The organism is Pseudoalteromonas sp. 120-MNA-CIBAN-0494, assembly GCF_040308885.1.
In the GTDB taxonomy this organism is placed as follows: Bacteria; Pseudomonadota; Gammaproteobacteria; order Enterobacterales; family Alteromonadaceae; genus Pseudoalteromonas; species Pseudoalteromonas nigrifaciens.
On sequence record NZ_JBEOOE010000019.1, the window covers coordinates 1 to 57,671 of the forward strand.

The 57,671-nt window shown below is 36.3% G+C and carries 44 protein-coding genes (1 of these 44 running past the window's edge); 9 read left to right on the forward strand and 35 right to left on the reverse strand.

Annotated elements, in window-relative coordinates:
• Positions 1–239: 239 nt before the first annotated feature.
• From AAEY55_RS11980 to AAEY55_RS12000, 5 genes are read right to left on the reverse strand one after another with little or no spacing between them, the layout of a single operon-like run.
• Positions 240–683 carry an AAA family ATPase gene (locus tag AAEY55_RS11980; RefSeq protein ID WP_350551430.1) on the reverse strand — a complete coding sequence of 148 codons (444 nt, stop codon included), beginning with the start codon at positions 681–683 and terminating at the stop codon, positions 240–242.
• A gap of 7 nt (positions 684–690) precedes the next feature.
• Positions 691–4,188: an ATP-binding cassette domain-containing protein gene (locus AAEY55_RS11985; protein WP_350551433.1), complete on the reverse strand. Its 3,498-nt coding sequence runs from the start codon at positions 4,186–4,188 to the stop codon at positions 691–693.
• Positions 4,189–4,203: 15 nt separating this feature from the next.
• Positions 4,204–4,872: a methyltransferase domain-containing protein gene (locus AAEY55_RS11990; protein ID WP_350551436.1), complete on the reverse strand. Its 669-nt coding sequence runs from the start codon at positions 4,870–4,872 to the stop codon at positions 4,204–4,206.
• A gap of 3 nt (positions 4,873–4,875) precedes the next feature.
• Positions 4,876–5,709 carry a hypothetical protein gene (locus AAEY55_RS11995; RefSeq protein WP_350551439.1) on the reverse strand — a complete coding sequence of 278 codons (834 nt, stop codon included), beginning with the start codon at positions 5,707–5,709 and terminating at the stop codon, positions 4,876–4,878.
• Positions 5,710–6,246, reverse strand: a complete 537-nt coding sequence (locus AAEY55_RS12000) for a hypothetical protein (RefSeq protein ID WP_350551442.1) — start codon at positions 6,244–6,246, stop codon at positions 5,710–5,712.
• 251 nt (positions 6,247–6,497) lie between these two features.
• Here AAEY55_RS12000 and AAEY55_RS12005 point away from each other — a divergent pair, with 251 nt between their 5' ends.
• Positions 6,498–8,447, forward strand: a complete 1,950-nt coding sequence (locus AAEY55_RS12005) for a hypothetical protein (RefSeq protein WP_350551445.1) — start codon at positions 6,498–6,500, stop codon at positions 8,445–8,447.
• Positions 8,448–8,763: 316 nt separating this feature from the next.
• Positions 8,764–9,114 carry a hypothetical protein gene (locus AAEY55_RS12010; RefSeq protein ID WP_350551448.1) on the forward strand — a complete coding sequence of 117 codons (351 nt, stop codon included), beginning with the start codon at positions 8,764–8,766 and terminating at the stop codon, positions 9,112–9,114.
• 10 nt (positions 9,115–9,124) lie between these two features.
• On the opposite strand, the gene AAEY55_RS12015 is transcribed toward AAEY55_RS12010, so the two are convergent.
• A complete protein-coding gene (locus tag AAEY55_RS12015; RefSeq protein ID WP_350551451.1) occupies positions 9,125–9,571 on the reverse strand; it encodes an antitoxin Xre/MbcA/ParS toxin-binding domain-containing protein in 447 nt (148 codons plus the stop codon).
• 437 nt (positions 9,572–10,008) lie between these two features.
• Here AAEY55_RS12015 and AAEY55_RS12020 point away from each other — a divergent pair, with 437 nt between their 5' ends.
• The 7 genes from AAEY55_RS12020 to AAEY55_RS12050 all read left to right on the forward strand — a co-directional run bounded on the left by AAEY55_RS12020 (position 10,009) and on the right by AAEY55_RS12050 (position 20,930).
• Positions 10,009–10,401, forward strand: coding sequence for a hypothetical protein (locus AAEY55_RS12020; RefSeq protein WP_197108480.1), 393 nt, complete (start codon positions 10,009–10,011; stop codon positions 10,399–10,401).
• 886 nt (positions 10,402–11,287) lie between these two features.
• Positions 11,288–11,761, forward strand: a complete 474-nt coding sequence (locus AAEY55_RS12025) for a hypothetical protein (RefSeq protein WP_350551454.1) — start codon at positions 11,288–11,290, stop codon at positions 11,759–11,761.
• Between the two features lie 13 nt (positions 11,762–11,774).
• Complete coding sequence (locus AAEY55_RS12030) at positions 11,775–13,340, forward strand: hypothetical protein (protein ID WP_350551457.1); 1,566 nt, start codon at positions 11,775–11,777, stop codon at positions 13,338–13,340.
• A complete protein-coding gene (locus AAEY55_RS12035; RefSeq protein WP_350551460.1) occupies positions 13,333–16,185 on the forward strand; it encodes a site-specific integrase in 2,853 nt (950 codons plus the stop codon). Before AAEY55_RS12030 ends, AAEY55_RS12035 begins: the two co-directional genes overlap by 8 nt.
• A 10-nt stretch (positions 16,186–16,195) precedes the next feature.
• The gene (locus tag AAEY55_RS12040; RefSeq protein ID WP_350551463.1) at positions 16,196–17,497 is read left to right on the forward strand and encodes a hypothetical protein; all 1,302 of its coding nucleotides are present in this window, start codon (positions 16,196–16,198) and stop codon (positions 17,495–17,497) included.
• A gap of 471 nt (positions 17,498–17,968) precedes the next feature.
• The gene (locus AAEY55_RS12045) at positions 17,969–19,123 is read left to right on the forward strand and encodes an Arm DNA-binding domain-containing protein (RefSeq protein WP_350551465.1); all 1,155 of its coding nucleotides are present in this window, start codon (positions 17,969–17,971) and stop codon (positions 19,121–19,123) included.
• A gap of 130 nt (positions 19,124–19,253) precedes the next feature.
• The gene (locus AAEY55_RS12050; RefSeq protein ID WP_350551467.1) at positions 19,254–20,930 is read left to right on the forward strand and encodes a hypothetical protein; all 1,677 of its coding nucleotides are present in this window, start codon (positions 19,254–19,256) and stop codon (positions 20,928–20,930) included.
• A 161-nt stretch (positions 20,931–21,091) separates the two neighbouring features.
• Here the strand turns inward: AAEY55_RS12050 and galU are convergent, their stop codons facing one another.
• The 29 genes from galU to AAEY55_RS12195 form a co-directional block, all read right to left on the reverse strand.
• Positions 21,092–21,973, reverse strand: a complete 882-nt coding sequence (galU, locus tag AAEY55_RS12055; RefSeq protein WP_350551470.1) for a UTP--glucose-1-phosphate uridylyltransferase GalU — start codon at positions 21,971–21,973, stop codon at positions 21,092–21,094.
• 326 nt (positions 21,974–22,299) lie between these two features.
• Positions 22,300–22,992 (reverse strand): hypothetical protein, encoded by a 693-nt coding sequence (locus tag AAEY55_RS12060; protein WP_350551473.1) that lies wholly within the window; start codon positions 22,990–22,992, stop codon positions 22,300–22,302.
• Complete coding sequence (locus tag AAEY55_RS12065) at positions 22,989–24,371, reverse strand: asparagine synthase-related protein (RefSeq protein ID WP_350551476.1); 1,383 nt, start codon at positions 24,369–24,371, stop codon at positions 22,989–22,991. Before AAEY55_RS12065 ends, AAEY55_RS12060 begins: the two co-directional genes overlap by 4 nt.
• A 41-nt stretch (positions 24,372–24,412) precedes the next feature.
• Positions 24,413–25,471: a GTP cyclohydrolase II RibA gene (ribA, locus tag AAEY55_RS12070; protein WP_350551479.1), complete on the reverse strand. Its 1,059-nt coding sequence runs from the start codon at positions 25,469–25,471 to the stop codon at positions 24,413–24,415.
• A 1-nt stretch (position 25,472) separates the two neighbouring features.
• Positions 25,473–28,805, reverse strand: a complete 3,333-nt coding sequence (locus AAEY55_RS12075; RefSeq protein ID WP_350551482.1) for a glycosyltransferase — start codon at positions 28,803–28,805, stop codon at positions 25,473–25,475.
• 334 nt (positions 28,806–29,139) lie between these two features.
• Positions 29,140–30,144 carry an NAD-dependent epimerase gene (locus tag AAEY55_RS12080; RefSeq protein ID WP_350551484.1) on the reverse strand — a complete coding sequence of 335 codons (1,005 nt, stop codon included), beginning with the start codon at positions 30,142–30,144 and terminating at the stop codon, positions 29,140–29,142.
• Between the two features lie 145 nt (positions 30,145–30,289).
• Complete coding sequence (locus AAEY55_RS12085) at positions 30,290–31,456, reverse strand: nucleotide sugar dehydrogenase (RefSeq protein WP_350551486.1); 1,167 nt, start codon at positions 31,454–31,456, stop codon at positions 30,290–30,292.
• Between the two features lie 102 nt (positions 31,457–31,558).
• Positions 31,559–33,523, reverse strand: a complete 1,965-nt coding sequence (locus AAEY55_RS12090; RefSeq protein ID WP_350551489.1) for a nucleoside-diphosphate sugar epimerase/dehydratase — start codon at positions 33,521–33,523, stop codon at positions 31,559–31,561.
• 83 nt (positions 33,524–33,606) lie between these two features.
• A complete protein-coding gene (locus AAEY55_RS12095) occupies positions 33,607–34,167 on the reverse strand; it encodes a sugar transferase (protein WP_350551492.1) in 561 nt (186 codons plus the stop codon).
• A gap of 2 nt (positions 34,168–34,169) precedes the next feature.
• On the reverse strand, positions 34,170–35,123 hold the full coding sequence (locus AAEY55_RS12100) for an SDR family oxidoreductase (RefSeq protein ID WP_350551495.1): 954 nt from the start codon (positions 35,121–35,123) through the stop codon (positions 34,170–34,172).
• Positions 35,120–35,863: a glycosyltransferase family 2 protein gene (locus AAEY55_RS12105; protein WP_350551498.1), complete on the reverse strand. Its 744-nt coding sequence runs from the start codon at positions 35,861–35,863 to the stop codon at positions 35,120–35,122. Before AAEY55_RS12105 ends, AAEY55_RS12100 begins: the two co-directional genes overlap by 4 nt.
• 174 nt (positions 35,864–36,037) lie before the next feature.
• The gene (locus AAEY55_RS12110; RefSeq protein WP_350551501.1) at positions 36,038–37,114 is read right to left on the reverse strand and encodes a glycosyltransferase family 4 protein; all 1,077 of its coding nucleotides are present in this window, start codon (positions 37,112–37,114) and stop codon (positions 36,038–36,040) included.
• A 60-nt stretch (positions 37,115–37,174) separates the two neighbouring features.
• Complete coding sequence (locus tag AAEY55_RS12115; RefSeq protein ID WP_350551504.1) at positions 37,175–38,494, reverse strand: hypothetical protein; 1,320 nt, start codon at positions 38,492–38,494, stop codon at positions 37,175–37,177.
• Positions 38,491–40,119 carry a hypothetical protein gene (locus AAEY55_RS12120; RefSeq protein ID WP_350551507.1) on the reverse strand — a complete coding sequence of 543 codons (1,629 nt, stop codon included), beginning with the start codon at positions 40,117–40,119 and terminating at the stop codon, positions 38,491–38,493. Before AAEY55_RS12120 ends, AAEY55_RS12115 begins: the two co-directional genes overlap by 4 nt.
• Before the next feature lie 88 nt (positions 40,120–40,207).
• A complete protein-coding gene (locus AAEY55_RS12125; RefSeq protein WP_350551510.1) occupies positions 40,208–41,476 on the reverse strand; it encodes a hypothetical protein in 1,269 nt (422 codons plus the stop codon).
• Positions 41,454–42,536 carry a glycosyltransferase gene (locus tag AAEY55_RS12130; protein WP_350551513.1) on the reverse strand — a complete coding sequence of 361 codons (1,083 nt, stop codon included), beginning with the start codon at positions 42,534–42,536 and terminating at the stop codon, positions 41,454–41,456. Before AAEY55_RS12130 ends, AAEY55_RS12125 begins: the two co-directional genes overlap by 23 nt.
• A 42-nt stretch (positions 42,537–42,578) precedes the next feature.
• The gene (gene rfbC, locus AAEY55_RS12135; protein ID WP_350551516.1) at positions 42,579–43,130 is read right to left on the reverse strand and encodes a dTDP-4-dehydrorhamnose 3,5-epimerase; all 552 of its coding nucleotides are present in this window, start codon (positions 43,128–43,130) and stop codon (positions 42,579–42,581) included.
• A 21-nt stretch (positions 43,131–43,151) separates the two neighbouring features.
• Positions 43,152–44,258, reverse strand: coding sequence for a DegT/DnrJ/EryC1/StrS family aminotransferase (locus tag AAEY55_RS12140; protein ID WP_350551519.1), 1,107 nt, complete (start codon positions 44,256–44,258; stop codon positions 43,152–43,154).
• A gap of 2 nt (positions 44,259–44,260) precedes the next feature.
• Complete coding sequence (locus tag AAEY55_RS12145; protein ID WP_350551522.1) at positions 44,261–44,761, reverse strand: hypothetical protein; 501 nt, start codon at positions 44,759–44,761, stop codon at positions 44,261–44,263.
• Complete coding sequence (locus AAEY55_RS12150; RefSeq protein ID WP_350551525.1) at positions 44,758–45,813, reverse strand: glycosyltransferase; 1,056 nt, start codon at positions 45,811–45,813, stop codon at positions 44,758–44,760. Before AAEY55_RS12150 ends, AAEY55_RS12145 begins: the two co-directional genes overlap by 4 nt.
• Positions 45,800–46,672: a glucose-1-phosphate thymidylyltransferase RfbA gene (gene rfbA, locus AAEY55_RS12155; RefSeq protein WP_350551528.1), complete on the reverse strand. Its 873-nt coding sequence runs from the start codon at positions 46,670–46,672 to the stop codon at positions 45,800–45,802. The genes AAEY55_RS12150 and rfbA overlap by 14 nt, the downstream gene beginning before the upstream one ends.
• Before the next feature lie 10 nt (positions 46,673–46,682).
• A complete protein-coding gene (locus AAEY55_RS12160) occupies positions 46,683–47,822 on the reverse strand; it encodes a dTDP-glucose 4,6-dehydratase (RefSeq protein ID WP_350551531.1) in 1,140 nt (379 codons plus the stop codon).
• A gap of 5 nt (positions 47,823–47,827) precedes the next feature.
• On the reverse strand, positions 47,828–48,799 hold the full coding sequence (locus AAEY55_RS12165) for a GDP-L-fucose synthase (RefSeq protein WP_350551534.1): 972 nt from the start codon (positions 48,797–48,799) through the stop codon (positions 47,828–47,830).
• 3 nt (positions 48,800–48,802) lie between these two features.
• On the reverse strand, positions 48,803–49,936 hold the full coding sequence (gmd, locus tag AAEY55_RS12170) for a GDP-mannose 4,6-dehydratase (protein ID WP_350551537.1): 1,134 nt from the start codon (positions 49,934–49,936) through the stop codon (positions 48,803–48,805).
• Between the two features lie 59 nt (positions 49,937–49,995).
• Complete coding sequence (locus AAEY55_RS12175; RefSeq protein WP_350551540.1) at positions 49,996–51,441, reverse strand: phosphomannomutase; 1,446 nt, start codon at positions 51,439–51,441, stop codon at positions 49,996–49,998.
• Positions 51,442–51,475: 34 nt separating this feature from the next.
• A complete protein-coding gene (locus AAEY55_RS12180) occupies positions 51,476–52,888 on the reverse strand; it encodes a mannose-1-phosphate guanylyltransferase/mannose-6-phosphate isomerase (RefSeq protein WP_350551543.1) in 1,413 nt (470 codons plus the stop codon).
• A 53-nt stretch (positions 52,889–52,941) separates the two neighbouring features.
• The gene (locus tag AAEY55_RS12185; RefSeq protein ID WP_350551546.1) at positions 52,942–53,415 is read right to left on the reverse strand and encodes a GDP-mannose mannosyl hydrolase; all 474 of its coding nucleotides are present in this window, start codon (positions 53,413–53,415) and stop codon (positions 52,942–52,944) included.
• 574 nt (positions 53,416–53,989) lie between these two features.
• A complete protein-coding gene (locus AAEY55_RS12190; RefSeq protein ID WP_350551549.1) occupies positions 53,990–54,964 on the reverse strand; it encodes a Wzz/FepE/Etk N-terminal domain-containing protein in 975 nt (324 codons plus the stop codon).
• 252 nt (positions 54,965–55,216) lie between these two features.
• Positions 55,217–57,671 carry the 3' portion of an SLBB domain-containing protein gene (locus AAEY55_RS12195; protein ID WP_089367704.1) on the reverse strand. It continues 98 nt past the right edge of the window, so only the last 2,455 of its 2,553 coding nucleotides appear in the window; its start codon lies beyond the right edge, outside the window — the gene reads right to left on this strand; it ends in the stop codon at positions 55,217–55,219.

Consider the following 57,671-nt stretch of genomic DNA (forward strand, 5'->3'; position numbering starts at 1 on the left):
TTTAGTGATCAAAGCTTAATGAGAATAAGCGATCAAAGTTAATGCAATTGGGTGATCAAAGCTGGAGAGAATATGCACCTTACAGCACCTAGCTGAGCAACCTGATAACCTTGAGCCGCTGTTACCTTGGAATGTTAATCAAGGCTAGACGCATTTGCTCAGACGCTTACGGAAATACCACCTTCAGGGAGAGTTTAAAATGAGTTTAGTGAAAGCTGGGAAGTCCACTATAGGTTTGACTAGCTTGCTATCCTCTTTATGGACTGAAAATTATCGAATATATTTGGAATTGATATTCGAGCATGTAACATTCTCATCATCCTCTCATCAATAACCCTTGTTTTTTTTCTTTTCAGGTTATTCACAATACACTTGTCTAATGACGTATCAATAAAAATTACATTTATATATTTTGAAAAGCCTAATTCAACAAGTTTTTGACGATTTTCGACACCATTGAAGTAAGTAGTATCAATGACAAAATTAATTTTTAGATTTATACAAAACTCAATTAAAAGTAAAATATCTTGAAGAACTTTTTGTCTAATTTCAAATGAGCGCATGCAACCATATTTTGCTTCTCTAATGTTGTCACATGAGATAATAAAGTAGCCATTCAATTTTTCAGATATATAGGTTGATTTTCCGGCTCCGGGAGCACCCATGATTAAAAATGCTTCCATTCACTCTTTACTCCCAAATGTTCTTACCTTTGCATATATAGTAGTTAAACTCCATTTTATATTTTGAGCCGTTGCACTGATAGCACGTACTGGTAGTAATATTATGTTCGATAAACTTACGGTTTTGAGCACTAAACTTTGAAAGTCTCTTTAAAATAAATTGATAAAGCCCCTCCCATTCGATCATATCTTCCTTTGCATTTTTCCGACCACTATTTTTCAAAAAAGATAACCCGGACACTCCAAATAAGATTTTTCTATGGTCATCTTTTGATAGCTCGCAAATCGACATATTTGAATCAAATATTTTCTCCGATGAGAGCTTGTTTAGCGCTTCTTTTAGTCGAAAAAATAATTTTTCCATATCTTTTTGCAAGAATATGGGATAACACGAGAGGTCAGTATATGCCTTTGTTGTGTCGAGTTCTAAATTTTGAATTATTTCTAATTTACCACTTCCAGAGCACTGTGGGCATTTGTGAAAATATAGATTAAAAAAGTCATCATCTAATTTGTCTAACCTTGAACCTATTACGTGGTTTTTATTGTCAATAACTCTTAAAGAATAGTAATTAAAGTCTCCATTTTGCCTGAGAATAATAACTCCAGCTCCAAGCTCAAAAGCTAATTCTAAGCTTTTAGTTGGGATCAATATATCCCAGAAGTTTTTAGGAGACGATGCTTGGGGGAGCTCTCTCAAAGGTACATCGACCTCATCTACTAAACAACTTTCAAATCCTAATTTAACCAGATTAGTTGTAATAGATTTAAGCTCGCTATACGGTACAGAAGAAGAGTTTAACAACAGAGGGTAAAGTGGATTGAAGTAATATGTGCTATCTACTTCCAAGTTAATAGCTTCAATGAGGCTCTGCTTATCATAAAATATTTTGGTATTTACAATATCTTTTACTCGAAAGCTCTCATTGAACTCTTTTTGTGCTAGAAATGCTACATCTTCTTCATTAAAATGAAACGTCTCAACATCCAAATTTTTTAGTGAAGTTACAGTATTAAACCTGAGAGCACTCGAAACATCTAGATGATATATTGTGCTGTAATCGTTAAAAATAACTTTACCACCTAATTCACCAGCTTTTGGGCCTACCTCAATCAAATAGTCGCAGCTCATAACTACTTTGGGATTGTGCTCAATAATTAAAATAGTGTTATTAAGATGAGTTAGTGATTTAAGCTTGGAGAAAATGTGTAACGAATCTTGGTCGCTTAACCCCCTCATGGGTTCATCCAACAGCATTAAGACATGAACATTTTCAGAATTAATAACAGTAGCCATTTCAATTAAATATTTAGCCATTTTTAACCTTTGAGATTCACCTCCACTTAAAGTAGAAGTAGTTCTTCCCAAAGATAGGTGGCCTAAGCCTAAACTAATTAACAGCTCAATTACTTCTTCAAACTCAACATAAATTTGACTATTCTTTAACTCTACAACTGTCATTGACAGGTATTCATTTAAAGTGTAATTTCCAAAATAAACATAGTTGGATAGAGGTATTAACTTAGTGCCAAGGCATGATTGGCACCGCCCTGAGTCAACGAAACCTGTTCCATTACAAACTTTACACATTCCAGCTTCAGTATTTGAAGAAAAGTGTTCCTTATTCAAACAAAACGAGCGAGAAATAGGCTGACTGGCAAAAATAACCCTAAGAGGCTCAGAAATCTTTAGGTAAGATGCTACGGTAGAGCGAATATTTCCACTGATTTCGGTTTGTTCAAGTAAGGCTTTATGTTGAAAATGTTTATTTTCAGTCTGAACAATATCAAAAAGACCTTTCGCCAAACTACTTTTTCCGCTACCAGATATACCAAAAATTGCATTTAATCCGTTTAGCAATATATTTACATTTTGGTCCTTTACAAAGTTATAGTTAATCCCTTCAAATGTACATATTTCATTACTGCTTAGTTTCTTAGGCTCAGGAAAGTTTATGAAGGAAGGTAAACTTTCACTGATATAGCCACCATTAACACCACTATATGGGCCTAAGGTAAGGCTATAATCTGAGTTTTTAATTACATACTCTGAGTGATCAACCAACAAAACAGTGTTCTTTTGTGACAAGTCTCTTAAGACAATAAATAAGTTTGATATATCTTGAACACTAAGTCCTTTTGAAGGTTCATCAATTATAATTAGCGAGCCTTCAATTTCATCAGCCAAATACTTAATAAGTTTAAGTCTTTGCAGTTCTCCACCGCTTAACGTTGTTGAACACCTACTTAGTTCAAACTTCGGAAGACCTAGTAACTTAAACTTTTCGTTGATGATTTCAAGTTGATCGAGTTTAAGGGTATTTGATAGCGTATCAATATCCATAGATAGCATGTCTGCTATGCTAAGTCCTTTATAAGTTACCGCTCGTGACTGATAATTAAAACCTGTACCTTCACAACAATCGCATACTCCTTTCTTAATGTAATTTGAGATATTGCTATTTGTGGCTTTACTGAGGAGCTTGGGTTCTATGTAGCGCTTAACCTCTTCTTGCAGCGGCCTCTCTAATTTGGCGAAGGGAATGTGAAGAGAAGAGCTAAATGATTTAACTATTTTTCGAATGTCTGAGTCTTGGATATAACAATATTTATATGCAGTTCCATTGTGTGGCAGGTTCAAAAACGTTGAGTCAAGCGGTTTTTCATTTATCAAAGAGTCGAAATCTACTTTGGTAACATATCCTCTTCCCTCACACTTGGGACAAGAACCATTAAAGTCGCCTAAAGTTGATGTGCTAAATAATGGTGGTCGCTTAGTGTAATACTCTTTAAGGCAGGCACAGAATGTCTGTTTAGAAAAATCATATATCAATTCCCCTTTGGAGTAAAACTTCAACTTTTTAAAGTCAGTTATAACGCTAAAGTTAAAGCTCTCAAAATTAATTATGCATTCTATCGTGAGTTTTTTATCAACATTGAGTTTTTGGATGTAATTCGCATCCCTAAGAACTCTTTGCCCAGCAATTAGAATGCTATTTGATTTTAACGTTTTAAGTTTTTCTCGTAAATGTACTTCATTTGGATATTCATGAGTTATTAGGTTATACCTAAGTTCTGCATCAGGGTGTTTTCTTAATAATGCTTTGATGATTTCTTCTGATGCGACTTCATTTACTTTAGCAGAACACTTATTGCACCATATCTCTCCGTTGCTAACTAATTGCTTCTTCAATAATTTATTAACACCAGAGACCGTTGATACATTCGATTTCTCTGTTTGCTTTGGTGACTTCTGGCTTATGTAAATCGTCTTGTATGGGTTAACGATTGAATCGAATTTAGGTCTAACTAAAAGGTCATAATCCGTATTTTTATTTTGAAGCCTTTCTTGACGTAAGTATTCTCCAAATATAACTGACTTGACCAAAGTTGACTTACCAGAACCATTAATTCCATTTATAACAGTGATGCTATTATTTTTAATACTTACACTGATGTTTTTTAGATTATTTTCATAGGCATTAACTATAGTTAAGTCTTTCAAAGCGACATCCTTATTCTATTTTCTAGGTTTTAGCATCACAAAAAGTAATTTATGCTCCTCGGTAGAAGTTAACAGCTCATTAATGCTTTTAAACTCACCTTTTTCATTCGGTACATATTTCAAAGGGTAGTGTACAGGTAGCCTTTTAACTGCAATTCTATAACCTGCTCTAAAAAAAACAGATGCTATATCTTCGGCAGAATAGTCATGTGCAGGATAAGACTCTTCAGATAGAACGGCCTCCTTTCTTTTTTTCCATGTTGGGTTATTTACATGGCATCCCATAGTGAATATATAATACCCCCCACCTCTTAATAAAGAAAAAGTGGTTTTCGCGTGCTCTAATAGGTTAGGTATTGTGTAAACGACTTCTTGAGAAAAAATTAGGTCGAAGCTTTCCGAACATTTTACATCTAAATCTACAGCTTTTTCAAAAAGCATATTTTCTTCGGCTTCATTAGTGCAAAGTTGCAACAAATCTTCGTCAATCTCAATACCAGTAAGATTTAAATCTGGTTTAAATTGATTTAGTAGATGCAAGAATTTCCCGTTGCCACAACCGAAATCTAATATATTATTTACTTTATGGAAATCAATAAGCTTTTTCGCTTCGATGAGCATTGAATAATAGAACGGGAAGCTTTTATCATTCTTAATATATTTAGGTATGTTGAAAGTTTCCATATCTTATCGAGCGAAACTTACTAGTATTTCTCTACTATTCAGTTTCCCATTTGTCCCTAGTTCAATCGAACACTCATCTCTATCATGCAGAGTTTCTTTATTGTTTTGTATTAAAATATCGCCAACTTCTAAGAAAAGAGCTTTTTTTATGCTGTTAGCATATTGTAAGAAGTCAAAAATCATTTTGCTTTCTTCATAAGGTTGCTTTTCGTTTTTATCTTTGTAATAAAAGTTAATTCTCTCAAAATCGAATCTTACTTTATAACCACTTTTATCTTTAGATAAAATAGGTTCTTTAATCACCAATCTCTTCTTGTTCTCACCATCATAATTAACTCCGTAAGAGCACATAGGAACAGGAGTTGTTAGTAGTGAATTTAGCAGTTCGGGATCTTTAAACTTAAGCTCTCGAATCAGCTCCCTGATAAGAACTATTCCGTTGTGAACCCTCAAAACTGGATCTTCCTTTATGACTTGGATGAAACCAACTTGTGGTTGTCGTTCAATGTCAATGGCATCGTCATTGTGCAAAACTAATTGATTTCTAGAGCATCCTGTATAATCACATTCAATTTTGATCCCAGTGTGCTCTATTATACCATAATACTCTCCAAAACAACTGACTAAAGCAGTAAAGAAGAAATTATAATTGCTTAACTCCCCGCCTCTAAATTGAACAAATTTATCTTCTTTTAAGATTTTTTCTAAAGAAGTTAATAAATTTGAAAATTGAGTGCTTTTACTGAGTATATCTATTGTTTCTTTGGGAGATTGTGATGATTTCAGGAGAGCTTTTAACTCCGCCTGAAATTCATCTGATATTTTTAATATCGTCATTTATCTACAGCTACTTCCATTGCCAGAACGACAACCACATGAAGCCGCTAAGTTCCCCTCAAAGCCTAGTTCACAGTGATTAAAGTGATGAAGGTATAATTTTTTGGTTAAGGTAAAGCCTGATTCAAGAACTGATTCATTTTCTTGCTCAGTTAGGCCAAAATATGGATAGTGATGAATAAACTCACCTTTGATCAGGTTGCAGTCATTCATATACTTTCTCGTATCTAATATGTGAATATGCCAAAACTCATCTACCAATTCACTAGGAGCAAAAGACAAGTTTTCATACAATGCTTGAAGGGCTAACCACTCTTTGTAAAGTTTAATTGTATAGTTAATTTTGCTAACAGACCATCCGTACTCTTTTTCTAGCTTATAGCCATGAGGAGTGAAGTCTATTGTATCAATTCTTGACATTATGGAGTCAACTGTCGATTGTTCGACAAAGCTTGATTCATTAATAACAGTGTTAATATCTGCTCTTGAATTTGTCTTAAAAGCCTGTGCTTTTGATTGAGAGTATGCGCTATTCATTGAATTTTCCTTGTTTATTCTATGATGAACTAACAGACTACTTAAACATGTTATTTTTTGCAATGCTATCACACTAGTAAAATGGTTTTTAATGTAAGCGCGCATTTAAGCAGTGCGCTTACGTTAAAAGCGCCCCTTAAAAGATAATTTAATTTTATTCTTGCTAAAAATGAGAAAGAGCAACTAAATTATTAGTACTGCAGCGTTACGTAAATAGTGCTACATCACGGTTGTGAGAGGCGTCAATTGCTATGGATAAAAGAACTGAAGCTTACCTATTCTACGAAAAGTATAAAGCTAAACCGATATCAAGTTGGAAAGGCGCGACTAAAAAGCAAAGGTTTAAATGTGAAGCTATGCTTGATGGTAATCAGTGCGGCTGTATTTTCGAAATTTCGTATTCTAGAGTGACAACCATTTTCAATCGTTGGAGAAAAAAATTAGTGGGCCATGATTTATATGGAGTGATGTGCCCAACTCACCGTAAAGCCTTTGCTAAAAGCAGAACAAAGCATACCTATTATGAAAACATGAGCAGTTTTGGTCTTTTAAAATTAGCGCTAAAAAACAGAGGTAAAGGAAAGGTTTACAAGCACGGTAACGACACTGTTCATTACCTAGAAATGTTACGAAGAAAAAATGAGGACGGTTTAACACTTATAGATCTCATTAATGAACACCTTGGTGCACGGCGATTGCGTCCAGAATTACAGCAGTATACTTTAGATGATTGGCGCGCATACCTTAAAAAGAAAAAGTTTTTCAACAAATCAGAATGGAAAAGGTTGGACCCGCACACTCAGATGCTTTGCTATAAACAAGGCTACATGGCTCAGTTAACAAAAGAGTTTTTTTCAACACGTCTCATTTTTGAATCGCATACACATGCTGTAATTCAATGTGAAAGCTATGCTGAACTTGTCTTCGCGAAGGTGCTTGATGAATTACGGCTGGATTATAAAGTTCACCCAGAATGGCCATTTTGGTTCAAAAATGAATCCTATAAGAGCAAAGCTGATTTTTCCATTATGCTTAATGGTAAAGTTGTTATGGTTGAACTATGGATGTTACGAAAAGATCTTTTATCCGTTGCTGAGTTGTCAGATAAGTTTGTTCAAAAGTACCTTCGTAGAAGAGCTAAAAAAGAATTAAAGATTAAGGCGTGCGCTGAGTCCGCATATGATATTTTTATAAATGTTGAAGCTAGAATACTCAGAAATGATGGTTTAGAAGCTTATTTAATAGAAATTAAGAAGATATTAAAATCATTAAACATTAAAAATATTGAATGTATCTCCCCTAGTTTATTTACTGATGTTGAAAAGTTACTCTTTAAATTAAAGATATTAGACGTTGAAGAGTTGATAAGTTATGCCAAATTAAATAACTTTCATTATTTTACGCAATTTGACAATCATCTAGCCAAAGCGATACGAAAAAAACCTCAACTCCAAACCAAGCTAGAAAAGGCATTGGCTATTGAATTTAAACGAGTCCCGAACTCTCGGTTTTTTGAAACCCCTCCTCTTGATAATATTATTGAATACGTTAGTGCAAGAAAAGAACTTCATAATAAAGAAGCTTATATGGCAGCTCATACTAATGGGTTGTTGCCTGATGGTTTTATGGCAAGCCCTGTCAATAGTTACCCTGAACTTAAATGCTGGAAACAACTATGGGGCGAACCACTGCTAGTAAGTTACTTTAAAGCAAAACAGATAGTCAACAATTTAGATGTAAAGGGGAAAACAGATTTCACACGCAGACGCGCTAAGGTTAAAAAAAGTTTAAACAAAAACGATCCTGATTTTGAATTATTAAAAGTACGTGCTAATCCTGGTAATCATATATCTGGAGGATATGGCGAATTTACAACATGGGATGACTTTACCGGCGATACAGATGCAATTAAGCAAAAGAGCAGAAAAATAGAGCTGAAGCAATATGCCGAAATAATTCAAGGAGGCGATTTGATAGCAATAACCAATAAGCTTAATACGCTTGTTTTTTTATCCCCTACTGAATTGCGAAAAATATTAGGTAAAAAAGCGAGTGATGCTTTAGCCCATTTGAAAAATACCGCATTCATCGAATTAATTTTATTTGGTAAAACAAATAATCACATTAAGGATCTGAATATACTTGTGAATTATATCCCTGAAAACGCTTATGTAACTGAAAATGAGTGGCAAACACAATGACAAATAAATATTGCATATCGTCTGTTCCCATCAAAACTACAAAGGCATGTGATCTCAGGTGAAGAAGTCTCATGGAGTAAAGTTAAAGATATACTGAAAAAAAAATCAGACAATAGAACACCTATAGGCGAGTGGTTTTTATCAAATTTAAAATTACTTGAGCAGTTAATGAATAAAGAAGACCCAAGCCTGTGACATATTTTGTGTAACCCAGTGTCAATGGCCATCATGGCGCCACTGGCCGGTAAATTTGCTGATAAAATAAGCCATGCATACTTGCCACTTCTGGCTCTATCATTGTGATACTTGGCTTTTTTTGCTATCCCAACTATCGGTTAGCTCAAACACAACTTACATTAGCGGCTCACTGTTATTATTAGGTATTGAGTTTAGTTTATTTTCGACCCCAAACAACAATGCCATCATGGGCGCAGTAGATAAAAGTGAACTAGGCGTCGCGTCTTCTTCAATGAATTCGTCACGCACAATTGATAATTTATTTGGTATGAGCTTAATCAACTTAATTGTGTATTATTACCTTGGTGACAGCACTTTTTCAGCGCAGAATAGCCATGCACTAATGGGTACAATTTCACTGACATTTAAAATGTCTTTAAGATTTGTAATTCTGGCAAGCTGTATCTCTGCATTGCGTGATCGGGCTTAATTTACCACTATTACGCTGTAAACCCATATTGCAGTCCGGTAATGATGCGGTGTATCAATTCACGGCCGCGAATTGTATTTATCATCGCGCGCGGAGGGTGATTATCAAACTGCATATGAGGCGTATCTAGCCACTGGCTCCAGCGTTTAACATCACCAAAATAAGCCACCCCGACCCCAGATAGTCTAGCTATCTCTAATGCATGTTCACTGATCTGTTTATTTAATGGCTTTTCTTTATTGCGAATTAACGTCCGCTCGGTTGTCCCTGTTGCTTTTGCAATATCACTCATATTCCAGCCCATCAAGTTAGCAAATGCACGAAGACCTGCTGTTGTAAGACCGGTTTGCGCTATTTCAATTTCCGCAAGCGGGTTTGAGCGAATGGTTAACTTCCCACATGTAACAACAGCGATAAAGTCTGGGTTTTGCCCCCTATTTTGGTTAGTTGTTCTCATCTGTAACTTACCTCAATTTATAGAGCTATCATTAATTATAGTGACAGCTATTCATCACCACAATGTCAACCTACTTAGCTCTAGTTCCGACGTACTTTAGAAAAAAATTATCATTAATAGAGCTACCTTGCTCTTCAGTTGTAACATTAAACCAGCCTATTAAACTACAAAATCACCGTTTTTTATGCCTGCGAGAGCTCCTCTCCTGCATCCAGGTACCTAGCTCATACAGCTTATTTTAAGAGTAATAGTCAATGTGACACGGTCTTTTTCTGCTGGAATTTTTTACTTTGTTACCTTATCCCTTAAAAAGCTTTTTTCACTCATAAAAAACAAAATAATTCTAAAACAACAGCTTAACTAACTAGTACTTTTTCTGAAAGGATATCTGTCTTTGATATTTTGAATATTCAATTAAGCAAATAGCGAGTTTTAAAATGAATATCGAATTAGAAAAAGTAGGTGTAAAAACAGCCATAGAACATTGCCTCACTAACAGTGATGCATCGCATTTTATGATAAACATTGTTAGTAGCCATCCCCCACTTATTGAATACCTTAAAGCAGCTTTTGCATCTGAGAGTGTTCACATATTGGCTTGCGCGGACAGTATTAACATGAAGCACTTTTTTGGTGTTATTCGTACTGAACTTCAAGAGAAAAGTGATGTTCAGCTCATGATTGTTAGCCATGAACTGGGTTGGCCAATAATAGAGAGTTGCCATTTGAATTTTAATACTGTGAAAGCAATGAGTGATCAAAATGCTATCTACGCAGGTGATAACACTATTTACCATGGCCAGCCTTTCTATGATGGCGATGTTTTCTAAAGCTGACGTGTTTTTTAAATAGTAGACATATTGATCCGTGAATGCCTTCTCGGTTATTGCATTAACTAATAACTGAGAAGGCTCATTTATAGATTTATTGATCCGCGTTTACATATAAAAAAGACCTAATCTGCTTTTAAAAAAGCGAAACGGTGTCGTTAACTCTAAAAAAATAAAAAAAACAGTTTTTTATTAAAAAACAATAAAAAACTAACCAATTGAAATGTAATTAAATTACTCAATAGAAAAGCGATTTTTTTAAATGCGAAATTTAGAGAGTACAAAAAGGGGTGCTCTAATTTTAGACCCATTCAAAAAATCCCTTTACGATTTATCTTATTCACATTTTAGCTATTTGGTCATTTAAACATTTATGGATGTTTATTTCAGTACTTCAAATAAGTAGGCCTACAAAGCAGGAGTTAATCGCCATAGCGGCAAGAGAATAGTTTTACCATGATTCAAACGTGAACACGTCAATCAATAAAAATTGAAAAGGTAAATTTATGAAGTACAGAAAAGGTTTCTTTAACTTTGAATAATGTAAAAAAAGGGGGAGCTATTTGAGCATGCTTGTGAACTATTTGTCGAAATAATCACTTTCTCCTTTTTTTAAGAGCTTCTTCCATATATTAATGAGTAATACAAATAAACCAGTAAGAAAACAAAAAACAATATTTAAGCATTGTTTTTTATATTACAAAAAAGGTTTATTTAACTTTAAATAATACAAAAAAGCACCTTTTGAAAAAAAATGTCCATTTAAATGACCAAAATGCAGTTTTTTGATTCAGAAAAGTGCTTATAAGTGTAGTTTCAAATTTGAGCATAACAAAGAAGCAACCTAAAACAGGTTGCCAGTTTAGATTAAATTTACGGGAAAATAATGAAACACAAACAAAAAGCTATTCCGCTTGCCAAAGCAAAATTACAAGCTCACCCACAATTAAGGGAGCTGACTAAAAATGATGTCGTAAATTTAAAAGTAAACCAGTGCATTAGTGAGTTACCGATTGATGTCATACAAATGTCATTAGATTTACATCCACTGCCAGTGACACTTGATACTAATGATGATTGTTACCTGACACTTGCACCGAGCGGAGTACTGGAGCGCTTTAAAGCCCACCCTTTAAGTAAAAAGCTTTTTTTAAAAGTATATATTTACCCAGCAGATGCTGTTGATCACGTATTAAGGGTTACCTTGCTATATAACTGTGCGCTAACACTTTATTTAAAGAACGCCTTGGGCGCTAATATTCAACAGCGACATGCTTGCTTTAAAGCGCACGGTATACACGCTCCTAAAAAAACGATATTGGCAAACTTAGCTAATACCTCACCGTCTACTTTTCGGTAATGGGAAAGTCAATATGAGTATGTATACACACATAGCGAGAAGTAATCGTTTAAACAATGCGGGGGGCTGCTATCCAGATGCAATGGAGCATGCTACAACATTTACTATCTTGATGATAAAGCTAAATAAAGAAAACAAAAAAGATCGTCTTGTAATGACTATTATTACTCTTTTCCTTTGGCTCACTCAGCAGTGGGCTAGTATTAAATCTTACAAAGATATTCCAAATTTTACTCGTATATCAGGAACGTTTAATTGTCAGCCATTCACTTTTCGTACCTTTACACGAGGTAATAATAGTTGGGTAGAGTACGCTCATGAGGTAAAAGATAATCAACACACTTATTACGTATGGCAACCGATCCCGCGCTATTTGAATTGTATTTTCCAACCTTATTTCAGTGATCTAAGATATAATATCCCCCTTTTAACTGATCGCGTTAAACAGCGACTTTTTAAATTAATAAATAGCCATTGGAAGACGCCACTAGTACTCAAAGCTTTTAAGCCGGCGAGAAAAAATACCTTTTATCGTTATATATCGTTATGTGCTCGGGCAGACGAAACCTTGACCCCTATCCCAAGAAAGCATTTAGTAAAATCAGTTAAAGCACACCATACTAGCGCTATATGCTATCAACGGTTCAGCAGCGACCGTCTGAGATTTAAAATTTTTGATGCCCATAACAGATATATCGGCTTTTTATTTGAATTCATACGAAAAGAGAATTTGCATTCGTATTTCAAAGTTCATCTCGAAAGTAAAACGGTTAACCTTATTACTGAGCGCCTAAGAGACACGCCTTACGAAAATATTGATCCAAATCTGAAACATAAAGGGAGTATGAGTCAATATAAAATCATTAAAACAAAAGGAAAGAGTGATCATGTTGCAGTGCCTGCAATTATGCTCGGTAGTCGCCGTGTTCCTAAAGATAAAGACGTCACTGACTTTTTTAATCGTATTGATAATTATGTTAAACAACTAAAACCAAACAATAGAGCTTCACGTGCGCAGTGGTTAGCTTACTTTAATGCAGTCAGCTTTCGCATAGCATTGCTATTTATTGTATTAACAGGAGTAAGGCCAACCCACAGTATTAGCTTACTCTCTCATTATTTTTCATTCACGCACATTACATTTGTCAAAGATAAAGGCCGCTTAAGGCAAGTTATTTTAAGTGATTACCTGCTTAAAGAAATTACGCATTACACTGAGCTAAAAGCATCACTTCATTCCCAACTAAGCTTACATGATGATTTACCTGAGCTTTGGTACATTTATGATAACTCAGAGACTCCAACACCATTAAGTGCTCGTGCGTTACGCGTATTTATGAACAAACATTGGGCTGGTGTTGTTCCTTATCAGCTCAGACACTATTTTGCTCAATGTGCTCATACAATTATTAGTCTTACACCACTTACGGCTCAAGATGTAGACCGCCTAATGGGCCATGAAAATACAGGGGAACATTTAGGTAGCGATATTATGTTCCCAAAAAATATTGGCATTCTAAAAGCTTACTTAAACGGGCTAGACCAACATATCGGCGTTAAGGAGTTACATTATGTCTAACCCCGTATTGATACATGCAACAGATATTCAAAACTACCTAAATAAAACGGCACAGCCGTGTGCTGATACACAAGTTATTGCTGAACTTTTAACTAAATGGCCGGTAATGCAGCAGCAAACGCGTTCATTAAAAGAAAAAGAAATAAAGAAGGCACAAAAAATAATAGCAACTGTGCCAACAGGTAAGCGAGTACACTACATTAGAGCTCTGCAAAACATTCTTTATTATTTACGTTATGCATGCCAGTGGCAGTTGCCGGAGTCTCAGGATGGTTCTGAACTTGTTAAATCTTTACTTACTGACGCAGATCATGAGTGGTTTGAAAGTATAGCGAACGAAGCTGGGCTATCACATTGTGTGTTCTCACGCTATCAAATAGACCTCAATACTTTTTATGAGCAGCGTAAGCTTAGCACTGCTTTTATGGTGATTATGATTGGTTTTGAGATAGCGCCTTTATCGCTTGGCGATATATCAGCTATTTTAAATGACCCCCAATCGATAACTAATGAATGTCCTTATCCTCGACTGCGCGTTAAACACCAGTGTAAAAATACAGATATCCCCCATTTTCCTACTCATTATTCTTTATCATTATTAAGTCAAAAATTACTGCATAATTACTATGCACAACAAGCTAAGATAACCACAACAGCGTCTTTAGTAAAAGAGCTTAAGGACTGGCTGGATAAAAATGGCATTCAACACATAGCAAAAACACAATGGTCGAGACTATTTCAAATTCATTGGTATAACCAGTATGAAATAAATCCTATTTTTATTAAAGATTTAGCTCAACCTGAACGTCATGTGGGGCTAATAACTGACGATGATGTCTGCAAACAAAAATTAGCTGATATTTACAAGAATAATCAGGATACGACGTTGTTTACGTCACTATCAACGCATGGGCCTAAGAACCCATGGCAACATGGAAAGTTACTTAGAGCTGTCGACATAAATGAGGTAAATGAAATAGAACCCCCTCCTTGGGATACTGATAATATTTTGCCACGCTTGATGTTTGACTTCACAAAAGATTGGATAATTAATGGCGGCCCTAAAAAAGCAGCGCTTGAAAAGGGAACTATTAGAACGTATACGTCACTCACAAAGATACTAACCCCCTTTCCTCTGACTTTAACTGATGCACTCATTGAGGAGTCGATTAATGAGTGGGCACAGGTTGTTTTTGTTTCAATTAAGTCTGATGCAGTAAAAAAAGCCTTTTATAAATTTTTAGCGTTTTTAAGCTGGCAAGAGAAAACCGAAGCTCTGGATTTATCTAATTTTAGCACACCAATAATTCCCCCTTCTGTTAGCGCTGCCCGCTTATGCGTAGATGAATGTGACTCGCTTATAAATGCACTTATCGTTAATGGAGCAACAAAGCCCACATTACACATTTTATTTTGTATTGTTGCTGCTTTGCTCGGTTTTTACGCTATGTTGCGCCGTGGTGAAGTACTTAGATTACGCATTAAAGATATTCAATTTAAAAGTGAGACGGGGCTTTTAACACTCAATATTACCAACACCCGTGAAGGTAAAACAAAAAGTGGCTCCTCCCGTATGGTTTATACAACGATACCCACACGATACCGCTATTTTTTTTATACCCTGCTTGATATTAAAAAACATAGTAATCAAGATTTACCACTTATAGGTCATGATCTTGAGACTCTATCCTCTCGCGCTATATCCTATTTAGTACCCGTATCGAGGGCATTACGAATATTATTTGGTATTCACTTTAACTTTCACCATTTACGTCACAGCGGTGTGCATATATTTATGCTGCAAATGTTACATTGCGTTAGCTATACGCCCGACAATGTGCGCGGGGAAACACCTCTTGAGCAGGAAGTGCTATCAGAAAAATCAGTGGCCGTTCGATTAGATTATTGGTTCAAAGGCAGAGAGGCAATTGAGGTTAATAGTGCTGCTTTTTTAGATAATATGGGAAAACAAATTGGCCATATTTTTTATGCAACTACACGGTGGTCTTACCTACATGATATCGATTGGCTTTTACCAATAATAAGTAAATATCATAATCCTCATACTCACAAGCAGTTTTCACACTCTGCGTTACGCTACCTGATGGGGCTAAGTGCGTCATCTAATGATTTATCTAGACTACTAAGCCATATTATCCCTGATTATGATCAGCAAACACTTGCTGAAAAACAACGTCAATCAATAACGGTAACTGAACACGCACTAAGGGTGCATGTGTTTCAGATAAATAATTTAAGCCAAGCCGCACAAAAGGAGCATGTAACTGACACACTAAGCAATACATACTTGGCAGAAAAGTGGTTGGGAACACTTGAAAAGAGCCAGTTAACACTGACTAACTTTCTTTTTGATAAGCTAATAAACCCTGATCCTAGTGGTGAAGAAGCAATAATTAACTTTGAGTCTATTAGTGCCATTTGGGAATGTGGGTGTCGTCACCGCTCTCAGCCTATCAATAATAAATATCTAACAGCATATAAATCATTCCCCAACATAACAGTGTGTAAACGCAAACACGCATTACGTTTAAATATTGCCTGTACCACCAAAAATGCGTCTGCGTTTAATACTGTATTTAGACATACAGAGTGGGCATGGGTGCGATGTGAATTTGAGCTTCACATAAATAGAAAAGTAGACAGTAAGCGATCGTTAAAAATGGTTAAAAAGCATTATGCAAAGCAAAGTGAATACAAACATATCAACGTTTTACGTCAGCAAAAAGGGCCAAGTTCATTGACTATTTACCTAAAGCCAAAGAGCAAAATATCTATCCATACACTTGAATATGTAGAACAGTTTATTAAATTAATTAAACATTAGGGAGGTCGTCATGGACGCTTACTTTACAGACATAGAAATATATAAGTTACAAGGGTTCACTAAATCCATATCTAGTTCAAAAAATAAGAACAAATGTAAAAATGTGACAGGTTTCATTGATAAAAAGACAAAACAACTAACCCTTATAGCAGGGGAAGAACCGTACTGGTATACATGTAACTTAAACCTTAACAAAACCTCAGGGCAGCTCAAAAATTGTTCTTTTTCCGTCAATGCCGAATTTTTGATTCAGCTGCCTTTATATTTCTCAAAAAGCCCAGTTTTATCTATTACGCAAGAAAAGGGGCTCATTAAATTAGGTGTTACTGATCATACTATTAGAACGAGTAAAAACCATCCACAGCTCCCGGGCTTTAAAAGCTATAAATGCACTGAGGGCCAAAAAACTCATTTAAAATACCTAGATGAGCATCAAAAAATTGAAGGGGATCCAATATCAAAGGCTACTTTTGAAATGGTTGTTTTTTTAGCAAGTAAATATGACAGCTTTGACTTTATTGAATTTGACCCAGTAAATAAAGCTATTTTTATTCAAATAAACGGTCATGTGTCACAGGTAACAGTAGATGAAAACATTAAATTAACAGTCCCTTTAATATTAAATGAATTAGCGGTAGAGGACATAAAACAGATGCTCGACCGAAACACAGACCGATGCATTCACTTTTTACAGCGAGGTAATGATCTCCTTTTGCAAGGCTCTGATATATCTATCACATGCCCGTTAGCGGGTATTGAGGAGTTTAGAAAGAAAAAGAAAATGCTAGCAGATGTCATTATTAAAGGAAAAATAGACTTTTTCGCATTGAATATGGAAGTGCTAAATTGTAAAAAATCCTATAAATCAATAAATTCTGGACACTTATACATTAGTGAAAGCCTAGTATCTATCAACAATATAGGTGACGATGGGGACCTAAATAACGAAGGAGAGAATTTCACACGACCTTTAACTATTTTTAGTATTGATAAGATTGAAAAAGCAAAGGAGTACGTATTTCGCTTTACAGTAAAAGACTTTAAAGATCTAAAACTTAAAAGTGCAAAAGAAATAGAAGAAATGTTCTTTCAGGTCACTGAAAACCGGGTTGGACAACTACTTCTAGAGATTTTTAAATGTTCAAAAAGTACTGTGCCACTCAGTGTACTCTCTGTTGAAAGAGATGACTGTCGGCTGAAAGAAATTTTAGCGTTACACAAAGATTATAAGCCATCACAACTTGAGCAACCATCCGATACAGATAAAAATCAACACAAACCGCAAGGAGCACAAGGGGAGCTTGATGTTTGATCCCGAGTGGATAAAGGATAAAAAGGAGGAATATTAAAAAACAACAAAATACTGGACAAATAGACAGCACTTGCTATATTAATAAGTGAAATTTTGAACAATTGTGAATTTAATGCCTAAAGCGTAACCGCATTACGGCATAGCACGATTGGGAACAATACCAAGTCGCTTAATCAAGTAAGCTATTTTGAAGCAAGAAAACCGGGTCGAAAACAAGACAATAATTTCGTTATTTAGTGGTTCTAAATCAGAAATTTTTAACGCTGTTAGCGTCAGGTTTAATACTTCAGATTGATTACATATTATTGCGAGTTAGTATCTTATAAGCAGTTGGGGTAAAGAGGCGGCAACCTCCCTACCCCGTACCGGCTGCTCGACGTTTAACCGAATCCAGCCGATGAACCAATTCTAACGAATTCCATCGGTGAGGGATAGATCTATTTATAGATCCATTAACTGATGGAGGCCATTATGGCTCACATTCGCATTCGCCCCAATGGGCGTATTCAATTTGACTTACACATTTATGGGCAGCGCTTTCGTGAAGGCACTAAGCTCATGGCGACACCTGTAAACCTTAAAAAAGCCAATGCAACGCTTAAAAAAATCAATGCTGAAATTGACTTAGAAACTTTTCAATACCGTGATTATTTTCCTGAGAGTAAAAAAGTCGCTAAGTTTGAAGCCTTGCAGCGCGAAAAACACCCTGATCGTCTTTATCCATTTTTTAACGATTACGCGAATGAATGGTTCGATCGTCAAAAAGCAAAATGGAAAAGCAGCTATCAAAGCGTGGTGCGTAATACCCTCGACCGTTACCTTATTCCTGAGTTTGGCAATATATTAGTTAATGAGATCAAGTTGGCTAATATCGACTATTTTCGCGAAAGCTTAATGATATGCGATATCCAAGGAGCCCGTAAACTTTCTAATAAACGCATTAACGGTATTTTATGGCCGTTTGTGGCTATTTTAAGTTTAGCCGCCGAAGAGCATGACTTTACTTACCCATTACGCCGCTATAAACCCCTAAAAGAAGAACGCGCTAATTCACTGCCACTAACCGCAGATGAAGTACAACGCTTTTTAGAATGTACTCCTACACAATGGCGTGATTATTTTACCGTGCGTTTTTGGACCGGTATGCGTAGCTGTGAAATACACGGCCTGCGCTGGGAAGATATCGACTTTAATCATCGCCTTATTCGTATTCGCCACAATTGGGTTAATGGTGAATTGGGGGATGTAAAAACACCTAAGTCGCGCCGCGACTTAAAAATGTGTAATACACTCTTTTCGCTATTTAAACGCTTACAAAAACAAACAACCAGTGAATTTGTGTTTACTCACAAAGGCAAACCGCTTGATACCCACTTTGTAAGCACTCAACTGTGGTACCCCACATTGAATAAAGCGGGCCTTGCACGTCGCCGCCCCTACGAAACACGCCATACCGCTGCTGTACTGCATATCGCAGCGCATGAAAATCCACTTTACATTTCGCACATGCTGGGCCACAGCGATACACGTTTATTGTTTGACGTATACGCACCCTATGTTGCCAATGCGTCAAGGCAAGATGGCTTTGCGTTTAATGAAATGATGATTGAACGCGGGATTGCATAAAGCACACACAGGTAATGGCTCTGCGTTTAATTGGTGAACGCCAAACAAGCGCATGTCACACCTATAGCATTTAATACTAATACCGCGCTTATGCGCATTTAATTTACTACTAACCCAAAAGAGGTTACTTATGATTTGCAAACAATGTCCAGGTAATACGTTGGCGTACCCATTAACTAAAGAGTTTGAGGTAGATTTAGAAGTAGCTCAAACTGCGTTTGCTAAGCTAATGGATATGCCATTAAAGCAGCTCAACAAAAGCCAATGGTATGATGAATTTAGTAACAGGATGATGTTTCAACCTATTATTGGTTTGTTTAAACAGTACGAGTGCTCCATTCCTCACTCTGCCTCTAGCCATAAGCGGGCGTGTCAAAAACACATTACACAATTTTTAGGGTATACCAAAAAGCCATCAAAGCCGCGTCGGCGAATGTTGAGCTATTTATCTCAGTATATTACTAAAGAGGGCAATATTACGCTGTGCCCTTGTGCCTTAATAGCGCAAAAAACAGACCATGCAGTGCAGCTTCAAACAACGTTACAACATAAATTAGATAACATACTTGATAATAGAAGAGTCGCGGATCAAAACTTATTATCGTTAACTGTTGAAGTGAATTATGTTCACTCAAAACGCGATTATCGCTATACCCTAAGCGCTGAATTTTTAGAGGCAAGAAATAAAGTTGAAAAGCGCATAGCCGAAACATCCACTAAGTTACTCAAATATGCAAAAAATATACAGGCGGTGTCTTATGACCTTGAAGACATGAACACACCTCAAAAAATTAAAACATTTAAAGCAAGCGTGAAAAAAGAGCTTCAACGATTTAGTGATGCAGCGCATGTCACCGATATTAAAGTATACACATCTGATTATGTTCCTGAGTATCAACGTCCTGACTTTAAAAACTATTTTAAACAAAAAGATAAGTACATCATTGATATTGTCATTGCCGATTACTTTATAGCACGCACAACATTGTCTTCACTTCGAAAAAGACAAGACGGTGGAAAGGTGTGTGACATGATAAGCAGTGATGCAAAAATTATTAACGACTTATACCGAATTTCAAATAAGTTTAAACTATACCCTATATGGTCGGTACAGGTAGAGCGTGGTGAAAAAGAAGGCACAGGTAAGCAGCGCATTCATGCTCACATTACATACACAAATGGTGAAACTGACTACGTGAGGAATTTTTCAAACTATCCGGGGGTCGACCAGCCTACATTACTACTGCCAACAACTGATAAGAAAATAAAAAGCGTGCCGACTTATGGCTCTTTTTCGTATACCCATATTATTTTTTATGTATGGAGCGGTATTATTCAAACCGAAGGTACTAGGGAGGTTATTTATAAATTTGGCATAAGTCGTTTTGATTGGGCCGATAAGCAAACATATACAGTCGATGAATGTGTGCAGTCGGTCATGAACCGGCAATTAAACTACTGTCGCTCACATAATCTTGTTGCTAATGAGATTAACATTGAGCTTATTTCAACCCCTATCCCGTTTAGCGGTAATTGGGGGGATAGCGCATTAGGCCAATTAGAATATTGGCTTAAAAAGCCTGAGAACAATCCGCTATTAATACGCAATGATATGTCGGACGACTATAACGTGACGAGCACAAATTCAACAGAGTTCATGTGTGACGATAGGCTTAGACAGCTGTTTGTTATTCCGTTTATTAAAAATTACATTAATACTATGGAGAGTGAGCAGCCTATTACCTTTATTGATTTAGATAATGGTGAGTGTGGAAGTTACACTGTTCCTCGTGGCAACGACGATTAATGTTAAATGGCTATTTGGCGAGGTTTAATTTAGGTAAGTGAATATCATATCAGCCCGTTAAATAACGGGCTGATATGATTTATGCGTTATAGTTTTTAGTAGTTAAACGGCTGTTTTCTGAACTACAAAAAGTGGCTGCAATTATTTTTTTACAGCCAACCCTAATTTACAAGCGATTTTAAATGTTCAGTAAACTCACCACCTAAACTTTCATGGCGCATGCTGTATTCTACAATAGCTTTTAAGTAACCGAGTTTATCACCACAGTCATGTGAGCGGCCGCTCATATGAAACGCTTCTACTGTTTCTTGTGCTATTAACGCATCAATCGCATCAGTCAGTTGTATTTCGCCACCCGCGCCAACGTGAGTTTTAGCTAGTAGCGGCCAAATATTTTTACTTAGTACATAACGGCCAACAACAGCTAGGTTTGAAGGGGCAACATCAACAGCTGGCTTTTCAACCATGGCATTTATAGCAGCACTTTCACCTGGGGTTAGTTCTACACCGTTAATATCAGCAATACCATATTTGCTCACATCTTCCTGTGCTACAGGCTCAAGCATAATTTGGCTTGCACGTGTCTCGCTAAAGCGCTTTAACATCGCTGCAAGATTCTCTGTCTTTTGGTCTGCCGTATATGCATCTAGTATTACATCAGGCAATAAAACAATAAAATCATCGTCGCCCACAATGGGCTTAGCACATAAAATAGCATGCCCTAAGCCTTTAGCTTCACCTTGGCGAACGTGCATAATAGTAACATCTGCTGGGCAAATAGAGCGCACCTCATCCAGCAAAGTACGTTTTACACGTTTTTCTAATGTAGCTTCAAGTTCAAAACTGGTATCAAAATGATTTTCAATGGCATTTTTAGAGCTATGCGTTACGAGTACAATTTCTTTTATGCCCGCAGCAACACATTCGTTAACTATGTATTGAATAAGCGGTTTATCCACCAACGGTAGCATTTCTTTAGGAATGGCTTTGGTCATAGGTAACATACGCGTGCCTAAACCGGCAACAGGGATAACAGCTTTCATGCTAATCCTTTAATAGTGTTTATTTGTGCAATTTAACAGATAGAAAATTGCGCCAAGATGAATAGCATAACAATTTAAGCATTGATATTAATAAAATCGAGCTTAAATTAAACTCGCCAAAAATCACCTTCTTGCTACTGCCTCTTGGCTCTATTATAAAGCAATAATCATTTGATTATACAGACTTGTACTTCACAATATCATTTAGAAGTAACTTATAAACTCCCATCGCTATGGCTGGTGACTTTATTGCTCTTTTTAGCATGAATGGTTAACTATCTTGGGCACTCCACTCTTCTTGAACAAACCAGTGAATATTAAAAACATTAATTACCCTGCATATTATTATACAAAGACTCTAACTCTAGACTAACGGCATCATATTTAAAATGTGTCATTATTATTTTTTTTAAATCGGCAATATTAATATGAGGAACTTCTTCATAATAGTTATTACTGTATATTTCTAAGGTCGTGTTGCGAATAAATAAAAACTGCTGGTCAACAACCATAGAAAACCGAAGCTGGTCGCTAAATGGATAAACGATGTCACTTGAGAAACGTCTAGCAATGCTTTTCTGAATTGTTTTTTCAGACTTTTCTTTGATATCTATTTCCATTTGTAGCTTTTCAACACCTCGCTTGAAGTGAAAAATCTTTAAAACGTTATTTTCTATCGTTGTTCTAAAGCGCATACCATAGCATTCATATAAAACAGGTCTGAAAGCTGGGTAAAGCTGAATAGATGGCCATCCATTTCCAACATCCGCAAAGTAACGCTGATTATTTATCTCAAGCCTTACTAGTCGGTGGATCTCTTCACCACCTATGCGAGCTGTGTGTAAATATGCTTTAAGTCCTGCAGCTTTTACTGACTTTAGGTAACTCAATGCTTTATCTGAGCAAGTGCCACCAAACTTAGTTGTCGTTGGCTGCATATTATTTAATAAATAAAAGTTATGAAATGGCTCATGCTGAAACTTTTCGAGTAAAATTTTTTCAGCTAAGTATATGCTCATCGATGCACCTCTGTGCGTTTAGCAATAGCATCATCAAACGCGGGGTATCTGTAAAAATAATCATTATCAGCGTCAAATGGAAAAATTTGCTCCCACATCACTTTTAACTCATCAATTTCTTTACGCCCATTACGCGTTAAAAACTGTACAACTAATTTGCGTATCCCACTACCAACATCAAATGATGTTTTCTTGCGTTCAGATATTTCTATAGGTAGCTTATGCTTAAATACATCTCGCAAAACAGCCTTATTTTGTCCATTTGAATAAATATTATTATACTCAATTGAATCTGCAATAGACTTTACAGCTCGATCTAAAAAGGGGCAGCGCGCTTCAATACTATGCGCCATACTGCATGTATCAAGCCTGCGTAATTCTGTAAAGTGCATATCGTTAATTAGACGTTCACGCATGGGGAGCCATTCAACTTCTGGTAGAAATGCGTGATACCCTGAAAAAAGTTCATCAGCGCCCTCGCCCGTTAAAACAACCTTTAAGTTTTCTTCATGTGCTGCGCCTGCTAATAAATAGGTCGCTAAGCCATTACTGATTATTGATGGGTTAAAACTCTCTGTAGCCTTAATTACTTTGGCAATTAACGAAGGTAACTCACTTTTCGCCGGTAAAGAAACATACTTAACTTGTTGCAAGCCTAAATGCTCAATCACTTTCTTAGCCATTTTTACATCAGGGCTGCCTGCGTTACCCAGTACAAAGTAGCTCACATCTTGATGATGCATATGAGCTAATGCTGCGACAATTGAACTGTCTAATCCCCCACTAAGAAACACCCCGATTGGCTGTGCGGGTAAACGTTTTAATACAGCTCGTTCTATCGCAGCCTCTAAAGAGCTTTTATTATCAGTTATTTGAGGGTGACTTGTAATCTGTGTTAGCTTTCCTGTAAGTAAATCTAATTTACTTATACCAAACGGAACTTGCTCAAACCAATCTATTTCTTTTAAGGCTTTAAGTTCACTAACAACAAATACATTACCTTCAGAGCGTCCATAAAAGAGTGGTTTTTTTCCAATGTAGTCACGTAAAAGGTAAAGTGAGTTTGTTTTAGGCTGATAAAGAATTCCTGCATAAAAACCATCTAGCTCAGTGAGTATCTGGTTCCCTAAAATTGAAAATAACGGCGCAATAACGTGTGTGTCATTCTTACTGTTAAGTAATAAGTTGTATTGCCTAATAAGCTGCTCGGCATTATATATTTCACCATTAAAGGCACTTACCCAATCTTCAACTTGATGCGGAACACGCCCTTCAATACTTTCATCATTAATAGCTAAACGAACAAAACCTATCGCTAAACGGCTGTTTGCCCAAATATTCATATCATCAGGTCCACGATGACTTAGCTTGTTGAGCATTAAAGGCATGTGCTCTTTGGCATTCTCACCACAAAGGAGCGCTATACCGCACATGCAGGCATCTCTTCGCGTTTCTTAAGGTTACTGCGTAACTTCATCAGCAGATCTCCAAGCTTATTTAACCCTGTACCATCGAGCGCATCTCCCCAATAGCTATCATTTAACGTGTGCTCTGCTATGTGCCTATTTTTAGTAGAGAGTAATAACCGAGCTAAATTAGGATGCTGAGTAAACTTTGCTGTGAGCGCTTGCTGCATTACCGTATCTTTAACATCATGCCAGTGCGCTCTTAAATATTGGGAGCTTAGCTTATTCGCTAATTGCTTTGCTAATATTGGCGTAGCCGCTGTGCGAATTCGTTCTTGTAGAATCACATCGCTAAATTTTTGTGCTTGATAAAAATGTTCTGTCGTTGGCCAAATTTTATTATTCAAATATATTGCATGCTTTGAAAAGTTAGAAAACGCCCCCCACGCTTGATCAGAGTGATAAAAGTAAATAGGTTTATCTTCAGCATACTCCATTTCCAGCGGTAAACTGTGCCCCAGCTTTTCATTTTTACTTTGCAAGTAATCGCTATTCTCTGGGCGTACTTGTGGATGAGTATTAATTACCTCAACTTTAATTCCCGCAGATTCAATTGCACAGCGTTTTCGAGGATTGTTTGAAATCAATCGCACCTGTTTTACTTGCATTTTATTTAAGACTTCAAGAGCATGCGTATAGTCACGGATATCTTGAGCTAGCCCCATTGCTTGGAATGACTCTGCAGTATCTAACGCTTCGTTTTGCATTTTATACACTGCTTGAATCTTCTTAGATAACCCCTGTCCTCGCCCTTCTTGATGTAAATGAAAAATGAGCCCACTCCCTTCGTGTGCCATCGCTTTCATGGCCTCTCGCAGCTGATCGGCACAATCACAGTCTTGAGCCTCAAAAACCTCTGATGCTAAACACGAAGAATGTAATCTTAATAGTGGCTTGCTTCCTAGCGCATTAATGTCGCCAAAAGTGACAACTCTAAATAACTCATTTCCCGTGTCATACATTCTAAAGGTGCCATAAGGGGTCGGTAATTCGCAGTAATTCGTATAAGGCATGTTATTCTGTTATCTCTTCTAATTCTTGGTGTTCTTGCGCAAAGTGGTTACATTGCTTAATTAATTGACTTAATAAGTTATGGATATGTTGATGGGTCATTTGCTCCACCTGAGCCTCAATATTTTTAAAGGTTTGCTCTGTAAATGTTTTACAAAGGTACTCTGCTAACTCCAAATAATCTGGATATTTTAACAGTGATTGGGCTAAACCATTTATTCGATAAAAACTAAGCTTTAATCGCGAAAGACGTGACCGTCTTGCAGCGCATGTAGACCGCCAAATGTTATCAATTTCAACAGCAGTAAATTCAAGATTATGTCCCGGTTTTGTAGATAAGAAATCTTGCAGCCCTGCGTACAAGGTTGAACCGAGAATTTCATCTTGAACTTTTTCTATATCAAACATTTTCTCATTTTGCACACGCCCTGTATGCAAAACAGGAAACGGCACACCTTTGATACATAGCCCATGATGAAACTTATTAACTATTGCCCACATCATGTCAGAGCGGCGAACAGCTCGGCCATTTATGGTAAGGGCTACGTTAGGTGTGTGTGTTAATGCTTTAGGGTTTAAAATAAACGTATTGCCACCACGATTAACCGTATCTTTTAGTAAGTCGAGTGGGGATTCTGAGCATAGGGGTATAATGCCACGAGTAAGCGGATACCCTGAAAGTATTGAGGGCGCAAACGCAATTAACCGCCTTTTGGCCTCTGCAACCGTTTCTCCTTCATAGGCTGGCTCAAGCCAAAAAGGTGCTTCAATATGAGCCGTGTGCTTACGCGATAAATCGTAGTAATAATCTGGGTACCTATTTCGAAGCTTATCATTTTCAGTACTTTTATTTGGTAGTTCACTGTCTTGCGGGAATGTATCTAGCCAACGTATGTTGTGAACTAAGTCGAGAAGCTGTCCTCTTAGCCCATTTAACGGGGGATTTGGAGACGCACCTTCATATTGACCAATAATAATATCAGTGCCATTTTGCTTTAATTTAGGCAGCCATGGCAAATACTGTAGTGCTCGGTTATCTAAGCGCATATCATCATCAAGGATCCACGCGTAACTTTCTGCGCTCTTTGCGCATGCTAAGCCTACATACTTTTGCAACATACTACGTGCAAAAGCAATACTAACCTGCCCACTTGGCCGATAAGTTAGATCACTACCAAATAAACCGGCTTCTGCATCTTTACTTTGCTGTTGTTCACTAATTATGCGTATAGCCCCTACTGGGCGCTTACTCATGTTTATCGCTAATTTTAATGAGCTCTCTGAGCAGCCATTACATAACACAATGGTATTGACCGCCTGTATATACTCTTGTCTTTCAAGAGCAGTAATACTGTTGAGCAAAGGGAGTAGCTTATCGGGATCACCTGTAATAACACCAATAGTCAGTATAAATGAAGCTGGTTTTTCTGGTGTTGGAATAGGCAACTTTATAGTCTGAGCTTGCTTTAGATCACAATCAATACCTATCAAGCGTTGTCTAAACTCTTTATAGCCAACCATTTGTGGTATATCTAGACAGCTTAATGTTTGGCGTAATAGTAATTTTAGATCTGGGTGATTTGCGTAATGAATAGTGAGGTACGCTCTTCGTGCCATATGCTCAAAGCCTAGCTCACTCCATGGACGAATATCTGAACCATAATCGATTAGCTTTACTTCATTTTGTGTTTTAATCAAATTTTTAGGGTGAATATTATTACAAACAATCCCCGCTTTGCTGCAACTATGCAGTAAGTTAATTACTTGCTCTGTATAGCCCCCTTTATAAGCTGTGCTAACTTCATAAGGATACGTAAGTACAACGTTTTTACCCTTAGCAACAACCTCATAAAGCGCATATAAACCTGATAAACCGGTCCATTGTGTTGCATTTTCTAATAAAAATTTAATTTGCTTATGTGGTACACGCGTTTTCCAATAATCTATACACTTAAATACGCGTTTTTCATCTGTTAATACAATAGCCTCAGAGCCCATGCCTAGTAGGTGAAGATTGTTAACACCATATAACACCTTAATCTGAGCTTTGGCCGCATTAATACGGGATAACTTTAATTGTTCGATAAGGGCTACTTGCTGTGACACTAACCCACGACTCAACTCATTTTCGCCCAATCGGTAAGCACCGACTCTCTCAAGAATGTCAGGCACCTCTTCTAAGAATGCTTTAGTGGTTGCAAAGTTAGCTTCTGCGGCCTCTAAAATCCACGCTTGATGACCAACATTTTCTTGAGAGATAGTAGCAACGGCTGTGTTTAAACAAACGTTTTTATTACATAGGTTATAACAGGTTATTCCTTGCTCCACACAAAACGCTATAAACGTGCCTAAGTCATTATTATCTGGCTCATATGATGCCGTCAAAACAACATTAAACCCAACAAGGTGTTTTTCGGCTGCTTGCTGGATTTTTTCAATTGCATCGTATAACCGCTCGAATGAAATAGCGCCGAGCTCAACACCCAGTGTTAATCCTATTTGAATTGCTGGCACTGATGGCTGGTATGTAGCTGAAGTCGGTATCCAATTAAATAATGTCTTTGCACGACTAAGAAAAGCTTCCCGCTGTGCGCTATTCATTATCCAATAGTATTTCTGCCAAAAAGTATTTAACCCTTTATTTTTAGTTATCGAGTTAGGTGTACTCAGGCGCTGTATTGTACTGCTTGCATAGTGATTTAATAACACCTCATCTAAAGCGTAATAATTTACTTTACTTAGCTCAGATAAACGTATACACAAGTCGCGATCTGTACAACTAAGTAAGTTTTCATCAAAACCACCCGCCATTAACATAAGTTCAAACGTTAAAAACAGGTTTGAACCTTGAATACCTGGATTACCTATTAGAAACAAATCTCTTTTAAGTATCTTCGGTGGTAGGCATTTAAAATATTCATCGTCTTCTACACGATTGAAACCCGCTGCCACCATATTAGACATATTTATACTCGAAGCGTGTAAACAACGTTCTAAGTAACGGCTGTGCCATTCATCATCATCGTCCAAAAATGCAAGAAATAATAATTCACTGCTTTTTTTATATTCACTACACAGGTGATCAATAGCGGTATTCCACGCACCGCTGGCACCGGGTGTACGATTATTTTTTAGGTACTTAATATGGCAATCATGATGAGAAAAAGAAGAAACTATTGATTCATTTTGCTGTTGAATATTTTCGTGAGAATCGTCGACAACAATTAGGTAGTTAGGTGATCTGGATTGGTTGAAAACAGAAGCGAGTGCACGCTCTTTTAAAAGGGAAGGCCTATTCTTAGTCGCTATAATTACAGCCACTTGTTTGTCAGTCAAATTATACTCCATTATTTTTGAGTGACGCGTTATATCGCTTAATTTCACACGAACCTAGCTAGCACTGGATTCAAAGGAGACAGATAATCCCTTTTGTAAAATTTGTTGTCAAGCTGAGTTTAAACGAACTCATCCTTGGATTGTTTAATGTTCGTTATCAGCAACTAAGTAAAAAATACGCTTTGCTGTTCAATAAAGCCATGGGACTTATTGGGGAGAAACCGGTTGCAATAAAAGTGTCTCAATTACGTCTCAGTAATAAGACACTTTTAAATCAGTAAGTTAAAAAACCCTAAAAATAACAGCCAATAGGCTTGGCTGTCGGTGGTTTTGCTTACTTGTTGTAAAACGCTTTATACCAAGTAATAAACTCAGCAACGCCCTCTTTAATGCCTACTTGTGGTTTGTAACCCGTTGCGGCAAATAAGTCTTGGGTATCAGCATAGGTTTGGTATACATCGCCGGGCTGCATTTCACGAAAGTTTTTCTTGGCTTCTATACCCAGCTCATCTTCAATTGCTTTCACAAAATCCATCAAGCTAATGGGTGAACCATGACCAATGTTATATACAGCGTAAGGTGCAGAACTTGAAGCAGGTGTACCTTGCTCTACAGTCCATTGCTCATCACGTCCAGGTAAAACATCAGCAATACGCACGACGCCTTCAATAATGTCATCTACGTGTGTAAAATCACGCCACATATCGCCATTATTGTTAATATCAATAGTGTCACCATCTAATATCTTTTTAGTAAAGATAAACGGTGCCATATCTGGGCGGCCCCAAGAACCATACACGGTAAAGAAGCGCAGGCCAGTTGTTGGAATATCGTATAAATGCGAGTAGCTGTGCGACATCAACTCATTGGCTTTTTTAGTCGCTGCGTACAAAGAAACAGGATGATCAACTGAATCAGATGTCTCAAATGGTACTTTAGCATTTAGGCCGTAAACAGAACTTGATGAAGCATAAATCAAGTGCTTCACTTTTGTTTGGCGACAGCCTTCAAGAATATTAAGATGGCCAACTAAATTAGAATCAGCGTAAGCATGTGGGTTTTCAATTGAATAACGAACACCTGCTTGTGCCGCAAGATGAATGACGCGGTCAAACTGCTCTTGCTCAAATAAACTTGTCATTGCAGGGCGGTCTGCTAAATCAACCTTTTTACACTCAAACTGCTCATGCTTAATACGTTCAAGACGTGCAAGCTTAAGGTTAACGTCATAGTAATCATTTAAGTTATCAATACCGACAACTTGATGTCCTGCAGCAGTTAGTTTCTCTACAACCGCACTACCAATAAAGCCAGCTGCGCCTGTTACTAAATATTTCATAATATTCCTTTATATGTAAAAGGGTAAAGAGGTATCGAACGTCAAACAATAAAAACTAGTTACTAGCAAAGAGTCGTTTAATTACGTAATAAGCTGTGACTGATACCTAAAACTGTATATCCAAATTACTATAGCTAAATAGCTATTAATCACTTCCAAATAAATCGCGTGTATATACTTTATCTGCAATGTCGCTAAGCTCTTCAACCATACGGTTAGAAACCACTACATCCGATATTTGCTTAAACTCATTTAAGTCTTTTATAACACGCGAATGATAAAATTCATTTTCTTCAAGCACAGGTTCGTAAACGACAACCTCAATACCCTTGGCTTTTATACGCTTCATTATGCCTTGAATGGCGGATGCTCTAAAGTTATCAGAGCCTGTTTTCATTACTAAGCGGTAAACACCTACGACTTTCGGTTCACGCTTAATAATTGAATCGGCAATAAAATCTTTTCGTGTAGTATTAGCATCAACAATTGCACCAATAATGTTGTTTGGTACACTTGCATAATTTGCGCGTAATTGCTTAGTATCTTTAGGTAAACAGTATCCACCATAGCCAAACGATGGATTATTATAATGGTTACCTATACGCGGGTCTAAACTTACACCTTGTATAATTTGCTTGCTGTTCAAACCATGCGCTTCAGCGTAGCTGTCGAGTTCATTAAAGTAAGCCACTCGCATTGCTAAGTATGTGTTAGAGAATAGCTTAATCGCTTCAGCTTCTGTTGAATCTGTAAACAGTATTTCAATGTCTTCTTTTATAGCGCCCTGCATGAGTAAGTTAGCAAATACTTCTGCACGCTCACTTTGCTCGCCTACTACAATACGTGATGGATGCAAGTTATCGTGTAAAGCTTTACCTTCACGTAAAAACTCTGGTGAAAATATTAAATTATCTACACCTAACTCTGTTTTAATATTCTGAGTAAAGCCAACCGGAACTGTCGATTTAATTACTAAAACAGCGCTTGGGTTATGTGATATAGCATCTTTAATGACTGCCTCAACTGAGCTAGTATTAAAGTAATTATTTTCTACATCATAATCAGTGGGTGTTGCAATAATTACAAAATCTGCATTTTTATATGCTGCATTTTTATCAGTAGTGGCGGTAAAATTTAAATCACTACGCGTTAAAAACTCACTAATTTCGATATCCACTATGGGGGATTTTTTATTATTTAAAAGCGCTATCTTTTGTTCATCAATATCGAGCGCAACAACTTCATTATGTTGTGCTAATAACATAGCGTTAGAGAGGCCCACATATCCTGTGCCAACTACTGCAATTTTCATTCTATTCCCTAAAACCACTGGTTTCATTATCATTGAGTTTTCAACTTTAATCACTATCGGATCTCTATTTATACTTGATAGCTAACATCTAACAATTATTCTTTATTGTTTACTTAAGTTAACCACATTGCTTACGCTTTCAGTATTATCTTTAGATTCATTTTCTAGTCTAGCATTCCATACTAAATCACAAATACCATCTGTAGGGTTAAAACCGGTTGGTGCATCTAGTAATAGCTGTCGAATTTTTTCATGCTCAAAGTTATGACATGCAATATCAAGTGCATCAATAAATACATTAAGCTCTTTAAGCGGTAGCATTACTTCGTTTGCAGTCATTATGCGCTCGTGCAAAGTTTGCTCTACGTTATCGCCTATTAAAAGCTCTTCATAAAGCTTTTCGCCAGGGCGTAATCCGGTGCATTTTATTTCGATATCGCCATGAGGAATATGTTCAGTTTTAATTTCGAGGCCTGATAGCCTAACCATTTTTGTAGCAAGGTCTTTTATTTTTACTGAATCGCCCATGTCTAGTACAAATACGTCACCGCCTTTGCCCATAGCGCCTGCTTGTATTACTAGCTGTGCCGCTTCGGGTATGGTCATAAAATAACGGGTTATATCAGGGTGAGTAAGAGTTATTGGGCCACCTTCTTTAATTTGGCGACGAAATAGTGGAACTACTGATCCACTTGAGCCAAGTACATTACCAAAGCGTACCATACAAAAACGCGTTTTATGTTTACTGCCTTTTTCTTGTGCTAAGCCTTGTAGTACTAGCTCAGCCATGCGCTTTGTAGCCCCCATTACATTAGTAGGGCGCACTGCTTTGTCGGTAGAGATTAATACAAAGGTATCTACTTTTGCATTAACAGCTGCTTTTGCTGCGTAATAAGTACCAAATACATTATTACGTACGCCTTCAACTACATTGTTCTCAACTAATGGCACATGCTTGTAAGCGGCTGCATGGTAAACTGTTTGCACACCAAAAATAATCATTACGGTTTCTAGGCGGTTAACCCGCTGAACAGAACCCATAATAGGAATTAACTCAATTGCGAGTTCTTGGCAAGCAATGTATTCGGCTAGCTCTTTTTCTATTGAGTAAAGAGCAATTTCACTACGTTCAAAAAGCACTAATTTAGTTGGCTTTATTTTAACTATTTGCCTACAAAGCTCAGAACCTATAGAACCACCAGCACCGGTAACCATAACCACTTTATTAGCTATATTTGCAGTCATTAGCTCTGGTTTAGGTGTTACTGGGTCACGCCCGAGTAAATCTTCAATACCTACATCTCTAAACTCCGAAAGTTTAGCTTTACCTTCAACCATATCGGCCATACCAGGGATTGACAGTACCTTAATTGTTAATGGCTCAAGTTGAGCAAGTACTTCTTTGCGCCTTGACCGAGTTGTACTTGGCATAGCTAGTAATACTTTAGATGCTTTACCTTTGTTGACTAATGAGTGAATATCTTTAAAAGCTCTAACTGGTATACCTTGAATTATAGAGCCATGTTTTGTTATGTCGTCGTCAATAAATGCACTTACAAAATACTCAGGGCCTGCATTTAAAGCTGTAGCAAGTTGCCTGCCAGCAGAACCCGCACCATAAATAATTACCGATTCTTTATTACTAGTCGTCATTTTACCAATAAGTGCTCGGACTAAAATGCGCGACCCACCTACCGTTAATAAGCATAACCAAGCAAAAATAAACGGCATTGTTCGCGGTATGTTCACATTAGTAAAAAAAGCTAAAAGCACCAAGCTTATAGTGGTTATAAGTGTGCCTAAAATAATTGCCCACAATGCTTGCGAGTTCATGTACCTAAGCACAGCTCGGTATAAGCCTAAATTAATAAATGCATACAAACTTATAGGTATTAGCATTGCCAACAATAACCAGTTATCGGCGTTTTTTAAAGACTCAAAGCTATCGAGCCTTACTATTAAAGCTAACCAAAAAGCAGCAGCAATAAAAAGTGAATCTATACACAACGTAATAGCACGCTTTTTAGCGCGCGAAGCATTAATAATAGAACGGATAAAGCCATCCATGAGAAGTACCTTGTATTAACTTTTTAAACCTAGAACCTAGAACCTAGAACCTAGAACCTAGAACCTAGAACCTAGAACTTATATTATTTAACCCTATCACCACTTCCACTTCCAGTTACGGTCATCAATATATATTTAAAGTAATTACCTATCGTCATTGTATCAATCATTTCACGATCTGTTTTAGCAAGTAATTCAGGAGTAGACATATCTATAGTATTCACTTGAGCTAAACCGGTAATGCCTGGTAATACATCATAAACACCACGACTATCACGCTCAGAAATTAATTGATCTTGATTAAATAAATTAGGACGAGGGCCAACGAAGCTCATCTCACCTTTTAGCACATTAATTAGTTGTGGAAGTTCATCTATTTTAGTTTTACGTAAAAAAGAGCCTAACTTAGTGATAGAAGCTGTACTTGCAAGGTGGCTAGCTACTGATTTTGTATCAACCGACATAGTACGGAATTTAATAAGATTGAATGTTTTTTTATTTTTACCAACACGTTGTTGGATAAAAATAGGAGAACCAGTATCAAATAATCCAATAATAGTAACAATTAATAGAATGGGGAAAGTAACAAGTAGGCCAAAAAAAGCCAGTAAAAAGTCGAAAGTACGGATTAGGAAGTGATTCATGATTATTTCTTTTTATTTAAGTTATTAACAAAAGTATTAGCCGTTTTTTTCATAGATTCAGGGGTGCTGTAAGGAGGAGTCCATTCTAATAGCTCTTTTGTTTTAGATATATCCACTTGTAAAGAACCACATAAACGCTGCGATATTCCAGGCTTATTAATTAAATTAGCTATCAAGTTAAACCATGACGCAGGAACAGGTAATAATCGACTAGGTCTATTTAATGCAACCGCCATATTTTGTAACAAACCAGTAGTAGAAACATCATCATCATCTGATACTAAAAAGGTTTGATTGGCAGCTTTGGGATGACTAATACAGGTAACGATTAGGTTAACTAAATTATCAATGGATACTAAACTACGCTTGTTTTGTTTAATTCCACCAAGCGGTAAAGGAATACCTTTATAAATCCATTTCATCATAGATTCGAAGTTAGCTTTTACACCGGGGCCATAAACTAAAGGAGGTCTAATAATGACAACTTCCATTCCCGTTTCTTTGGCTATATTCCGAAGACCTATTTCAGCCTCATATTTACTAAGCCCATAAGGATCAGTAGGAATAAAGCTATCGTCAGGCTTAAAAGGCTGCCCCACTTCTGTTGACTCCCCATTAACCTTAATTGAGCTAATAAATATAAAACGTTTTACACCAGCATCCGCAGCTTGTTGAGCTAAATTGAGTGTACCATAAGTATTTACTTCTCTAAATGCTTTCAAAGAGTTAGTAGAGCTATCCTCCATAACATGAACACGTGCGGCGCAATGAATAACATTGTCAGTATTTATTACAGCAGCAGTGAAGTCACTATCGGCATTAATATCACTTCGATAAAAAGATGACTCTGATATTATAGATGGCTTGTTTCTTCCCAAGCATCGTAAATTCTCACTTACTAAAGCAGCAAGTATTGCCCTACCTAAAAACCCTGTACTTCCTGTCAATAGTATCATTTGAAAATATATCCCATTACTTTACTAGGATATTTAGATATTACTGAAAACCAGTTCGCCTTAATATTATTATTTTTACAGGATTCTAATATCTCCTTATTCAATATATAATTTGACATAAAGCCGGAAGTGCTTACTCCGCCTAACCGCATTTTAACAATCTCTTGCTCTAAATATCTAAATGTCGAGTTTTGTAAAGAGAATATCCGCAATAGCATATCAAAATCAGAAGCGATCTTAAAATCTGTACGATATAAGCCCGCTTTCTCGTAGCACTCTTTTTTTACATAAAAAGAAGGGTGTGCAGGCATCATACCTCGTGAAAATTTTTCCTTAGTAAAGCATTTAGATGAGTAATGCCTTTTTTTATTTAAAAAGTAATCGTCTGAATAGAAGCCGACATCGCCGTAAACACCATCGCTATCACCAATAGAGCCAACGATATTTTTAATCGTATTACTGCTAGCAAGGATATCGTCAGAGTTTAAAATGCCGATGATATCCCCCGTCGCTAAAGTGATGCCTTTATTCATGGCATCATAAAGTCCATTATCTTTACCGCTCACATGTACAGTCACAATATCACTGTATTTTTTTATGATGCTATTGGTGTTATCTTGAGATAGCCCATCAACAACAATATACTCGATATCTGAATATGTTTGTGATTGAATTGACTTTAATGTATCTTCTATTGTTTTTTCTGAATTATAACAAACTGTTATTATTGAAACTTTCATGTATTAGTTATTTCCAAATAAATTACGATTACAAACCTTATCAACAATACAAAGCAATTTATTAACTACACGGCTACCTAAAATCACATTAAAATAAAAAACATTTTCATCATTTAAAGTGAGTTCATAAATACTTGACGTTATAAAGTTATCTAACCCTGTATGCATAAGATATTAACTAAAAACCTCAAGGTAGTCACTGACTCGCCGCTCTCTGGTATATTCCTGATTAAAGCGCGCTCTCAGTAAAGACCCTATATTTTGAATCTCCTGCTCACTTAATGTTTCAAATTTTAAAATAGTCATCTTTAACATAGTTATATTTCTAGCTTCAAATAAAAAGGGGTAATCTTCTCCCAACATTTCCCGAATAAAGCCAACATCAGATGCAATAATAGGGATACCTAATGACATTGCTTCAAGTATTACAAGAGGAGCGCCTTCATTCCAAGAAGGTAATATAAGTGCTTTAGATAGACTAATCACTTCGAATTTTCTGATGTCGAAAATAGACTGAGAATAATTAACATTACGCAAAGGAAAGTCATCTTGTAACTTTTGTATCGACACATTAGGCGTTTCACCACCAAAGCACTTTAAGTGAAGGGAGTTGGGCAGACTGTCCCATACAGATAATAGATCATATATCCCTTTTTCTTTAATATAATTTGATAGGTATAAATAATAACTTCTATCTTTCGTTATTTTTTGTACAAAACTTTCTCGTTCAAATTTTCTGTTATCAATCGTATTTGCGACATAGACGTAAGAACTAGCCTCTAGAAAATGTTGTTTATTGTACATTTTCGTTTGTGCATCACTAATCAGAATTATTTTATACGAGAGTTTTATAGATAATTTAAACAAAAAAGCCAAAATTCTACTTTCTTCTACTTTACTTGAAAGATCACCTCGATGAACATGAATAATAATTTTTGTTTTTCGAGAAAAAGCCTTTACGCACAGCAACATAAGTAATGACTTAACGCCACCTTGTAGACTTAAGCTTAAAACACAATAAAAAAAATCAAACCGCGAAGCTCTAACAACACAAAAAACAGTGTACAAGGCTTTAATATAATTATAAATTTTAAAAAAACCTAATTTGCCATGTTTCGATAGCACTGAGTATTCTTCAATGACTTTAATATCGAAATACTCGGCAAGATCACGTAAAAAGAGAGCATTAGAAATAGACACACCATGTGTCGCATATTTGGCTGTCTCTCCATAAAATAATATTTTTTTCATAAAAATACTCATAATTAACAACTCAAATTAAAATTCGAGTAAATAAAAGTTACAATTTTGTCATTTTTTTCTTACAAAAAGAGAAAACCCAAACAATAAACAATATAAAATAGCAGTAATCAAGGCAAATTTCACCAATGCTAAAGGCCCATATGCATACCATCGAGGAAAAGTAATCAAAAGTGTAAAAGCATATATAAAAAATACTTTTTTGGAATTAGGTTTCAGACCTTTTCTAATAATACCGCCAATAAAAATTCCTGACAGAATAGGACCTAACCAAGATAACCAGACATAGAATTGTGAACCGATTAACCCTCCACCTCCAGTGCCAAATTTATCTTGATCGATTAATGCAATATTTGATGCATGCTTTAACTCATTCCCATAAAGAAATAAGTTAAAAAGATACGATATAGAACTTTTAATCCTAAATTCAAGTCCCCAAAACCCAGTATCAACCAACCCTAACATTCGGGCGGAGGATTGTTGTACATCTCCATAGTTACTTGACACTGTCCCAGTTTTAGATATTGGTGAAAAATCAAAAAGTACCATTGGGTTTTCAATCAACCCAAAAATTAATAGTGGGTTTGTTCTTATACGGCCAACAATCAATAAAAGCATAAACGCTAAAATAATTGACACGTATAGCTTTTTTAAACTCCATGACCTAAAAAAATTTGTTTTAAAATACATAAACGCTAATACGATTTGTATAACCTCAATCCTACCACCATAAAGTACTGTCTTTAGGGAAAAGAAGATGACCATAAGCGTAGCAATAACTTTATGTACTTTAGAGTCATTTGAAAAAAATAATGCCAGTATCAAAAATATCATTGCATATTCAAACAGAGGGGATTTATCTCTTTCACTAGCACCATACCCTGCAGTTAAGACAGTATCACCTGACATACCAAAGTGAGTACATATAAAAAACAAAACGACAGTGAATAGGAACAATAATTTATCAGGCTGCCTAACATAAGTGATATTTACCATGTTCTTTTCACTTATGTTAAATAAAAAAGAACCTAGCATAATGAAAAACAAACCACTTATAACTGAAACTTTATTTAAGTAGTAAGCAGACTGAAAATCCATCCAATATGATATATATAGTTCATTAACAAAAAAATTATAAGGTTCAAATGAATACATTAAGAAAAAGGCAAACAATATAAATACAGGTATACACCGAGAAAATTTAAATAAATAAATAAGGTTTATTAATAAAGTAAACTGCCAAATGAATTTACTTTCAGGGGAAAAATAAAATATAACACCTTCAATAGCCCAAATAAAAAAAGGAAAGATAAACAGGACATATTTAGATAAGGCTTTTACCTTATCTTCATCGGTAGCAATTATATTCATTGTAATAAGCTGATTAAACTTAAAACTTGGAATCGCTCAGAAACACCACCAGATTTAACAGGTATAGTACTTAAAGTTTTTTGCTGCTCTTCGTTAAATATTCCCGCTTGATATAATGAGTCACAAGCCACCTTTAGTTCACCTGAGAATTTATGCAACATATTTACATGCGATTCTGTATGATACTTATTCGGGTAAATCATTTTACCTTGTGTTACCTTTGCGATTAAAGCAGAAAGTGTATTCTGCAGTTTAAAATCAAACTTTTTAATAAGCGACTGTATGCCTTGATTCGAAAACTCATTGCCAGCAATAAAGTGTCGAGATGATATATCAGCTATCTCAAAGCCTTTAACAGCACCGCTTTCAAAAAGAAGGTCGAGCACCTTTTTATGCTTTCGAAGGGGCAGTGGAACAGACATCATAAACTCAAGCAAACCGCTATTTGCATAGGGTAAGCAGGTATCCATAAATCGGGATTGCTGAAACGCAAGATTCATATGGAATTTTTGATTCCGCTCTGTTACATACTTATACTCATTTAGTGAACTATAATTAGCATCAGGATTAAAGCCTGAAAATATATTACTTATATCGGCTTCAATTTCACACCTAATGTCCATGGAAAGTCCATCAGTCGAGTTTAAGGTACGGGTTAAGGAATCACTACCCATTGATATGTGCTTATTACCTGAGCAATCAAAGCCAAAAAGGGCATCTGAGAAGTAATTAGATATTTGAGTATCAGTTCTTGGTTTAAAATTGCTTTCAAGCACTGAGCAAATATGTGAATGTTGAATACCTATCTGTCCACAAGTGTACTTAGATAAAAAATTTAACTGACTACGATAAGATGCCTCATTTAATATATGTAGACTCGGTTCTTTAAGTCCATAATGATGACAAACTTTTTTTGCTAACTGATAATCTAAACTTTGCTTTGTAGAGCAGTAGGTAAAAGTTTTAACTAAGTGCGCTTTATTAGCTTTATGTAGATACGCTGCTGATAATCGGCTATCTAGCCCCCCGCTAATCCCCATTAAATAAGGTTTTTCAGGGAGATTAGTAAATATATCGGTTAATTTTGAATCAAGCGCTTCAATAAGGTTTTTCTCATTTTTTAAGCTACTATCTTCTTCGACATTAAAGTCCCAATAACGTTCTAAAGATAAGCCTTCGTCTGTCACTATCAATTCACTGGCGCTTGGGAGCTGGAAGAGCCCTTTAAACAAGGTGCGATTCCAAAGACAAGAGCCAAATAAAATACTTTCCCATAAACCTGCTTGATCTATGTCGGCGTCACCTAAAGTATTAAAGTCATAAGGCTCACTGGTGATTATGATTTTTTCAGAAGTCTTAAAATAATACAAAGGAATGGTACAAAAAGGATCATTACTTATTTTCACTTTTTGTTTATCACGATGAACTAAAACACCTTTATTTTTTTTTGAGAAATTAGCCGTGTCAGTAAAATCATGATGAGGTAAGGCACACTCTACTTGTTCGTTACTAATATAAGTAAATATTTGAGATTCTATTACATTTAAATTTTCTGATTTTATTTCAACAATTGGCTGTCCAGTATCTGAAAGTGTAATTTCAATTCTGATAAATTTGTTTTTCATATTGACTCATTCTAATGATATAAATAAATTAAGCTTCTAGATGAAGGTAAACACACTAGAATATATTTCTTTTTCGCTAACTCTTAACTCAAATGTTTTCATTTTTGATAACTCCGAATACTAAATATGATTTGAAAGATAGTTTCAGTGCTGAAGCAAAGACAATGCCTACTAAAAAACCTGAGAAGCCATAACCAAAAGTTAAACTAACTTTTAAAACTAAGGAAAGGGTATATGAAATCATATCAAATTTTGCAATGTTTCTTTCCTGTGCTCTACTCATTAATAAATTATGCAACAATTGATTAATTGTTAGCAGCATAAATGTAGGAAAAAGAGCGCATAATACTAATGTTATATTCTCTTCAACACCTAACAATTTATCAGAAAAAATTAATAATAAAAAAGTTTCACCATAAAAATAAACGATAGGAAATGAAATCAAGGTAGCTAAGCACACTACAGCAACAAGCAACTTTATAAATTTATAATCAGAGTACTTTTCCTCTTTAGTTTTACTCTTACAAAACCGTGTTAACGTAGGCGTTATTATTACCGTATTAATTACGGTAATTATAGCTCCGTATATCCGTTGAACAAAGGATACTAAAGACAAAAAACCAGGCGCTAAAAAGCTTGCAATAAATTTTTCTACTAAATCTTCAGTACGATAATAAAGACCACTAATAAAAAAATATTTGGATCTTGAAAATAATTCTTTTGCCATTTTCTTATCGTATTTAATTCGCGATAAGTAACGGATATTCAATATTAACAAAACAATAAGTAAGACTACTTTTATGGCTAACTGAGTTAACAATGCACCGACAAGCCCAAAGCTCTCCACCAAATAATAGCAAACAGATAACCCAACTAACGAAGAAATAAAATTGATTGATATAGCTCGTACAAATCTTTCAGATGCATTTTCAAAACAGATGAACACCTGGGATAACAGGTCTACAACAAAGATTGTGCAAGAGAGTAGAAATAGACCATAAATAAATTCGATTGAATATTCATCAATATAATTGGTATAAATTATATTTGTTATAAATGGGAGTAATAAAATTAAACATATTACAATAAGCAAAGCCCAAGTAAGTACAATATAAAAAATACTAGAAATTGACTCTGTAATACCTCGGCTAATAAGTATTGGAGTAATAACATTAGTTAAGCTCCAACCAATAGCAGCAAGTAAGAAAAGATACACTGATAGAGTAATATAATACACATCAAGCTCTAAACCAAAGCCAAGCGAAGTAGCAATAATTAGTGTTGTAAATAAATTAGTAAAAACTAGCCCACCAGAAAAAAATAATAAGCTACCTTTAGTTTTTATTAGGTTTTTCATTTTCATACTTATTTATAATTTCAGCGACACGATCAAATACCTCATGACCATCAGTCAACAGTCTATTGTATGCTTGGTTTGCAACCTCATTTATTAAATCGGAATGCGCTAGTAGATTATTGATAATTCTCAGGCATTCATCTTTATTATTAAAAAAAAATATTTCTTTTTCATTTTCATACAAGTTAGCCATGTCTTCAGTATATTCTGATAGCATTACGGCTTTAGCCGCGGGAATTTCAAATACTCTGCGGGTATATGTATCATTATTAAGTTTTGATAAAAAAATTAAGGCTATTTTCGCTCCATTTAACACTTCATTATACTCTACATAGACAGGTTTAATTTTCCCAGTAAAACTTTCAATTTCTGAAATATAAGGCGATTTATCCCAGCTAGTTCCATATAATTTAAGAGCAACCCCTGCCTTTAGTAAGTGCAAAAGTATCTCATCGCGACCATCATTTTCATAATGCCCAATAAATACAACATCAGACATATAAATTTTGTTAACAGCAGTAGGTGCCATTATGAAATTTTTATCTTTAAGGTAATATGAACGCAAGATAGATGATTTTTTGTAACCTATGTTTTTATAATCATCTAAATTTTTATTTCGATAGGAAAAGATATGATCATAGTATTTAATCCCACGCATAAAATGGCGCCAAAAATACTTAGGATAATGCGTGCTGAAAGGATCATCATTATTATACCCAAAAACAACCGCACCTGTTTCTTTTAACTTTTTAATGGTTGAAGGAAATATATGCGTACCACGATAAATAAAAATAAGGTCATATTTACACTCTACTGAATCACGTAGCAAATCACGATTAATGCGAAGCAATTCAGGGCCAAATGTAAATCGATTCTGTATACGGTAATATAAAGAGAGTAGTAAATTACTCTTCACTTCAAAGCGATTCGCGTATTGATAATATTTAAAGTATTGAATCCAGGAGAATTTAGAGACCTCACAGCCATGCTCTTTGAATGCTTTATAAAACGACTCTTCATATATTTCGGCTAACCAATCCCCAACTACTAATACTTTCATAGTTATTTTTTAAGGGGGGGACAGCCCCCCTTACACTCACTTTTATAGGTTAATTTTAGGCAGGTTATTAAAAGAAACACCTTGCATATCTTTACCAGATAAAACAGGTGTCTCTCCTTCAGCTAAAGGCCATTTAATATTAATTGCTTTATCATCCCAAGCTAGACTTTGCTCAAATTCAGGATTATAGAAATCAGTACATTTGTAGACAAATTCAGCTTCATCGCTCACAACAAGAAAACCATGGGCAAAGCCTTCAGGAATCCATAATTGCTTTTTATTTTGAGCAGATAAAAATTCACCAACCCATTCACCATAAGTTGTAGAATTTTCTCTTAGATCGACAGCAACATCAAATACCTCACCTTGTATGACTCGAACTAACTTGCCTTGACAGCTCTCCGTTTGAAAATGTAAACCACGCAAAATCCCTTTTTTAGATTTTGAGTGATTATCTTGCACAAAGCTTCTATCTGCGACTAGTTCTTTAAATACTTTATCATTCCATGTTTCCATGAAAAAACCGCGTTCATCACCAAAAACTCTTGGTTCGATTATTTTTACAGCTTCGATTTTTGTATTAGTTACTTTCATTTACAAGCCTTAGTTCCTGAATTAGATATTATAAAAAGCGGTAATTTCAGCAACGACTTTTTTGGCATCATCAAGTGACATATTAGGGTGTAATGGAATACTTAATGCGTCATCATTTAATATTTCACTATTTTCCAAGCGTAGATCCATTTGTCCGTATATAGGATTTAGGTGCAGTGGATGATATCTAAGAGTGGTATAAACACCTCTGTCGATTAAGTACTTTGCAAGTTCATCACGTTTAGGCACACGTATACAGTAGGTAAAATATGAATGTTTATCGCCTTCATTAGCTTCAACAGGCGTTATCACTTGTTGAAGTTCTGTAAAGGCTAGTTGGTAATAATCCCAAATATCTTTACGCTTTTGCTGTAATTCATCTAATCTGTTTAGTTGCTCAACGGCAATAGCTCCGGCAATATCCGACGGGTTCATCTTAATAAATGCTTCATCAATCGCATATTCCCACCAACGAGCCTTTCCATTGGTAGATGCTTCAAAACCAGATTTACCAATTCCGCAATAGCGTAATTTTTTAGCTCGTATAGCAGCTTCATCTGATTTAACGGCAACACCGCCACCTTCGCCAACTGACAAGTTCTTGACAGCGTCAAAACTATAGATACCAACTTCAGCAATGCCGCCACAAGCCTCGCCTTTATAATATGAGTCAACAGCGTGTGCTGCATCTTCGATAATTGGCAACCCTAACTCTTTTATTCTATCCATATCTACTGGTAGACCAGCATAATGAACGACCATAATCGCAGATGTTTTATCTGTAATCTGTGCTTCTACTGTCTCTTTGGTTACATTCATTGTTTTAATATCTACATCACAGAATACTGGTTTTAAACCAGCAAGTAACACCGCTTGTGCACAAGAAACCCATGTGAAAGTAGGTACAATAACCTCAGAGCCCTTCGGTAAGTTTAATAATGTTACAGCCATATATAAAGCATTAGAGCCACTATCAACCATTATAAAGTTTTTAAGGGTTAATCTTTCTTTAAAGTCACTTTCAAACTTTGCGACTTTAGGCCCCATACCCATCCATTGCTTTTTCATACTATCTGCAACAGAATTTATTTCATTTTCACCAACATGTGAACCAAAAACAGTAATCATTATTAATCTTCCTTCACTATAAAATTCTTTGAGTATTTCTTTGGATTATATTCCAGAAGAGAATACGTTTCATACTCTTCTTTTACTTCAAATTCATTTTTTAAATACCAGTTAAATGCAGGATTTTCATTTAGTACAACACAGCTTATTTTTTTCTGATATTTGTAATTAATAAAATTTAGCATTAATTTAAAAGCGTCTGACATTGTAAATTTTTCGTGATTGGTTTCTACACCACGCATAATATTATAAACATCTATAACACCTTCTTTAAATCGATAACCCATACAGCCTATTGCTTCACCATTGAGCATTACAATATACATTTGATTTTCAGAATCATTGAGATAACTATTGAACCATTCTAATTGCTGCTTTGTGGTGATTATTTCTTTATGAAAAAAACTGTTTCTATGCTTATTCTTCCAAAGCCTCAAATTTTCCAGGTTAGCAATACTAAGACTTACTAAGGAAAATATCTCATGCTCATCTAAAATTATCATTTCATTGCCTTTATAACTTGCTTTGCCCAGTATTCACCATCATATTGATTTGCAATTAACAAAGCCTTTTTCGAAAACTCGGTTATTAAAAATTGGTTATCATGAAAACGCATTATAAGTTCACTTAATTTTTCAACATCTTCAGGTCTATACACATATCCATTCTCACCATCAATTAGACAGTCGATAACAGCCCCGGCGCCATTGGAACCGATCACCGGCGTTCCTGACGCTAGAGCTAGGACCGTAGCCCCATATGCATCAACTCTAGCTGGGTGAATGAATATATCACTTTTAGCTAGCTCTTGTTGATAATTAGCTGGGGACAACCAGCCGATAAACTCTACCGAAGTAGTTAGCCCTAAAGCTTTAACTTGAGCCTCTAACTGCTCTTTCTCAGGACCAGTACCAGCAAGACGTAATTTAACTTTAGCATTTTTAGGTAACGCCCCTAATGCACTAATTAATAAATCAAAACCTTTATCAAATGTTAATCGACTACCTGCAAATACCTTCAACTCATTACTTTCGAAATGTAATATTTTTTCTTTGACTACTTCGACCTGAATAGGAAGATTATGCAGTCTAGATTTAGAAAACCCTTTGGATGAAAAATAATCAATAGTTGTTTTTCCTGCACAGAATAGTTGAATATTTGATTTTTTCAATAAAAAATGAAATAAGCTTCTTACCTGCCTACTCAGCCAACTTCGTTTTTTATTATCATCGGGGAGATCAAACCACATAAAAAGATTTAGTTTAAAAAAAACTGAAAGTAAAAAAATAATTCGCGTTGTAGGGTTACTCCAACCAACCATCAAAAAACTTTCTTTTTTTGATTTTTTTATGTAGTTTTTTATCAATCGTAAGTTTACTTTTAACCCATAAATATTTGCGTTAATTATTTCATTTGTTAAATCGATATCCCATTCATATTGATTGGATTTACTCAATGCATATTCAAGTTTAATTTCATTAATAGCATTAATATTTTTGATTAATATATTATTGTGAGGCGTTGCTTCATCTTGAATAAAATTAATCGTTTTCACAAATAATTCCCAATAGATATTTACCATATTCAGTTTTATTTAATATCTCATGATCAAAATCTGATTTAGTTAAATCAATCCAGCCACTGTTATGGGCAATTTCTTCTAAGCAAGCAATTTTAAAACCTTGACGCGACTCTACAGTATGAACAAATTGTGAGGCTTCCAATAAACTAGCATGAGTACCGGTATCTAGCCACGCATATCCACGACCTAGCATTTCGACATTAAGAGTACCTCTTTCTAGATATACCTTATTCACATCGGTAATTTCTAATTCCCCACGAACAGAAGGCTTAATCGTTTTTGCAATTTCAATAACGTCATTATCGTAGAAGTACAAACCAGTTACTGCATAGCTAGACTTAGGGTTAGTCGGTTTTTCTTCTATAGAAATAGCTTTTTTATTTTCATCGAACTCAACTACACCAAAACGATGTGGGTCATGAACATGATAACCAAAAACCGTCGCGCCAGACTTTTGAGATTTCGCGCGAAGTAATTTAGGGCTTAATTGTGGCCCATAAAAGATATTATCTCCTAGAATAAGGCAAACAGGATCTGAGCCAATAAAATTGGCCCCTAAAATAAAAGCTTGTGCTAATCCTTCAGGTTTTTCCTGAATTATATAAGACAGGGTGATACCAAACCTTTCACCTCCACCTAATAGCCTTTTAAAACTGTCAATATCTTCAGCCGTAGTAATGATCAAAATATCTTTAATACCAGCTAACATTAGCACTGATAATGGGTAATAGATCATGGGCTTATCATAAACAGGTAATAGCTGTTTCGAAACCCCTTGCGTTATTGGATATAAACGACTGCCAGAACCTCCTGCTAAAATAATACCTTTCACATTACTCTCCTTAAACTTGACTGTTTATTTCACCAAGACGTTCTCGCTTGTACGAACCATCCTGTATGTTTTGACACCACACTGGGTTATTTAAATACCACTGGACTGTTTTATATAGCCCTGTTTCAAAGGTTTCAATCGGTTCCCAGTTTAATTCTTTACTTATTTTTGATGCATCTATTGCATATCGGCGGTCATGGCCAGGGCGGTCAGTTACAAATGTTATTTGTTCTGAATAATTATACTCTTTGGGCACTAACTCATCTAAAATACTGCAAATATTTTGCACTACCTCAATGTTCTGCTTTTCATTATGACCACCGATATTATATGTTTCACCTACCTGACCTTCCGTTACTACTTTATAAAGTGCACGAGCGTGGTCTTCTACATAAAGCCAGTCGCGAATTTGGTCGCCTTTACCGTAAATTGGTAACTCTTTACCTTCAAGTGCGTTGAGTATTACTAGCGGAATTAACTTTTCAGGGAAGTGGTAAGGGCCATAATTATTTGAACAATTTGTAACTATCGTAGGAAAGCCATAAGTACGTAACCAAGCACGAACTAAGTGATCGCTCGATGCTTTACTTGCTGAATACGGACTACTTGGTGCATATGATGTTTGTTCAGTAAAAAGAGGTAAACCTTGTGAGTTGTTAAGTGCTAAGTGTGAAGTGCCAGTTTCACCCTTCACATTTTCCGCTTCCCCCTTCACATCATCAGGATGCGGTAAGTCACCATAAACTTCATCCGTTGAAATATGGTGAAACCTAAATGCGAGCTTTGCGCTATCTTCGAGTGAATTCCAGTACTCGCGAGCAGCTTCTAATAATGTGTAAGTTCCTACAATATTAGTTTGAATGAATTCAGCGGGGCCTGTAATTGAGCGATCAACATGGCTCTCTGCAGCTAAATGCATTACAGCATCTGGCTTGTGCTCGGCAAACACACGGTCTAGGGCTACACGGTCACAAATATCAACTTGCTCAAATACATAGCGCTCGTTTTTATCTATAGATTTTAATGAATCAAGATTGCCTGCATAAGTTAGCTTATCTAGATTTACAACTGAATCTTGAGTGTGTTCTATTATATAGCGAACAACAGCAGAACCAATAAACCCTGCACCACCAGTTATTAATATTTTCATATTACTCAGCTCCTATACTGTCCCTGATTAGCCAAAAACCATTCATAAGCTTGGGTCAAACCTCTTTCTAATGATACTGAGTATTCCCAACCTAGAGACTTAAGCCTTTCAACATTCATTAACTTACGTGGTGCACCATCAGGTTTTGATCTGTCAAACTCAATATCACCTTTAAAGCCAACAACCTTAGCCACAGTTTCAACTAGTTCACGGATAGTGCAGTCTGTACCAGTACCTACATTTATATGACTTAGCATTGGTTCTGTATTTTTGATATAAATAGATTGCTTTAAATTCATTACATGAATAGATGCAGCGGCCATATCCTCTACATATAAAAACTCACGCATAGGTTCACCACTCCCCCATGCAATAACTTTTTTTAAATTTTGTAGTTTCGCTTCATGAAAGCGGCGAATTAATGCTGGTATTACATGGCTGTTTTCAGGGTGAAAGTTATCACCTGGTCCATATAGATTTGTTGGCATAACACTACGGTAATCGCGCTTATACTGACGATTGTAACTTTCGCAGAGCTTAATACCCGCTATTTTAGCAATTGCGTAAGGTTCATTAGTTTCTTCTAACCTCCCTGTTAATAATGCAGTTTCAGCCATTGGCTGCTCTGCATATTTAGGATAAATACATGAAGAGCCTAAAAATAGTAACTTCTGGATACCTGCCAAGTGAGCACCGTGAACGATATTACATTCTATCATTAAATTTTCATATATGAATTCTGCAGGATACGTATTATTAGCTACAATCCCTCCCACTTTGGCAGCAGCTAAATAAACTTGGTCTATTTTTTCATTTTGAAAAAAATCGAGTACCGCTTTTTGGTTGGTAAGATCTAGCTCGCTTCGTTTTCGTGTAATTATATTTGCATACCCATGCGCTTCGAGTTGACGAATAATTGCAGAACCAACCATTCCACGATGTCCTGCAACAAAAATTTTAGCATCTAGTGTAGACATTATTTAACCTTGATTCTCTATTGATATTGCCACATTGTGCCCATGAGCTTTTAATAATGCATGCTGTTTTGCTTTACTTAGATCATGCTGTACCATTTCTGCGCACATTTCTTCAACTGTTATTTGTGGTACCCAACCTAATTTTTCTTTCGCTTTTGAAGGGTCGCCTAATAATGTTTCAACTTCCGCGGGGCGGAAATAACGAGGGTCAACTCGAACAATAATATCACCAACAGTTAATGCTTTTGCATTATTACCAATGATAGCTTTTACAGTAGCAATTTCATCAACACCTTCGCCGCTGAATTCAAGTTCAATACCAGCTTCTTGAGCTGATAGTTTTACAAATTCACGTACGCTGATTTGTTTACCTGTTGCAATTACAAAATCATCAGCAACGTCTTGTTGTAACATCATCCATTGCATGCGCACGTAGTCTTTTGCATGTCCCCAATCACGCAAAGCATCCATATTACCAAGGTATAAACAACTCTCTAAGCCTTGTGCAATATTCGCAATGCCACGGGTGATTTTACGTGTAACAAAAGTTTCACCACGGCGCGGTGATTCATGATTAAACAAAATCCCATTACACGCATACATACCATACGATTCACGATAGTTTACGACAATCCAATAGGCATACATTTTTGCCACTGCGTAAGGTGAGCGTGGGTGAAATGGAGTTGTTTCTTTTTGCGGGATCTCTTGCACTTCACCATATAACTCAGAAGTTGATGCTTGATAAAACTTAGTTTTTTTCTCAAGCCCTAAAAATCGAATAGCTTCAAGTAAACGCAAGGTTCCCATTGCATCAACATCGGCTGTGTATTCAGGGCACTCAAACGATACTGCAACATGCGACTGAGCACCTAAGTTATATACTTCATCTGGTTGCACATCTTTAATAATACGCGTTAAGTTAGATGAATCAGTTAAATCACCGTAATGTAAAAAAAACTTTTGATTTTTTTCATGGTTATCTTGATAAATATGATCGACACGCTCAGTATTTAACGATGACGCACGACGTTTTATACCATGTACCTCGTAGCCTTTCTCTAACAATAGCTCCGCAAGATATGAACCATCTTGGCCTGTAACACCTGTGATTAATGCAACTTTTTTATCTGCCATTTTTTAATTCCTTTACTTAAATTTTGGAGACTATTTTTAATAATATCCAAACTTAATAGTTACGTATTTAAATTCGTATCAAGATTTATAATTTTGCTTAATGTGGTAACAACAATTTTATTTGCTGTTGAAAAGTTATTTGCCTCGCCATAACAGCGTAACTCTGGTGCATTACCTGAAGGGCGCAAATGAATAATATTTCCATCTTCAAACGTAATTCTTAATCCATCGGTTTCATCGATACTATTGATCTCAGTATCGATTAAACCGAGTTTAGTCATAAGCTCTCCTGGAGCTTTTTTGCCTATGGAAATAAGTGCTTGGCTCTTTTCGGTAGCGAAGTTTTGGAGCCGGTCGCTATAAGTAAAACGTTCGGGAAGTGCTTTTACTAATTCTGAAATATTAGCATCACCAGCAGCAAGTAAAAGCATGATTGCAGGCAAAACAGCATCTCGGGTCGGTAATGATTTTAATAATTTACCATTAAACTGGACGTCACTTCCTAATAAAAAACCGCCATTAGCCTCAAAACCAGCAACAGTACTAAACTGTTCCTTTAGTTGAGAGAATTCTGCAATCACGTATGGCGAACCAATTTGGGTCCTTTCCACGTGCTTAAATTTTTGACTAATTTCAATCGCAGTATTACAACTTATCGGTACCGATAGTGCTTCAACACTTAATGCATCTGCACTTAATAAACCTAAGACATCGCCCCGTAACCAATTTCCATTTTCATCTGATACTAGTGGCCGATCACCATCCCCGTCCGTTGAAAAAACCATATCTAAGTTATACTTTTTGGTCCAAGCTATTGCTTTAAGTGTGTCATCTTCAGAGACAGCTTCTGTATCTATCGGTACAAATTTATCACTTCGTTCTAATCGAAAGACATTAGCACCTAGCGCTTCAAATATTCTATAGTAGAGATCACGACCGGCACTAGAGTGTTCATAAATTCCTATACACTTACCTGTAAGCCATGGTGTAGTAAATAAAGATGTGTAACGCTTAATATACTCCTCTGTGGCTCGGTTACTTGCGGTTAGTTCAACAAGGTCTGTAAGTTCGAAAAACTCAACTTGTTCAGTAATAATAGCCTGTTCATCAGTTTTACTAATTTCGCCATCAGGGCGATAAAATTTAAGCCCGTTACGGTCAAACGGAATATGGCTTCCCGTTACCATTATTGCAGGTATATTATCTTGCATTGCTTTATATGCTAAAGCTGGTGTTGGTATGACTCCATAATATACAACATTAATATTAAGCTGTTGAAGCGCTGATGTGCATGCTTGTGCCATTGAAGAACTACTAGGACGGTTATCTATTGCAAGTGCCACCGTATTAAAGCTAAAGCTTTGTTGCATGCTTTTAATAAACGCAACACTAAATGCAGCACAAACATTAGTTGTAAATTGAGTCACTAACCCTCTTGCACCACTAGTACCAAAAGTCACACCGCTTTGCGCTAAAACTTCTGAGCTTACTAATTTTTTATTCATTATAATCCATACTAATTAAAACTGACTCGGCCTATTATACTCGACCGTAACGGTCCTCAAAACGTACAATATCATCTTCACCTAAGTAGCTACCCGTTTGAACTTCTATCATTTCAAGCGGTATTTTACCTGGATTTTCGAGTGCATGTATTGTACCTAAAGGAATGTAAGTAGACTCGTCTTCAGTTACTAAAATAGTTTTATCGCCATTTAATACACTAGCAGTACCCGACACTACAATCCAATGCTCAGAACGATGGTGATGCTTTTGAATCGACAGTTTTTCACCCGGCTTAACCGTAATGCGTTTTACCTGATCTCGTTTACCAAAATCAATTGAGTCATACTTACCCCAAGGGCGATAAACTTCTCGATGTATCTTATGCTCTGTGCGACCTGCACCTTTTAATTTTTTTACAATCGTTTTAACATTTTGCACTTGGTCTTTATTTGCTACTAAAATAGCATCTTTGGTTTCAATAATAACTAAATTATCAACTCCGACTGTAGACACGAGTTTATTTTCGGCGTATATGTAGTTATTGCTTGAATCAACTGCAATTACATCACCTTTAATGACATTTTGATTTTTATCTTTAGCAGATACTTCCCATAAAGCTGAAAAAGAACCAACGTCACTCCAGCCTGCATCCATTGGAACCACAACAACATTTTGGCTTTTTTCCATTACAGCATAATCAACAGAGTCATCGGGGCAAGTTTCAAAGATTGCTTTATTTACGCGTATAAACTCTAAATCTTGCTCTGGCACCGCAATTGCTTGCTTACATATTTCTAATATTTCAGGTGAAAACTTAGCTAACTCTTCAAGGTAACGGCTGGCTTTAAACAAAAACATGCCACTATTCCAATAGTAATTACCACTCGATAAATACTTTTGTGCGGTTGCTAGGTTTGGTTTTTCTACAAATTCACTCACCGTAAACGCATTACCACTTTGTTCACCCGACCTTATATAGCCGTAACCAGTTTCAGGGGCTGTGGGTACTATTCCAAAGGTAACTAGTTGGTTACTTTCTGCAAAAGGTAATGCGTTTTGTACAGCGCTCTCAAAAGCAGTTATATTTTGAATAACATGATCTGCCGCAAGTACTAATAATATAGGCTCCTCCCCTTCGGCTGCATTATTTACAGCTTGTAAAGCAGCTAATGCTATTGCGGGTGCTGTATTACGCCCTACAGGCTCTAAAATAATGCCGCTATGTGCAAAGCCACCAATTCGCATTTGCTCTGCCGCGATAAAACGGTGTTCTTCATTACAGATTAAAACAGGTGCTGTATGCTCTAAACCCGATAAACGCGCAACTGTTTGCTGTAACATTGACTGCTCACCCGTTACTGTTAAGAACTGCTTTGGGTATAGCTCGCGCGAAAGGGGCCATAACCGAGAACCAGTACCGCCTGCCATTATAATAGGAGTGATCATAAAAATATTTTCTAACCTTTAATTTGTAATTTTAAGTGAACTTTAAGCATTAATTACTTAAACATCTTATCGGCTTGTGTATCACTCTGAAAGTACCACTTTGTATGCTCATGTACTTTCTCATTCAATAAAAGTTCATCTTGTGTAAACCATTCGTAATCTGAATGCTGCTCTTCCGGCAGTGATGATAACTTACCATTGAAACAAACCTCATAAGCGAGTACAACATAATGAGTAGTAAAAGTATCACCAAGAAAGTTATCATCATAAAAGTGCTGATATACACCTTTAAAGTTGGAGTTGACTTTTCCCTTTAAACCTAACTCATTTTCAATTAATCGTTTAAATGCTACATCAAGAGGCTCATCTTTCAATACTCTTCCGCCAGGAACAAACCAGTTTCCTTGAGCGGGTCTGTTGTTTCTTTTTCCTAACAACACTTCTCCAGTAGTATTCTTTAGAATTATATCGATTGAAACTAAGGGCGTTGATCTTATTACAACTTCAAAAACATCTTGTGGGAGCATATAACTAATTAAACCTGCCTATTATCATTTCTGATTAAGATCATATAACTTCAATTAATGTTCTTAAATCGTTTATTATATAAAGTCTTATTGAATTGCAGCTTTCTACAGTTTCACTTAACCCAATTCTCACAGAATTAAAATAGCTATTATGAAAATCAGTCAGCATTACGTAAATATTTCTGTTAAGAAATCACATTAAAAATTTGAGTTTTTATTTATTAGCCTTAGGACTGATTTAATGCATAAACTTTACAAATTTAATAGCTTATTAGGCAACCTATATAGGGTGTAACTGTGGCGGTAGGGGGCTTAACTCTATTCTTTATTCTCTACTAATTAATTTTAGTTCCATAGGTAACTTAAAAAACCATCATAAACTGGCCAAATGCGCTTTTTACAACTTACCACTAAATTGCATTTTTGCAATTTAGTATCTCAGTGATATTACAACCCACTGAGACACTTTTTTCCATTTTGAGACAGTCAATTTAGACTATCTACTTGTAATTGCTTGTTTTTGTACTTTTATTTAAAAGTACCCAATAGGCCCTCAAAAACTAGACGTTTAAACCTAGTCTTTATCTTTGGCTACATAGTGTCTGATCAATACTATCATTACACTTAGCATTCCACCTAAAAGTACACCTAGTACACAGATTAATGCGCGCTTAGGTTTAAACTTTTCTTCTGGCACTAATGCCGCATCAATCGTTTTAAATACATATTCGTCGCGTACTTTAGCAAACATAATTGTTTTAGTTTGCTCTTCAACTAATTTGTAAAGTACCGCACGTATATCAGCAATTTTAGTTTGCTCTAGCTGCTGAGTTAAAAAGTCAGTGCTTTTTACTGCCTCTAAAACATCTCGTTCTTTCATGCTTTTATTTATATCTTCAATCAGCCAGCTAACCCATTGCTGAGCAACACTAGGAGATACATGCTCTACCGACACGGTAACCATACCGCTTTCTTTATCAGTACTTGCACTTATTATTTTGCTAAAAACCTTAAAGGCTTCTTGCATAGATGGCTCTGGCTTAAAAGGCGCTTCAACTTCACGTAGCCATTTATTATTTTGAGCATCGTACATTTCGCTATTATATACAACAGTATTCGTTTGCATATCCCACGTTTTAGCAGCCATTAAGTCTGGTAAGATATTATGCTTTTGAATAAAGTCGCTGGTAAACTGGCGTGATTTTAATACCTCAATAGCTAACTGTGCTTTATTGCTTGAGCCACCACCAAGATTAACACCCGCCAAGCTGGCTAAACCACCAAACTGCCCAGCTAAGCCCGCCAAACCACCAGAACCTTCTTGCTCTGCAGGCGCTAACAATGCTTCTGACTTATAGATATTAGGCTGGTTAATTGCATAAACAACTGATGCAACTGCGAACAGTGCTGTAATTGCTATTATTAGCCATTTTCCTTGCCAAATTACAGCAAACAGCTCACGTAAATCGATTTCGTCGTCAGCGATGTTATTGTTATGGCTTTGCACGTATTCGTTATTCTCTTTTATATTTGCTTGGTTATTGTTCATATAAATCTCGGTTGATAGCTAAAGCTATTTATTAGTCTTGCAGCCAGGCTTGCGGTCCGGTTCGTCGCAGAGGTGTCTTGCTTCAACTTGGAAGTAAAACCATTTACTTTCAAGTCATTCAGGCACGCTTCCGCCCCTAGGTTGCAGTTCCTACGTACTGATTTAATTGCTAATTTTTGTTTTTACTATTTTGTACATGTTAACTAAAACCAAAGGATTACTTTGGTTTTAGTTTTTAATTTATTACTTTACTTAAAGGCTACCGATTGCAGCTACTGCTACACCTAATTGATACAGTATTTGTGTTGCGGTGCTCCACAGCGTTAGCTTATCCATGTGCCCTGTGTCCATAGGTACTACTATGGTGTCGCCTGCTTCTAGTTGCTCTGAGTTATTAACTGCAAACCAACTACCCGTATTAGGTATTTTTACCGAGCCATTGGCTTTAATTATATAAATACGGTCGTCATCGGCACGCTCTTTAAGGCCTCCACTTAGCTTAAGGTAGTCGTCTACGCTTATACCCGCCTTATATAAGTGAGTAGTTGCATAATTAACCTCTCCCACTACGCTGATAGAGTCGCGCTTACTAGGCACGTAAAGTGTATCACCATCTTGTAGCACTAAGTTTTGCTGATTATTTACAATTAAAGGCAGGTCGATAACTAAGCGCCCAACTGCTTCTACATCGGCTAGGTCGTTTAGTAGTTTGTTCATTTCGTCGTACGAAAGCGTGCTGCTGTTTATAGAGTCTTGAAAGCTTTTAGATGCCACATCGCGGCGTAATTCGTTAGTCAAACGTGCTAACTGCTGTTGCTCTTGCTGCTTAACTGACTGGCGAATAAATACCGCTGCCTTTTGCTCAGCAAAATCTGAAAAACCACCTGCGCGCTCTAACAAATTAGTTAATGTTTCGCCACGGCGAATTGTGTAAGTTCCCGGGAATAATAGCTCCCCCTTTAAGGTTACTTTTACGTTTTCTTGCCAGTTTGGAATTGCAAAAATATTCAGGCTGTCTTTACTTTGTAAAGCAATACGGTTTTGTTCATTACCATTTACTACTTGATCAAAGTCTATTTTTATATGCTCTACTTTTGAAGCATCACCATCAACCATACGGGTAATTTCGGCTTGTTTGGTATAAGCCGATTCAAGTAAGCCACCCGCTGCCGTCACAAGGTCAGCAACTTCGCCACCTATCGTTAATGGGTAAACACCTGGGTAAGTAACACTGCCGTTAACTTCTACTAGCTGAATAGCTTGCTCGGTCGATGCTTGGCGTTTAAGCTTTTTAATGATTGGCGCTAATAAATTGTTACGGCTATAAGGTGTATAACTTGCTGCACTTAATTGGTTACTATTTTCACCTTGTGTTGCAGCTTGCTCAATTGATGTATCTTTTTTAGTACCTGAGCCAGTTGCCGCTAACGTTAACTTTTCATCTTGTTTTTCTTCAAACTCACTAAATACAAGTATTTTGTCGTTGGCGTTTAAGGCTAGGTCGTTTTCGCTATTTTTAATAATAGCTAAAGCTACATCAAACTGATGCACTTCTATGTCACCATTTATGTTTATTTCGCGTACTAATAAGCCATAGCTTAAATCAGCTTGGGGAAGTAGATCGCCACGTACCGACTTTAGAACATCGGAAATACGTTTACCTTGGTGCCATTGATAGCTACCAGGGCGTACTACGGCACCGACTAAATTAACTGAATTTTTATATTGTGAGCTTATGGTATTAAAGCGTACGCGGTCGCCGTCTTGGGGAATATAGTTTATGCTATTAGCAGAAAAGTCTACGGTAAGTACTTCTTTACGATTGTTGTTAAAACGCTCTACCACTGCATTTTTTGTATAGGCACCTGGTTTTAAGCCGCCAGCCATAGCTAGTAATTCTTTCGCCGTTTCGCCTTTTTTAAGTTCGAATATAGCTGGGCGTTTCACTAAGCCTTCTACTTTTACTTGTGCACCAACTGAAGGTACAAATACGGCGTCACCGGGCTTTAAAGTTATATCGTTACTGCTATCACCATGAATAAGTAAGTCGTACAAATCAAAATTAGCAACTACTTTACCCGCACGCTTTACTTGAATGTTACGCAATGAAGCAATATCAGATACACCACCACTTACAAATAATGCATGCGACACAGTAGTTAAAGACGATACATTATAACTACCAGGCTTGTATGCTTCGCCAAGTACTAAAATACGCATGCTGCGTAACTGACCAAGCGACACAAATACTTTAACGCCAATAATTTCTTGTTCTACTTTAACTTTTATTAATTCTTTAACCTCAGCGAAGGTTAAACCTGCAACTTGTACTGGGCTTAAGTTAGGGATGCTAATGCGCCCTTCGCGATCAACGATCACTTCAAATCTATCGCTTTCTTTACCATAAAAGTTAATTAGTAGCTGATCGCCACGCCCTACTAAGTAGGTGTCGGGCACTGCTGCGGTTTCGCTAGGCATAAATGTAGTCGGTTCACCGGCAAAAAGTTCATAACCAAATGGCTTAACTGTATTAGGGTTTTGTTTTGCTGGTTCTGCTTTTGCTGCTTGCTCTTGTTGTACTAAACGAGGACCGATTGTGGGTTCTTCAACTTGAGGTTGATTACTTGATTGGCTTGACCCAGTTATTACCGATAGGTCAACACCGTACTGCTTTGCCAATGCCTGCTGCTGAGACTTTGGTAGTTTT

Coding starts and splice junctions, on each gene's coding strand:
- AAEY55_RS11980 (WP_350551430.1), bottom strand. CDS start 683: ATGGAAGCATTTTTAATCATGGGTGCTCCCGGAGCCGGAAAATCAACC.
- AAEY55_RS11990 (WP_350551436.1), bottom strand. CDS start 4,872: ATGGAAACTTTCAACATACCTAAATATATTAAGAATGATAAAAGCTTC.
- AAEY55_RS11995 (WP_350551439.1), bottom strand. CDS start 5,709: ATGACGATATTAAAAATATCAGATGAATTTCAGGCGGAGTTAAAAGCT.
- AAEY55_RS12000 (WP_350551442.1), bottom strand. CDS start 6,246: ATGAATAGCGCATACTCTCAATCAAAAGCACAGGCTTTTAAGACAAAT.
- AAEY55_RS12005 (WP_350551445.1), top strand. CDS start 6,498: ATGGATAAAAGAACTGAAGCTTACCTATTCTACGAAAAGTATAAAGCT.
- AAEY55_RS12015 (WP_350551451.1), bottom strand. CDS start 9,571: ATGAGAACAACTAACCAAAATAGGGGGCAAAACCCAGACTTTATCGCT.
- AAEY55_RS12020 (WP_197108480.1), top strand. CDS start 10,009: ATGAATATCGAATTAGAAAAAGTAGGTGTAAAAACAGCCATAGAACAT.
- AAEY55_RS12025 (WP_350551454.1), top strand. CDS start 11,288: ATGAAACACAAACAAAAAGCTATTCCGCTTGCCAAAGCAAAATTACAA.
- AAEY55_RS12030 (WP_350551457.1), top strand. CDS start 11,775: ATGAGTATGTATACACACATAGCGAGAAGTAATCGTTTAAACAATGCG.
- AAEY55_RS12035 (WP_350551460.1), top strand. CDS start 13,333: ATGTCTAACCCCGTATTGATACATGCAACAGATATTCAAAACTACCTA.
- AAEY55_RS12040 (WP_350551463.1), top strand. CDS start 16,196: ATGGACGCTTACTTTACAGACATAGAAATATATAAGTTACAAGGGTTC.
- AAEY55_RS12045 (WP_350551465.1), top strand. CDS start 17,969: ATGGCTCACATTCGCATTCGCCCCAATGGGCGTATTCAATTTGACTTA.
- AAEY55_RS12050 (WP_350551467.1), top strand. CDS start 19,254: ATGATTTGCAAACAATGTCCAGGTAATACGTTGGCGTACCCATTAACT.
- galU (WP_350551470.1), bottom strand. CDS start 21,973: ATGAAAGCTGTTATCCCTGTTGCCGGTTTAGGCACGCGTATGTTACCT.
- AAEY55_RS12060 (WP_350551473.1), bottom strand. CDS start 22,992: ATGAGCATATACTTAGCTGAAAAAATTTTACTCGAAAAGTTTCAGCAT.
- AAEY55_RS12065 (WP_350551476.1), bottom strand. CDS start 24,371: ATGCTCAACAAGCTAAGTCATCGTGGACCTGATGATATGAATATTTGG.
- ribA (WP_350551479.1), bottom strand. CDS start 25,471: ATGCCTTATACGAATTACTGCGAATTACCGACCCCTTATGGCACCTTT.
- AAEY55_RS12080 (WP_350551484.1), bottom strand. CDS start 30,144: ATGAAATATTTAGTAACAGGCGCAGCTGGCTTTATTGGTAGTGCGGTT.
- AAEY55_RS12085 (WP_350551486.1), bottom strand. CDS start 31,456: ATGAAAATTGCAGTAGTTGGCACAGGATATGTGGGCCTCTCTAACGCT.
- AAEY55_RS12090 (WP_350551489.1), bottom strand. CDS start 33,523: ATGGATGGCTTTATCCGTTCTATTATTAATGCTTCGCGCGCTAAAAAG.
- AAEY55_RS12095 (WP_350551492.1), bottom strand. CDS start 34,167: ATGAATCACTTCCTAATCCGTACTTTCGACTTTTTACTGGCTTTTTTT.
- AAEY55_RS12100 (WP_350551495.1), bottom strand. CDS start 35,123: ATGATACTATTGACAGGAAGTACAGGGTTTTTAGGTAGGGCAATACTT.
- AAEY55_RS12105 (WP_350551498.1), bottom strand. CDS start 35,863: ATGAAAGTTTCAATAATAACAGTTTGTTATAATTCAGAAAAAACAATA.
- AAEY55_RS12110 (WP_350551501.1), bottom strand. CDS start 37,114: ATGAAAAAAATATTATTTTATGGAGAGACAGCCAAATATGCGACACAT.
- AAEY55_RS12115 (WP_350551504.1), bottom strand. CDS start 38,494: ATGAATATAATTGCTACCGATGAAGATAAGGTAAAAGCCTTATCTAAA.
- AAEY55_RS12120 (WP_350551507.1), bottom strand. CDS start 40,119: ATGAAAAACAAATTTATCAGAATTGAAATTACACTTTCAGATACTGGA.
- AAEY55_RS12125 (WP_350551510.1), bottom strand. CDS start 41,476: ATGAAAAACCTAATAAAAACTAAAGGTAGCTTATTATTTTTTTCTGGT.
- AAEY55_RS12130 (WP_350551513.1), bottom strand. CDS start 42,536: ATGAAAGTATTAGTAGTTGGGGATTGGTTAGCCGAAATATATGAAGAG.
- rfbC (WP_350551516.1), bottom strand. CDS start 43,130: ATGAAAGTAACTAATACAAAAATCGAAGCTGTAAAAATAATCGAACCA.
- AAEY55_RS12140 (WP_350551519.1), bottom strand. CDS start 44,258: ATGATTACTGTTTTTGGTTCACATGTTGGTGAAAATGAAATAAATTCT.
- AAEY55_RS12145 (WP_350551522.1), bottom strand. CDS start 44,761: ATGATAATTTTAGATGAGCATGAGATATTTTCCTTAGTAAGTCTTAGT.
- AAEY55_RS12160 (WP_350551531.1), bottom strand. CDS start 47,822: ATGAAAATATTAATAACTGGTGGTGCAGGGTTTATTGGTTCTGCTGTT.
- AAEY55_RS12165 (WP_350551534.1), bottom strand. CDS start 48,799: ATGTCTACACTAGATGCTAAAATTTTTGTTGCAGGACATCGTGGAATG.
- gmd (WP_350551537.1), bottom strand. CDS start 49,936: ATGGCAGATAAAAAAGTTGCATTAATCACAGGTGTTACAGGCCAAGAT.
- AAEY55_RS12175 (WP_350551540.1), bottom strand. CDS start 51,441: ATGAATAAAAAATTAGTAAGCTCAGAAGTTTTAGCGCAAAGCGGTGTG.
- AAEY55_RS12180 (WP_350551543.1), bottom strand. CDS start 52,888: ATGATCACTCCTATTATAATGGCAGGCGGTACTGGTTCTCGGTTATGG.
- AAEY55_RS12185 (WP_350551546.1), bottom strand. CDS start 53,415: ATGCTCCCACAAGATGTTTTTGAAGTTGTAATAAGATCAACGCCCTTA.
- AAEY55_RS12190 (WP_350551549.1), bottom strand. CDS start 54,964: ATGAACAATAACCAAGCAAATATAAAAGAGAATAACGAATACGTGCAA.